Raw genomic sequence first — 57500 nt, 5'->3', positions numbered from 1 at the left:
GTGTCCGCGGCATGGATGCCGCGGCCAAGCCCCCATGGACGGGTTCACGGCGTCCCCCGCAACCGGACCCACCCCGCCATCCCACGGAATGCCAGCCTTTGACGTTGACGTTGATTCGGCGGGTGCAGGGCGCAGCCCTGCCAACAAACCCCAACCCTCAGAACATCAGGTTGATCATCAGCACCACCACGCAGGTGTAGATCAGCGACAACGGGCCGCCGACCCGCCACATCTCGCGCGGGGTGTAGTTGGCCGGGCCGGTGATCATCGAGATCACCGGGTTGGAGGCCGTCATCAGGTTGTTGGACGCCGACAGCGCCACGATCAGCGCGAACGCGGTCGGGTTGCCACCCGCCGCCAGTGCCAGGTTCACCGCAATGGGGACCATCACGATGGTCGCGCCCACATGGCTGATCACCAGCGAGAACGCCGTGGTCAGCAGCGCCAGCGCCACCTCCAGCACCCACACCGGAATGCCGGTCGGCAGCTTGTCGATGGTATGGCCGGCTACCCACGCGGCCGCACCGCTGGAGTCCATCGCCCAGCCGAGCGGAATCAGCCCGGCCATCATGAACACCGTCTTCCAGTTGATCGAGGCATAGGCCTCGTCCATGCGCAGCACGCCGGTCAGCAGCATGCCGGCCACGCCGGTCATCAGCGTCAGCGCCACCGGCAGCTTGCTGGTCAGCGCGATCAGGATGGTCAACGCGAAGATCGCCATCGCGATCTTGAACTTGTGCGGGCGCTGCTCGCCGGTCGGGTAGTCGGTCACCACCACGAAGTCGCGGCTCTTGGCAGCCTGCGCCAGGTCGGTCCAGATGCTGTGGAACACCAGCATGTCACCGGCGCGCAGCTGCACGTCACGCACGTCCTCGCGGATCACCTGCTTGTCGCGGTTGATCGCCAGCAGGCTGATGCCGCGCTCCTTGCGCAGGCGCAGGTCGGCCGCACTCTTGCCGATCACGTTCGAGGTCGGCGGCACCACCGCCTCGGAAATGCCGGCGCGGCTGGGGTTGAACAGGTCGCCCAGGTGCTTCAGGCGCGAGGACATGCGCAGGAACTGGTTCTGCGCGAAGTCGCTGATCTGCTGGCGCGGGCCCATCGCACCGAGCACGCTGCCGACCCAGATGCGCATCTCCGCCGGCGGCGCCAGGCGGGTGTCATTGCCGGTCTTCAGGGCCAGCAGCAGTGGCGCATCGTGCAGGGTCTCGGCCTCGCCCAGGGTCATGCCGACCAGCGGGCTTTCGGCGCTGACCACCAGCTCGAACACATCGCCTTCGATGCCGTAGGTCTTGGCAAAGTAGCTCTCGGTTCGCGCCGGGGTGACCCCGTCGTTGACCAGGTTTTCTTCCTCGATCAGCTTGCGGTCGCCGTAGTAGCGGAAGTACAGCAGCGAGGCGACCAGCAGTGCCACGCCGATCGGCAGCGGCGCGAACATGCGCAGCGGCTCGATGGTGGCCAGGCCGGAGGGCAGGTTGTTGTTGGCCGAGGCCAGCAGATCGTTCAGCAGGATCAGCGGCGAATTGCCGACCATGGTCAGCGCGCCGCCCATCACGATCGCCGCCGAGATCGGCAGCAGCAGGCGCTGCATCGTCAGCCCGGTGCGCGCTGCCAGTCGCGAGGCGACCGGCAGGTACAACGCCATCACCGACGGGTTCTGCATGAAGGATGAGTTCAGGCCGGCGATGGCCGTGGTCATCATCAGCAGCCGCTGCTCGACACCGTGGCCGCGCCGCAGCAGCCAGGCGGCCAGCCGGTTCAGCGCCCCGGTGCGGTCCAGACCCGCACCGAGGATGGTGGTGGCGATGATGCTCATCACCGCGTTACCGGAGAAACCGCCGAAGATTTCCTCCGGCGCGATCAGTCCGGTGACACCGAGCACCACCAGCACCACCAGCGCGACCACGTCGGCGCGGATGCGCTCGAACAGGAACATCGCCATCGTGAAGCCGACCAGCCCGAGCACGAGCTTCATGTCGTTGGTCAGCGTCAGCGCGGTATCCATGTGGGGCGCGGCGTCCTCAGGCGATCGTCAGGTGCGGTCGTACAGCAGGTCCCAGACGCCATGGCCGAGCTTCTGGCCGCGGGTCTCGAAGTGGGTCTGCGGGCGCCAGTCCGGGCGCGGCACGCTGCCACGCGGGCCGGCACGGTTGACCAGGCCGGCGGTGGCATCGAGCACATCCCACATCTGCTCGGCGTAGTCCTCCCAGTCGGTGGCACAGTGCAGGCGGCCGCCCGGGCGCAGCTTGCGCACCAGCAGTTCGGCGAACGCCGGCTGCAGCAGGCGGCGCTTGTTGTGGCGCTTCTTGTGCCACGGGTCCGGGAAGTAGATGCGCACTTCATCGAGCGCGCCGTCGGCGATCTCGTTCTGCAGCACTTCCACCGCATCGTGGTGGTACAGGCGCACGTGGTCGGCATTGTCCTCGGCCAGCGCGTTCAGCAGACGGCCCACGCCCGGGGCGTGCACCTCGATGCCGATGTAGTCGCGCGACGGGTCGTGCTGGGCGGCGAAGCGCAGCGCGGCACCGTTGCCGAAGCCGATTTCCAGCACCTTGTGTGCCGGGCGGCCGAAGGTGGCGTCCAGGTCACGCGGTTGGCCGGTGTAGTCGAGGCCGAAGCGCGGCCAGCGTTCGTCGAACGCGCGCTGCTGGGCAGGGGTGAAGCGGCCCTGGCGCAACACGAAGCTGCGCACCTCGCGGCGGCCCTCGCTCACGGTGAAGGGCTTGGGCGGGGCCTTGGAACCGGCGCTGTCAAAAGGATTGGTCATCAGCCGATCAGCCCATCCACCGGCGAGGAGGCGCTGGCGTAGCGCTTGCGCGGGATGCGCCCGGCCAGGAACGCCTCGCGGCCGGCCTCGACCGCCTTGCGCATCGCACTGGCCATCAGCACCGGGCTGCGTGCACCGGCAATGGCGGTGTTCATCAGTACGCCGTCGCAGCCCAGCTCCATCGCGATCGCCGCGTCCGACGCGGTACCGACGCCGGCGTCGACGATGATCGGCACCTTGGCGTCTTCGATGATCTGCAGCAGGTTGTACTTGTTCTGGATGCCCAGGCCCGAACCGATCGGCGCGGCCAGCGGCATCACCGCAGCGCAGCCGATCTCTTCCAGGCGCTTGGCCAGGATCGGGTCGTCGGAGGTATAGACCATCACCTCGAAACCGTCCTTGACCAGCTGCTCGGCGGCCTTCAGGGTCTGCATCACGTCCGGGTAAAGGGTCTTCTGGTCGCCCAGCACTTCCAGCTTGGTCAGGTTGTGGCCGTCCAGCAGCTCACGGGCCAGCCGGCAGGTACGCACGGCGTCCTCGGCGGTGTAGCAGCCGGCGGTGTTGGGCAGGATGGTGAAGCGCTCCGGCGGCAGCACGTCCAGCAGGTTCGGCTCGCCCGGGTTCTGCCCGATGTTGGTGCGGCGGATGGCCACGGTGACGATCTGGGCGCCAGCGGCCTCGGTGGCCAGGCGGGTTTCTTCCAGGTCCTTGAACTTGCCGGTGCCGGTCAGCAGCCGCGAGCCATAGGTCTTGCCGGCGATCACCAGCGAATCGGGGGAGACATGAACGTTCATGGCGCGATTATCGCTTATCCGCCTGAAGATGGGGTCACGCAGAGGGCGGGGTCGAGCGTGGGGTCAGATCCCTTTGCCATCGGCAAAGGGATCTGACCCCTGAACACCCGCGCAGGCCTCAGCCCCCGCCCAGCGCGTGCACGATCTCCACCACGTCGCCTTCGGCCAGGACGTGCTCGCCATGGCGGCTGCGGCTGACGATCTCGCCGTTGACCTCCACCGCCACCCGGCGCTGCAGCAGCTGCTCGGCCTGCAGCAGGTCGTGGAGGGTCGCCGAAGCGGGCAGGGTACGGGGTTCGCCGTTGAGCTGGATGTTCATCGCCGCATTGTCGCCGATGGCCTGCGCGGATCGGAACCCTTGCAAATTTCGTTGATCGCCAGCCCCGGCACAGCGTGGTCCAGCGCCCTCAGGCGACAATCCATGCGGCGGCGCAGCGTGAGCAAAACGCGGCGCAGTGGAACCATTCACCGTGCGCCGGCGTACGTCCGCCGGGTCCTCAACGATATCCCCACAGGAGTTTTTTACATGCTGCTCAGCAAACGCCCGATCCGCTCCCTGATGGCGGCCGCGATCGCGCTGGCCGCGCTTCCGGCCATGGCAGGCGAATCCCCCTATTCCAAGGCCGTGTTCTTCGGTGACAGCCTGACCGACGCTGGCTATTTCCGCCCGCTGCTGCCGGCCGATGTGCGTCCGGTGACCGGCCAGTTCACCACCAACCCGGGTTGGGTGTGGGCGCAGCAGGTCGCCAACTACTACGGCCTCAACGGCACGCCCAACGGCAATGGCCAGAACGGTGACAACTACGCCGTCGGCGGCGCCCGTGTATCGGCCGACGAAGCGGGTGGCCTCGGAGCCATTCCGTCGCTGAAGTCGCAGGCGACCCGTTACCTTGCTGCGAATGGTGGCAAGGCTGACGCCAATGCCCTGTACACCGTATGGGGCGGTGCCAATGATCTGTTCGCGGCCACGCGCGCAGCGGCCGGTGGTGCCTCGCAGGCCCAGGTGCAGGGCATCATCGGCGCCGCGGTCACCGACCAGATCGCGCTGGTGGGCGCCCTGAAGCAGGCCGGTGCCCAGTACGTGCTCGTGCCGAATCTGCCGGACGTGGGCATCACTCCGCAGTTCCGTGGCCCCAACGCCGCCGCCGCCACTGCACTGTCGGCCGGTTACAACAAGGCCCTGTACGGTGGTCTGAAGCAGGCGGGCATCGAGTTCATTCCGCTCGACACCTTCAGCATCCTGCGTGAAGTGACCGCCAACCCGGGCATGTACGGCTTCACCAACGTCACCAGCACCGCCTGCAAGATCGATCCGGCCAACTCGACGCAGAGCATCCTGACCTGCAACCCGACCAGCTACGTCAGCCCGGATGCGGCCAACACCTACCTGTTTGCCGATGGCGTGCACCCGACCACCGCCGGTCATCAGCTGCTGGGCCAGTACGCGGTCTCGGTGCTGGAAGGCCCGCGCCTGCAGCAGGTGCTGAGCCACTCGGCACAGACCATCGGCCGCTCGCGCGCCGACCAGGTCAGCATGCACCTGGGTGGTCGTCCGGCTGACGGCCTGTCCTGGTGGGGGGGCGTGCGTGGCGACCTGCAGCGCTACGACCACGCCGACCTGTACGACGGCCTGGCCCCGGCCGGCCTGTTCGGTATCGACTGGTCCCGCGACGGCATGGTGTTCGGCGGTTTCGCCGGCTTCGGCCGCCTCAGCGCCGACTTCGGCAACAGCCGTGGCGACTTCACCCAGAAGGACACCACCGCCGGTCTGTTCGCCGGCTGGTATGGCGACCGCATCTGGGTGAACGGCCAGGTCAGCTACACCTGGCTGTCCTATGACGTGAACCGCAAGGTCCAGCTGGGCCCGGCTACCCGTGAGCATGGTGGTTCGCCGGACGGCAGCAACCTGACCGCGGCCCTGAACGCCGGTTACGAATTCGGCACCGAAGGCGGCTTCCGCCACGGCCCGATCGCGTCGGTGATCTGGCAGAAGGTGAAGATCGACGGTTACAGCGAAAGCGCTGCGGCTGGCACCCTGGCCACCGCACTGGGCTACGACCGCCAGAACGTCGATTCGACCGTCGGCCGCATCGGCTGGCAGGCCCGTTTCGATGGCGGCGCCGTCAAGCCGTACGCGCAGGTGACCTACGATCACGAGTTCGAGGACACCAAGCAGGCCAGCGCCTGGTTGCAGACCCTGCCGGAACTGGGCAGCTACCGCGTGCCGGGCCTGAAGTTCGACAAGAACTACGCCACCGTCGTGCTGGGCGCCCGCACCGAGCTGTTTGGCCTGCAGAGCAACTTCGGCCTGAGCGCTTCGACCGGCCAGAAGCGCGCGCAGGACGCTACCCTGTTCGCCAACTTCAGCGGCACGTTCTAAGCAGCACCCGCTGGGGTCGGATCCCTTTCCGTAAGGAAAGGGCTCTGACCTGTTGCGCCGGGGGTCGGATCCGTTTCCGCCAGGAAACGGCTCTGACCCCATTGCGGCATGCTGCCATTGCGCAACACTGGCCCAAGCGCATAGACTTTCACCGCGCACTGCGGGCGTAGCTCAATGGTAGAGCTGTAGCTTCCCAAGCTACTGACGTGGGTTCGATTCCCATCGCCCGCTCCAATCGCGCCACGCGCGTAGACAGAAGGCCGCTCATCAGCGGCCTTCTTCATTTCTGATTAGTTTCATATCCACGGCCATGCCCGCCCGGTTAGCGTTGCCGCATTTCCTACACGGAAGCAGCGCATGGAAACGAAGGACGACGTCGTCGGCAGCCTTCATGAGATCTACAGGAACTCCGGTGCCGGCACCTCCCGCCAGCTGGAGGCAGTGCGCGCACTGGGTCGCGCCGGTGGGCCGAAGGCCGCGCAGCTTCTGTGGCAGATCTATGAGGGGACCTCGGCCGGATCGGTCACGCAGATGGCCTGCATCGCAGCGCTGGGTGAATCCGCGCGCGGGTTCTGAAGCGGAACCAGCCCGCATGGTGATGCGGGCCTGTGGTGTATCCGGCGACGGTTACTCTTTCGCCGGAATCGTCGCCGCAGGAGCCGGCCACTACCGGCGCAGGCAGCACGGGCCAGGCATCATCCACCCGCCACACGCCCGCGCTATGCTTCGCGCCTGCCGACCGATCCCACCGCGATGAAGCTCGCCATCCTGTCCCGCAACAGCTCCCTGTATTCCACCCGTCGGCTGGTCGAGGCGGCGCGCGCGCGCGGCCACACCGTGCGCATCCTGGACCCGTTGCGCTGCTACATGCGCATCACCGCCGATGGCTTTTCCATGCACTACAAGGGCCGGCCAATGACCGGCGTGGACATGGTCATCCCGCGCATCGGTGCCTCGATCACCCGCTACGGCACCGCGGTGCTGCGCCAGTTCGAGCTGATGGGCGCGCGCACGCCCAATCCGTCCGACGCCATCCTGCGTTCGCGCGACAAGCTGCGCGCGCACCAGCTGCTGGCGGCCAAGGGCATCGACATGCCGGTCACCGTGTTCGGCGACAACCCCGACGACACCGTCGACCTGCTGTCCATGCTGGGCCCGCCGCCGCATGTGGTGAAGCTCAATGAAGGTACCCAGGGGCGCGGCGTGATCCTGACCGAGAAGGCCAGTGCCTCGCGCGGCATCGTCGAGGCGCTGCGCGGCCTGTACGCCAACTTCCTGATGCAGGAATTCATCGGCGAGGCCAAGGGGGCCGACCTGCGCTGCTTCGTGGTGGGCGACCAGGTGGTGGCGTCGATGCAGCGGCAGGCACCGGAGGGCGACTTCCGCTCCAACCTGCACGCCGGGGGGACCGCCGTGGCGGCCAAGGCCAGCCGTGCCGAGCAGCAGGTGGCGGTGCGTTCGGCCAAGGCGCTGGGCCTGTCGGTCTGCGGCGTGGACCTGATCCGGTCCGCGCGCGGCCCGCTGGTGCTGGAGGTCAACTCCACGCCCGGGCTGGAAGGCATCGAAGCGGCCTGCGGGGTCGACGTGGCCACACGCATCATCGAGCATGTAGAGAAGATCAAAAAACCCTGATTATCCATGGGGTTATGATTCTCACGGGTAAATGATCCGGGCCTTTAACGAGGCTTTAATCGGAGCGGGCGTAGGCTTCAGCGAACCGCAGCTCTGCCTCTCAGCAGGATCGGTATCGGGATACGACTTCAGGCCCAGGCGGGTGCACCGTCTGGGCCTTTTTTATGCCTGTCGGCCCCATGCCCAAGGTCTCTTGTGGAGGCCGCGTGACGGTCGTAGAGTTGGCCCTTCGTTCCGGGATGGATCGGGAGGTTGGCGATGTACCGCATCATGATGATCGCGTTGCTGCTGGGCCTGTCTGGCGCTGTTGCCGCCAAGCCGGAGAAAGTGGCTGTACAGATGGACCGGCAGGGCTCGGTCGCCGAGCAGATGCGTCAGGTGGAGACCGCCCTGGCCGCCCCCGACTATGCCGAACTGTCCGCCGAGGATCGCGGCCAGGTGCAGCAGTCGCTGTCGCGTATCCGCCAGCACATGGGCGAACGCCAGACCGTGCAGGAGCTGCCGCCGCAGCTGCAGGCCGAGGTCTTCAACGAGCAGGAACGCATCAACACCCTGTTGGCGCGTGGCCATGAAGACAGCCGGCAGATCTGCAGGTACGAACGCACCACCGGCAGCAACATGCCCAAGAGCCGCTGCCTGACCGTGGCCGAACGGCGCCGGATCGAAGAGAAAGGCAAGGCGCTGATCAACGACCAGCGCAGCTACAACACGCTCAGCCCACCGCCCGCCGGGCGTTGACCGCACCGCCCTTCGGCCCATCGAGTGTGCTGTGACGGCGCATCGGTGGCACCGCAGGATCGATGTTCCACTCATGGAAGAACCTGGAGGTAACGATGCAGCGCATGACCCCCTTCGCCCTGATGCTGGGCCTGGCCCTGGCCACCACCGCCCACGCCAAGCCCGAGAAAGGGCAGGTGAAGTTCGACGCCAACGCACCGGTGGCCGAACAGATCCGCAACGTTGAGACGGCGATCAACAGCGAGGACTACAGCGAGATCGGGCTGGAAGACAAAAGCCGCGTGCAGCAGGCGCTGGGCCGCATCAAGATCAAGATGGGCGACCACGAACGCGTGGAGCAGGTCAGTCCGCAGGACCGCACCGAGATCTTCAACGACCAGGAAGTGATCAACACGATCATGACCCGCGCCCACGCCGACAGCCGCATGGTCTGCCGTCGTGAACGCACCACCGGCAGCAACATGCCGCAGAGTGTCTGCCTGACCGTGGCCCAGCGCCGCAAGGCGCAGGAAGACAGCCGCAAGGCGCTCAACGACAACCAGCGCTTCAACAACTACAAGCCCTGATCGCTGCCGGACCGATCGCATGCCGCCATCGGTCACCCTGCCGTGCGTCCCTTGTGGGCGCATCGGCGGAATCGTAAAGTCGAGACCCTATTCATGGACGAACATGGAGCTCGTCATGTACCGCAACACGACACTTGCCCTGATGCTGTCGCTCGGCCTGGTAGCCACCGTGCAGGCCAAGGCGCAGAAGGACACCGTGCAGATGGATGCCTTCACCCCGGTGTCCGAGCAGATCCGCCGCGTTGAAACGGCCATGGGCAGCGAGGACTACAGCGAGATCGGGCTGGAGGACAAGAGTCGCGTGCAGCAGGCACTGAACCGGATCCGGATCAAGATGAATGGCCGGGAGAAGGTGGATGAGCTGGCCCCGCAGGAGCGCAACGACCTGTTCAACGAGCAGGAGATCGTCAACACCATCATGACCCGCGCCCAGGCCGACAGCCGCATGATCTGCCGCCGCGAGCGCCTTACCGGCAGCAACATGCCGACCAGCGTCTGCCTGACCGTGGCCCAGCGTCGCAAGGCCCAGGAAGACAGCCGCCGGGCGTTGACCGACCAGCAGCGCATCAGCCGCTGACCGGCTGACGCGGGGCTTTTGCCGGTGTCGGCCCTTCGGTACGAAATGTTAAGAATGGAACCTGTATCGTTCAGCAGGTAGACGTCGCGTCCACCCACGCAGGGGCATCCTGAGCGGGTGGGCCTGGCCCCCCGACGACCCTTCAAGAACCAGAGGTCCCAGTGCGCATTCTCGTAATCGAAGACAACAGCGACATCGCCGCCAACCTTGGCGACTACCTTGAGGATCGTGGCCACACCGTGGACTTCGCCGCCGACGGCGTGACCGGCCTGCACCTGGCCGTGGTCCACGAGTTCGACGCCATCGTTCTGGACCTGAACCTGCCGGGCATGGATGGCATCGAAGTGTGCCGCAAGCTGCGCAACGAAGCGCGCAAGCAGACCCCGGTGCTGATGCTGACCGCCCGCGACTCGCTGGACAACAAGCTGGCCGGTTTCGATTCCGGCGCCGATGACTACCTGATCAAGCCGTTCGCGCTGCAGGAAGTGGAAGTGCGCTTGAACGCGCTGTCGCGCCGCGGCAAGGGCGTGCAGACCCGCGTGCTGGAAACCGGCGACCTGGAATACAACCTGGACACGCTGGAAGTGCGCCGCCAGGGCAAGCTGCTGCAGCTCAACCCGACCGCGCTGAAGATCCTGCAGGCCCTGATGGAGGCCGCGCCGGCCGTGGTCACCCGCCAGGAGCTGGAAACCCGCGTGTGGGGCGAGGAGCTGCCCGACTCGGATTCGCTGCGTGTCCACATCCACGGCCTGCGTGCGGTGGTCGACAAGCCGTTTGAAGTGCCGCTGATCCAGACCCGCCATGGCATCGGATACCGCATCGCCACCCCGGAAGCCTGATTCCGTGGCAACCAAGGGGGAGCGCCGGCGTTCGCCGTATCGGCGGCGCCTGCGCAGCCGCATCATCGTCTCGTTCGTGTTGTTGGGCTTCTGCCTGACGACACTGTTCGCGTTTGCCACCAACTGGGCCCGCATGCGCGTGGAAAACCAGCTGGTGGAAGACGTGATGAACCGCAACATCAACGAGTACGTGCGGCGGTTCTACGAGAGCCCGGATCGCAACCCCGACCTGCCCGTGCAGCAGATGCGTGCGCGCCTGATCAAGCCTGACAAGTTTGACGCGCTGCGCGAGGAAGAGCCGGACTGGTATGAGTTCAAGGATGGCCTGTACAACATGGGCGGCGTGGACGAGCGCGGCCAGCGCTATTCCTACAAGCTGGCCGTGCGCAAGACGCCCGACGCCTGGGCGTTCCTGGCCTACGACATGACCGACAGCGTGCGCGGTGGGCAGCAGCTCAACCGCGCGCTGGTGCTGTCGGTGCTGGTGTTCAGCCTGTTGTCGCTGGTGCTGGGCTGGTGGTCGGCATCGAAGGTGATGAAGCCGGTCTCGGACCTGGCCGCGCGGCTGCGTGCCTATCGCGGCGGCACCAGTGATCCCGAGCCGCTGGCGCCGCGGTTCCCCGACGACGAAGTGGGGCAGCTGGCGCAGGCGCTGGATGATTATTCGTCGCGACTGACCGAAGTGGTGCAGCGCGACCGCGAGTTCAATGCCGACGTCAGCCACGAACTGCGCACGCCGCTGGCGGTGATCCGTGGCGCCACCGAACTGCTGCTGACCCGGCCCGGCCTGGATGAGAAGGTGCTGCAGCGGCTACAGCGCATCCAACGCGCCGAACAGCAGTGCAGCGACCTGATCGGCGCGCTGCTGCTGCTGTCGCGCAACGAGCGCGGGCAGGGCACCAGCAACGTCGCGCGCGTGGCCGAACAGCTGCTGGACGCCCACCGCGCCCAGCTGGGTGGCAAGCCGCTGGAGCTGGCGCTGGAAGGCGAGCGCAACCTGGTGATCGATGCGCCGGAGGCGGCCTTGTCGGTGGCGCTGGGCAACCTGATCGGCAACGCGGTGAAGTACTCGCAGGATGGCGAAGTGCGCGTCTTTGTCGGCAGCAATTCAGTGTCGGTGACTGACAGCGGCCCGGGCCTGAGCGAAGAAGACGCCGCCAAGCTGTTCCAGCGCGGCTATCGCGGCACCCATGCCGGCCATTCGCAGGGCGGTGGCATCGGCCTGTCGATCGTCAGCCGCCTGTGCGATCTGTACGGCTGGCAGGTCAGCGTGCGCCCCGGTGGCGAGCGCGGCGTGATCGCCACGCTGACGTTCTCGCCGAAGCCGTTGTAAGGGCCCCTGCCAGGGTGGGCGCCGACCTTGGTCGGCACGAATCCTGCCGACCTCACAACGCGCCCTGTGTCGCTTGTGCCACCGAATTAACTTCGCAGTCGTGATGCGCAAGAAGCCCAATACGACATCACTGTGATCGCCGCCACGCCGCGTGCGTGTCCGCATGCACGCATTCGTGCCCTCAGCGGCGGCTTGAGAATTTCCTTACAGATCACAACGCTACGTGATGGCCAGATGGGGCGGCCGGGGCAGGTGCCCTGGCCGGGATTGGCGTCCTGAAAAAAACCAACATTCAGCACTCTTCGACGGCCCCTCAGACAGTCGTTGAAAATGCACCGCGTGCCTTGCTTCGGCGGGCGGTGCGTGGGGATTCATCAGAATCCGCTGGAGTATTTTTGCTGAATGTCGGATCTCCGGTACGCCAACCCGCACCGTCCGCCACCTCGCATCCGCAGGTGGCTCGTCGTCTGCGAGGAGATTCACCATGTCCGCACGCCCCGTGTTCCCCCAACTGTACGCACTGATCGGCGAAGCCGCTGACCTGCTGCCGGCCGACGTGGCCGAGCGTGTCGAAACCCTGCTCGATGATCCCAAGGATCTGCTGCCCGCGCTGCTGGCCCGCATGGACGGTCGCGATGCCGCCGACGGTCGCCGACTGGAAGCGCAGGGCCTCAGCCCGGCCCAGGCGGCCACCATGGCCGGCCTCAGCCGCACCCTGGCCGGCTTGAATGCACTCATGCAGGTGCTGCACGCCGCCGAAGCCGCCCGCGAACAAGGCGGCGCGCACCAGCAGCTGAGCCCGGATGTCGTCGACGGCCTGCTGCTCGGCGCACGAGAACTGGCCCGTTATGCCCGCCTGCAGTTGGAGTAGGTCCACGCCACGCGTGAATGCAGAACGCTTTGTAGAGCCGAGCCCATGCTCGGCTTGATGATCGCAGCCGAGCGTGGGCTCGGCTCTACAGCAGTTCCGCGCTGGTGCAGGGTAAATCGCCGCAATGCGTGGATGCGTGTGGTAGTGCCGGCCGCTGGCCGGCAACCAAGCCTCAACCCCCAGCCAACCCCAGATAGCGCTCATGCAGCGCTTCCACCTGCGCCTGCAGGTCTTCCGGGTGACCATCGTTGACCACCACATCATCGGCCAGTGCCAACCGCTGCGCGCGGCTGGCCTGGGCGGCGATCATCTTGTCGGCCAGCGCGGCGTCGATGCCGTCGCGCTGCATCAGCCGGGCGTGCTGCACGGCTTCGGGCGCATCCACCAGCAATACCCGGTCCAACCACGGGTAGGCCTGCCGCCCACCGACCTCGGTCAGCAACGGAATGGCGGCAATCGCATAGGGGCTGGCGGCCTGCTCGCACTGCTGTTGCATCAGCAGACGGATGGCCGGGTGGGTGATCGCTTCCAGCGCCGCCCGTTCGGTCGGGTCGGCGAACACGTGGGCCCGCAGGCGTGCCCGGTCCAGGCTACCGTCCGCCTGCAGCATGCCGGCGCCGAAGCGCTCGGCGATACGGTCCAGGGCCGGGCTGCCGGCGGCAACCACCGCGCGGGCGGCCAGATCGGCGTCGGCCACCACGATGCCCAGCGCCTCGAAGCGCCGGGTCACCTCGCTCTTGCCGGCGGCAATGCCGCCGGTCAGGCCAACCACATAGCGGCTCATGGGGATTCCCCTCAGCGCAGTCCGCTCAACACCAGGTACTGCTCCACCACGGGCGCGCCCCACATGAAGTACAGCCAGCCCGCGATCGCCAGGTAGGGGCCGAACGGGATCGGCGTGGCGCGGTCACGGCCCCGGGTGTACAGCCAGATCGAGCCGATGATGGCGCCCAGCACCGACGACAGCAGGATGATCGGCAGGATGCCCTTCAACCCGCACCAGGCGCCGAGCGCGGCCAACAGCTTGAAATCGCCGTGGCCCATGCCTTCCTTGCCGGTCAGCTGCTTGAACAGCCACCAGACCATCCACAGCGACAGATAGCCCACCGCCGCGCCGACCAAGGCAGGCTTGGCCGGCATGTACAGGTTGTCGATGTTGCCTATCAGGCCCAGCCACATCAGTGGCAGGGTCAACTGGTCGGGCAGCAGCTGGGTGCGCAGGTCGATGCCGGACAAGGCGATCAGGAAGCAGGTCAGCACGATGGCGCCGAAGCCCTGCCAGCCGAAGCCGAACTGCCAGACGCAGGCCAGTACCAGCACCGAGGTCAGGGCCTCGACCAGCGGGTACTGCAACGAGATCGGCGCCTTGCAGTGGCGGCACTTGCCGCCCTGGATGATCCAGCTGAACAGCGGGATGTTCTCGTACCAGCTCAGCTTGTGCTTGCAGTGCGGGCAGTGCGAGGGCTCGACCACGATCCCCGGTGGCGGGGGTTCGTAGAAGTCCGGTTCTTCCAGGACCTCGCGCGCATCGCGCTTCCACTGCCACTCCAGCCGCTTGGGCAGGCGCAGGATGACGACGTTGAGGAAACTGCCCAGCAGCAGCCCCAGGGCGGCCGCGGCGGGGTAGCCGAGGCCGGGATGCTGGTCTAGAAATGCCATTGCTTATCCTACCGCTCCTGCGAGCTTGAAGATCGGCAGGTACATGCCGATCACGATGCTGCCGACAATTCCGCCAATGATGACCATGATGAAAGGTTCAAGCAGACTGCTCAATGCGTCCACGGCGTTGTTGACTTCCTGCTCATAGTACTCGGCGACCTTGAACAGCATGGCGTCCAGAGCACCGGCCTCCTCGCCGATGCCGGTCATCTGGATGACCATATGAGGGAATAGGTTCAGCTGCTTCATGGCCATGTTCACGGGATAGCCGACCGACACGTCGTCACGCATCCGCAGTACGGACTCTTCGTAGACCTTGTTGCCGGTCGCGCCGGCGACAATGCCCAACGCCTCCACCAAGGGCACGCCGGCCTTGAAGGTAACTGCAGTGGTACGTGCAAAGCGGGCAATTGAGCTGTTGTGCATGATCTGGCCGATCACTGGCACCCTCAGGATCAATCGGTCCATCGTGTGTTGCAGCTTCGGAGAGCGCTTGTAGGCTGCGATGAAGCCAACTATCGCCCCCACAAAAGTGAACAGGATCAGCCACCACCAAGACACCAAGAAGCGAGAAACGCCAACAATCAGCTGGGTGAAAGCGGGCAATTCGGCTCCGAAGCCTTTGAAGACATCTTCGAATTGAGGGACCACCCAGACAAGTAGGATGCCACTGACCAGGATGGCGACTGCCATGACCATGATCGGATAGAACAGCGCCTTCTTGATCTTGCCCTTGAGTGTTTCGATGTTCTCCTTGTAGTTGGCCACAGTGTCAAGCACGGTCTCCAATACACCAGCGCCTTCGCCCGCACGGACCAGGTTGCGATACAGCTCGTCGAACTGCACTGGATGTCTGCTGATCGCCTCATATAGGGATGAGCCGCCCTCGATATCGGCGCGGATCGTTCCGATCATCCTCTTCATCCGAAGGTTCTTGTGCCCTTCGCCAATGATCTCGAGTGAAGAGACGATAGGCACACCTGACTTCATCATGGTTGCCATCTGGCGACTGAAGAAGGCAATGTCCTTCGGCGTAATCCTGCTGCCTGTGCTGCCGAAAATAGGCTTTGGCTTCGCCTTCACCGCTTTGGGCGTGATGCCCTGGCGTCTCAATTCTGCGCGCAACAGATTGGCGTTCTTTGCCATCTGCTCGCCTTTCATCTTCACACCCCGCTTGTCGGTCCCCTCCCATACAAACGGCTGCAGTTCCGTGGTGCTGCGCGCCACGGGTTCTTTCTTCATTGCACTGCCACTGACAGACATATCGGCTCCCCAAGACCCGCCATCCCCAGGCGGGTGTCTAGCTCAAGATGGTAGCCGGTTCAGGGGCGTCTGGGCAGCGGGAGAATGGCGGGCTGTGCGATTTCGTGCCGGTCGCTGACCAAAGGTGACGCACTGCGTCACATTGCCGCCTCCATCGCAGATTGGAGTAAGGGGGGTTCCCATCCGCGAAATTGCTGCCATCATTGGCGCGGGGAAATCCAGGGGGAGGCGTGCCGGGGTTGGCACGCAACCTGCGTTGAACCACCCGCAGGGGGCAGGGCCCGCTCAACCGGCCATGGGCCGGGTCGAACCTGTCCGCTGACATCAACCACCACCATCTTGGGGATGTACCAAATGAAGAACCAGAAGGGCTTCACCCTTATCGAACTGATGATCGTTGTTGCGATCATCGCCATTTTGGCTGCGATTGCGATCCCGGCCTATCAGGACTACGTCGTTCGTTCGCAGGCGGCTTCCGCACTGGCTGAGATTACTCCCGGCAAGGTCGGCTTCGAACAGGCGACCAACGAAGGCAAGACTCCGTCGACCACCGCAACCGATGCGGGCTTCATCGGCGTTGCTGCCAGCACCTCCTACTGCAATGTGGCCGTGACTGCCACGACCATTGCCTGCACCACTAAGAACGGCAACGCTACCAAGTTCAACAGCAAGAACATTACGTGGACCCGCGACGCCAACAGCGGCCTGTGGTCCTGCTCCACCAGCCTCGACGCGAAGTATCGTCCGGGCCAGTGTGGTGCCGCCGCCGCTCCGGCGCCGTAATCGGTTGCAGCGCTGACTGAGACAACAAGGGCCCCGCACTGCGGGGCTCTTGCTTTGTAGGGGTAGCCGTTAGGGGGGGATGGGGCCACTCGCTGCTGGGAATTGATGTCGTTGGCCGCGCAGATTCCGATCTCATCGACTCAAGGTGGCTTCCGAGTAGTGTCACAACAGGGGGGGGGGAGGGCAGTCGAATGATCGGTCCGGGGTTGAACTTCGACGTTGCCGCACAGTTCCAGAGCGCTATATCCGGGCTCCTTCCGGAGATAGGAGCATTCCTGCTATTGGCTGCGATCGTCAATCGCAACGATCTTGTGGGCGTCGTGCGCCGTTTACTGCCTGCCGGGTGCCATGTCAACGTCCTTTCTTTTCTGCTGGACGCGCTGCTGGTTGCGCCGCTTCTGGGGATGGGTATGGTGTTGATGCAACGTTCAGTCGCATGGGCATGGACCGGGGCACTGGACGCGATGTGGGCTGAATTTCCAAAGTGGCTGCTGCTCCTGGTGGTGCTCTTTGTTGGGGATGCAATCGGCTACTTCCGACACCGGCTCGAGCACTGCAAGTGGCTATGGCTGTTTCACGAGATGCACCACAGTGATCGCAGGATGACTTGGTTCTCTCTCTACCGTTTTCATCCCATCAATCGTTTGACAACGGTATTCATCGATATGGGAGCGCTTCTGCTCTTCGGGTTCCCGCTGTGGGTCATCTTTATGAACGCGCTCCTGCGTCATTACTATGGCTTGTTCATTCACGCGAACCTGCCATGGACCTATGGCGCCTTGGGTCGCTTATTCGTGTCGCCCGCGATGCATAGATGGCATCACGTGCGCAACGGGGAAGGGGTGGGTAGCAATTTCGCCACAGTGTTCTCGGTGTTTGACCAGTGGTTTGGTACTTGGTATGTGCCCTCTTCGTGCGGCGCACCTCTGGGTGTGACCGGTGGCGGTCACGATTCCTTCTTGCATCAGATCTTCAGTCCCTTCGCTCGCTTGTTTAGATTGAGGCGTCCCTCCGGTGTCGGGAGCGATGCTGTTCCTTAGGCAATCGGGGAGGTTGGGGCGAAGGCTCGTCATAGTGCGCTCTCTGGCTGCACCAGCAATGGACTATCCTCTCCAATGTGGGGCGTACCGGGAAGCATGATTCACGGGTGCACGGTACGAAATTCGATATCACCGGCGTTGACAGGCAAGAGACCAGTAGATGAACACCGTAACCACCGCCAACCTCGTCGGCATCACCGGCCTGGCCCGTCGCCTGGTCCAGGATGGTGCGCTGGACGAGGCTTCCGCCCGCGACGCCATGGCCAAGGCCGCTGCGGCCCGCCAGCCGCTGCCGACCTGGTTCGCGCAGAACAAGGTGGTCGGGGCGGCCCAGTTGGCGGCGGCCAACGCGGTCGAGTTCGGCATGCCGCTGTTCGACGTGTCCACGTTCGACGCCAGCCAGAACGCGATGAGCCTGGTCAGCGAGGAGCTGCTGCGCAAGCACAACGTGCTGCCGCTGTTCAAGCGCGGCGGCAAGCTGTTCGTGGGCACCAGCAACCCGACCCATTCGCTGGACGAGATCAAGTTCCACACCAACCTGGTGGTGGAGCCGATCCTGGTGGATGAAGACCAGATCCGCCGCACGCTCGAGCAGTGGCATGCCAGCCATGACACGCTGGGCGACGCGCTGAGCGGTGACGACGATGGCATTGGCAACCTGGATGTGTCCGGCGGTGACGAAGACATTTCCGGAGCCGGCGACTCCGGCATCGATGCCAAGGGTGATGACACCCCGGTGGTGAAGTTCGTCAACAAGGTGCTGGTGGACGCGATCCGCAAGGGCGCCTCGGACATCCACTTCGAGCCCTATGAAGACGACTATCGCGTGCGCCTGCGCATCGATGGCCTGCTGAAGATGGTGGCGCGCGCGCCGGTGAAGCTGAACCAGCGCATCGCCGCGCGCCTGAAGGTGATGGCGCAGCTGGACATCGCCGAGAAGCGCGTGCCGCAGGACGGACGCATCAAGCTCAACCTGTCCAAGACCAAGCAGATCGACTTCCGCGTGAGCACGCTGCCGACCCTGTTCGGCGAGAAGGTGGTGCTGCGTATCCTGGACGGCAGCGCGGCCAAGCTGGGCATCGACAAGCTGGGTTACGAGCCGGACCAGCAGAAGCTGTTCCTGGACGCCATCCACAAGCCGTACGGCATGGTGCTGGTGACCGGCCCGACCGGTTCGGGCAAGACGGTGTCGCTGTATACCGCGCTGGGCATCCTCAACGACGAGACGCGCAACATCTCCACCGCCGAAGACCCGGTGGAAATCCGTCTGCCCGGCGTCAACCAGGTGCAGCAGAACAACAAGCGCGGCATGACCTTCGCCGCGGCACTGCGCTCGTTCCTGCGACAGGATCCGGACATCATCATGGTCGGCGAAATCCGCGACCTGGAGACGGCCGAGATCGCGATCAAGGCGGCGCAGACCGGCCACATGGTGCTGTCCACGCTGCACACCAACGATGCACCGCAGACCATCGCGCGCCTGATGAACATGGGCATCGCGCCGTACAACATCACCAGCTCGGTGACCCTGGTGATCGCCCAGCGCCTGGCGCGCCGGTTGTGCAACAACTGCAAGCGCCCGGCCAACCTGCCAGAGCACGCGCTGCTGGCCGAAGGCTTTACCCAGGCGCAGCTGGATGCGGGTATCGAGCTGTACGAGGCGGTCGGCTGTGACGAGTGCACCGAGGGGTACAAGGGCCGCACCGGTATCTACCAGGTGATGCCGATGACCGACGAGGTCGCCACGATCGTGCTGGCCGGTGGCAATGCGTTGCAGATTGCCGAGGCCGCACAGCAGATCGGGGTGAACGATCTGCGCCAGTCGGCGTTGAAGAAGGCGGCTGCGGGTGTCACCAGCCTGGCCGAGATCAACCGCGTTACCAAGGATTGAGGTAGAGCCGAGCCTATGCTCGGCTGATGGTTCGAAGAGCAGCCGAGCGTGGGCTCGGCTCTACAGTAGATCTGCGTCGTGCGTGGATGGGGTGGCCCGCGTCGGGCCCTCCTTACTCCATCCCCAGCTTCTTCAGCTTGTAGCGCAGCGCGCGGAAGGTGATGCCCAGCTGCGCGGCGGTGCGGGTCTTGTTCCAGCGGTTCTCTTCGAGCGCGCGCTGGATGGCGCTGCGCTCGAGCTGTTCGATGTACGAGGGCAGGGCGGCGCTGCCGGGCTGCAGGTCCACCACGGCTTCGGCGTGTGCTGCGCTGCCGGGCGTGCGCGGGGCGTGCTGCGGCAGGCGCAGGTCGTCGGCGCCGATGCAATCTTCCTCGGCCAGTGCCAGCGCGCGTTCCAGGATGTTCTCCAGTTCGCGCACGTTGCCGGGGAAGGCGTACTGGGCCAGTGCGTCCAGCGCCGACGGCGCCAGCAACGGCGTCGGGCGGCCATGGCTGCGGGCCAGCCGTGCCAGTACCGATGCGGCCAGTTCCGGCAGGTCCTGGCGACGCTCGCGCAGCGGCGGCACCCTCAGTTCGATCACGTTGATGCGGTAGTAGAGGTCGTGGCGGAAGCGCCCGTCCTCGACCAGCTCGGCCAGGTCCTTGTGGGTGGCCGAGAGGATGCGCACGTCCACCGGCTCCTCGGCAGCCGCGCCCACCGCGCGCACCGACTTCTCCTGGATCGCGCGCAGCAGCTTCACCTGCATCTGCAGCGGCAGCTCGGCCACTTCGTCGAGGAACAGGGTGCCGCCATGCGCGGCCTGGAACAGCCCGGGCTTGTCGGCGTGGGCGCCGCTGAAGCTGCCCTTGCGGTGGCCGAAGAATTCGCTTTCCATCAGCTCGCCGGGAATGGCGCCGCAGTTGACCGGCACGAACGGGCCGGCCGCGCGGGCGCCCTGGGCGTGGATGGTGCGTGCGACCAGCTCCTTGCCCACGCCGGATTCACCGAGGATGTAGACCGGCGCCTGGCTGCGCGCGACCTTGCCGATGGTGGTGCGCAGCACGTCCATGGCCGGCGAATCGCCAAGCAGGCGTGCGCCCTGTTCGGCGGCGGGGCCGGGCGCAGGGCGCTCGGTGTTGTTCAGTTCCAGCGCGTGCTTGACCAGGCCGCGCAGCACGGCGATATCCACCGGCTTGCTGACGAAGTCGAAGGCGCCGGCCTTCAGCGCTTCCACGGCCAGGTCCATGCTGCCGAAGGCGGTGATCATCGCCACTGGCGTGCGCGGGTAGTGCTGCGCGATCTCGCTGACCAGCTCGATGCCATTGCCGTCCGGCAGGCGCATGTCGGTGATGCACAGGTCGTACGGATTGCTGGCCAGCAGTTCGCGCGCTTCGGCAAGGTTGGCTGCCGTACTGATGCGCAGCCCCATGCGGCCGAGCGTCAGTACCAGCAGTTCGCGGATGTCGCGTTCGTCGTCGACGACGAGGGCGCTGCGGGTTTCGTTCATGGGCGTGAAAGATAAACGAGGGGGCTGGAAGCGACAAATGTTTGACGCACAGAATCGAGATCAGGTGGGCAACAGCGTATGCGGGCCGGGCAGCACCAGGCGGAAGCAGGAGCCTCCAGCGGGAACCGGGATGTAGTCCAGCCGCGCCTGGTTGGCCCGGCACAGCTCGCGGGCGATATACAGGCCCAGCCCGGTGCCATGCTCGGACGTGGTGAAGAACGGTCGGAACAACTGTGCGGCCACACTCTCGGGAATACCGGGGCCACGGTCCATCACGTCGATGACCGCACTGCGCTCGTGCTGCGCCACGCGCAGGCGCACCCGCGCCGGCTGCTGGCCGATGCGGCCATATTTGAGCGCGTTGTGCACCAGTACGGTCAGCACCTGGTAGAGGTGCTTGGTGTCGACCTGGGCCAGCACCGAGGTGTCGTTGATGATCGGCTCGATGCTGTCGGTCTCCAGCGTCTGGCCCTGCTTGTACTCCAGCACGAAGCGGCGCACGAAGGCGGCCAGGTCGACGTTCTCCGGCGTGGCGCGCTCGCGCCGGGCCAGGCCCAGCACGCTTTCGACGATGCCGTTGGTGCGCTGGCACTGCTGGCGGATGATCTGCAGCAGGCGGCGATCGCTTTCGTTGAAGCCGGTGCCTTCTTCCAGCAGCTGCACCGCGTAGTTGATCGCGGCCAGTGGGTTGCGGATCTCGTGGGCGAGGCTGGCCGAGAAGCGGCCCATCGCCGACAGGGTGAGCGATTCGGCGCGGCGCGAGACCACGCTGGAGTCGTCCAGGAACACCAGGGCCAGGTCGCTGCCGGCCAGCAGGCGGGCAAAGCGCGGCTGCACTTCGGGCTGGTCGGGGTTGAGCTGCAGCGGTAGTTCGTCCTGCGCCCAGCCATTGCGCCAGCGCTGCAGGCGACGGGCGAGTTCCGGGGCGGCGCTGGCCAGGTCCAGGCGGCCGCTTTCGCCGCTGCCGTCGTTGTCACCGAGCAGCATCGCGGCGGCCTCGTTGGCCAGGGTGACGCGGTTGTCGGCGTCGACCACCAGCACGCCGGTACGCATGCGGCGGATGATCAGCTCGTTGATCTGGAACAGGTTGGCCACTTCATCGCCGCGCTGGTTGGCCAGCTGCTGGTTGCGGCGCGCGCGGCTGCCGACCTGGTAACTGATGAAGGCCAGCGCCAGGTAGCTGGTGGCGAACATGGCCAGTTCGGCCAGGGTACGGGTGGGATCGCCGCCTTCCAGCAGCTTCCAGGTGTACTCCACGCCGGTGGCGAGGCTGGCGGCCAGGGCCAGGCCCAGCCCCAGGCTGAGCGGCAGCAGAGTGGCGGCGGCGGCGATGTTGAACAGCAGCGACATCGAGATGCCGGCGCTGGCACCGGGCAGGGCATGTGACAGCAGGGTGGCGGCGACGATGTCCACCAGCACGCCACTGACCACGATCGGGCGCAGCCAGCGTTCGTTGCGGCCGATCACCAGGGCCAGCAGGGACAGCACCAGGTAGATGGCGGCGACGGTGTCGGCCAGCCGCGGGTGGTGGGCTTCGCCGACCATGGCCGACAGCGGGCTGTAGAGCAGCGCGGCGATGACCGAGGCGATCAGCACCCGGTACAGCGCGAAGAAATACAGCTCACGCCGCGGAATCGATTCGATGCGGTCGATCAATGAAGCACTGGGTGACACGCCGGAACTCCCCTTCTGGCTGCCTGGGTCTGGACGCTGCGGCGGGCCTGCCTGGCGTCCCCTGAGGCCGGGCGGGCACGTCGCTTCGATGTGGCCTGCGGTGGAAGCAGCAGGGCAAGCCCGACTCTACACACCTTGGTCGGCCAGTATAGGGCCCCGGGCAGGGCGCCGCCGGAGCCGCCCGGATCGCGCATTTGGCCCGGGATGGATACCGGTGGCCAGTGGGCCGCCGGGCGCAACTGCCTGAATGACGGCGGAAATCTGGCCGGGTCTGGCGTTTTGTACAGACTTCTTTGCGCCCCGGCGCCGGCTCGGCCACAATAGTGGGCCCGCCGCGGTCCATGCCGGCGCCCCGCCGGGGCCCTGAGGAATTGCGTGCGGTCGTTCCTATTCCCACGGTGACGCATGAATTTCCACGAATACCAGTCAAAACAACTGCTTGCCGAGTACGGCATCCCGGTCCCGGCCGGCAAGGTCGCTGCGACCCCGGACGAAGCGGTTGCCGCTGCCAACTCCCTGGGCCAGGGCCCCTGGATGGTCAAGGCGCAGATCCACGCTGGCGGCCGCGGCAAGGCTGGCGGCGTCAAGTTCTGCAAGACCACCGACGACGTGAAGGCCGCTGCGGCCAAGATGCTCGGCACCAAGATGGCCACCTACCAGACCGCAGGCGTTGAACTGCCGGTCAACCTGGTGCTGGTGACCACCGCCGGCGAGATCGTCAAGGAACTGTACCTGTCGGTGCTGGTCGACCGTGGCACCAAGACCATCACCTACATCGCCTCTTCGGAAGGCGGCGTGGAAATCGAGCAGGTCGCTGCTGAAACCCCGGAGCTGATCCACTCGCTGAACGTCGACTTCGTCGAAGGCGTGCAGGGTTACCACGGCCGTGATTTCGGCTTCAAGCTGGGCCTGACCGCCAAGCAGGCCGGCCAGTTCGCCAGCATCATGGTGAACCTGTACCGCCTGTTCAACGAAAAGGACCTGGCCCTGGTTGAAATCAACCCGCTGGCCATCCTGGACGACGGCAACCTGTACGCGCTGGACGGCAAGTTCGACAGCGACGACAACGCCGCGTTCCGCCAGAAGGCCCTGGTCGCCATGCGCGACAAGACCCAGGAAGATCCGACCGAAGTGATCGCTTCGGAGCTGGACATCAACTACGTCACCATGGACGGCAACATCGGCTGCATGGTGAACGGCGCCGGCCTGGCCATGGCCACCATGGACGTCATCAAGCTCAACGGCGGCGAGCCGGCGAACTTCCTGGACGTGGGCGGCGGTGCCAACAAGCAGCGCGTCATCGAAGCGTTCAAGCTGATCCTGTCCTCGGACAAGGTCGAAGGCATCTTCGTCAACATCTTCGGCGGCATCGTCCGCTGCGACATGATTGCCGAAGGCATCATCGCCGCCGTGAAGGAAGTGGGCGTCAAGGTTCCGGTCGTGGTGCGCCTGGAAGGCACCAACGTGGAAGAAGGCAAGCAGCTGCTGCGCGACAGCGGCATGGCCATCATCCCGGCTGACAACATCAACGATGGCGCCAAGAAGATCGTTGAAGCTGTCAAGAACGCTGCCTGATTCGACACCAAGGAATTCCCATGTCTGTTTTGATTAACAAGAACACCAAGGTGATCGTGCAGGGCTTCACCGGCCAGCAGGGCACCTTCCACGCCACTCAGATGATCGAGTACGGCACCCAGGTTGTTGGCGGCGTGACCCCGGGCAAGGGTGGCACCACCCACATCGACCTGCCGGTCTTCAACACCGTTGCCGACGCCGTGCAGAGCACCGGCGCCAACGCTTCGGTCATCTACGTGCCGCCGCCGTACGCGGCCGACGCGATCCTGGAAGCCGCAGCTGCAGGCATCAAGGTCATCGTCTGCATCACCGAAGGCATCCCGGTGCTGGACATGCTGCGCGTCAAGAACGTGCTGACCCGTTCGCATCCGGACACCGTGCTGATCGGGCCGAACTGCCCGGGCGTCATCACCCCGGGTGAGTGCAAGATCGGCATCATGCCGGGCCACATCCACCAGCCGGGCAAGATCGGCATCGTGTCGCGTTCGGGCACCCTGACCTATGAAGCGGTCAAGCAGACCACCGAAGTCGGCCTGGGCCAGTCCACCTGCATCGGCATCGGTGGTGACCCGATCAACGGCCTGAACTTCGTCGACTGCCTGAAGCTGTTCAACGAAGACCCGCAGACCGAAGGCATCATCATGGTTGGCGAAATCGGCGGCGACGCCGAGGAAGCCGGCGCCGAGTACATCAAGAACCACGTGAAGAAGCCGGTCGTCGGTTTCATTGCCGGTGCGTCGGCTCCGGCCGGCAAGCGCATGGGCCACGCCGGTGCGATCGCCTCGGGCGGCAAGGGCACTGCCGAAGGCAAGTTCGCCGCCATGGAAGCTGCCGGTGTTGTCACCGTCCGCTCGCCGGGCGACCTGGGCGCTGCCATCGCCAAGCTGGTGAAGTAAGATCGACTGCCTCCGGCAGACGATGCTGTAGAGCCGGCCGCTGGCCGGCTGCTTGAACACAGAAAGGCCGCCTCCGGGCGGCCTTTCTGCGTCTGGCGTGGGGCCAGATCCCTTTTGCTGCGCAAAACGGATCTGACCCCGGCGTTACAATGGCGGCATTGCAACCACAGGCTGGAATCCCATGGCTTCGATCCGCATCGCGATGGCGCAGTTCGACTTCCCGGTCGGCGATGTCGCCGGCAACACCGAGCGCATCATCGAGATGATCGGCCAGGCGCGCGACGAGTACGGCGCCGAGCTGGTGATGTTCCCCGAGCTGGCGGTGAGCGGCTACCCGCCGGAAGACCTGCTGCTGCGCCCGGGCTTCCTGTATGAGTGCGAGCAGGCGATGGCCAGCATCGCTGCCGCCTGCCGCGGCATCACCGCCGTGGTCGGCTGGCCGCAGGCGGCTGGCGCGGTGGTCTACAACGCCGCCAGCGTGCTGCGTGACGGCCTGGTCGAGCAGACCTACCGCAAGCGTGAGCTGCCCAACTACGCCGTGTTCGACGAGCGCCGCTACTTCGATGTCGATCCGGATGGCGGCAGCTGTGTGTTCGAGGTCAATGGCATTCCGGTCGGCCTGCTGATCTGCGAGGACCTGTGGTTTGCCGAGCCGCTGGCCGACACCATGCGCGCCGGTGCGCAGCTGGTGGTGGTGCCGAATGCTTCGCCGTACGAGCGTGGCAAGCACGCCCAGCGCGACGCCGTGCTGGCTGCACGTACCCGCGAGAGCGGGGCAGCCATCGCTTACCTCAACGTGGTTGGCGGCCAGGACGCGCTGGTGTTCGACGGTGCCTCGGTGGTGGCCGACGGTGATGGCACGGTGCACCCGGCTGCTGCTGCCTTCGTCGACCAGTGGCTGGTGGTGGAGTACGACGGCGCCAGCCGCCGCTTCATGCCGCACGTGTGGATGGACGACGGCGACGAGAGCATGGACGCGCTAGCCTGGCGCGCGGTGACCCGTGGCATCCAGGACTACTGCCGCAAGAACGGCTTCAAGAAAGTGTGGCTGGGCCTGTCCGGCGGCATCGACTCGGCGATCGTGCTGGCCATGGCGGTGGACGCGATGGGCGCGGAGAACGTAACCGCCGTGCGCCTGCCGTCGCGCTACACCGCGGGCCTGTCCAACGACCTGGCGGCCGAGCAGTGCCAGGCGCTGGGCGTGAAGCTGGAGGCGGTGTCGATCGAGCCGGCGTTCAAGGGCCTGATGGAAGCGTTGGCGCCGATGTTCGAGGGCACCGCGCCGGACGTGACCGAAGAGAACCTGCAGTCGCGCAGCCGCGGGGTGATCCTGATGGCGCTGGCCAACAAGTTCGGCGGCTTGCTGCTGACCACCGGCAACAAGAGCGAGTACGCGGTCGGCTACGCCACCATCTACGGCGACATGTGCGGTGGCTATGCGCCGCTGAAGGACCTGTACAAGACCGAAGTGTTCGGCCTGTCCAAGTGGCGCAATACCGTGGGCGGCGCACCGGTGATCCCGCCGGCGGTGATCAGCCGCCCGCCGTCGGCCGAGCTGCGCGAGAACCAGCTGGACCAGGATTCGTTGCCGGCCTATGACGTGCTGGACGGCATCCTGTACCGCTACATCGATCAGGAACAGTCGCGCACGGAGATCGTGGCCGCCGGTTACGACGCGGCCGTGGTTGACCGCGTGCTGCGCCTGGTGCGCATCAGCGAGTGGAAGCGGCACCAGGCCGCGCCGGGGCCGAAGGTCTCGCGCCGGGCGTTCGGCCGCGAGCGTCGTTACCCGATCAGCAACGGCTACAAGGGCTGAGGCAGCGGTTGGCAGGTAGTGCCGGCCGCTGGCCGGCAACCCGTATCCCGCGCATCCACGCATGGCGCGGATCTACCGTGTTCGGTAGTGCCGGCCGCTGGCCGGCAACTTCCTGGATCGCGTATCCGGCATGGCGTGGATCTACCGGGCTTCGTCGAGCCGTTGTTCGAGGCCTGCGATCTCCGCAGCGTCGTTGAAGTGGTCGTCCTCCAGCCGCGCACGCACGAACGCCAGGCCATCGGCCGCCGCAGCGTCCAGCGTACCGCGGTGATCGACCGGGTAGCGCCGGAACGCGACCGGCTCGCCGCGCAGGGCCAGGCCTGCGGCGTACAGCAGGGTGGTCAGATAGGGCACATCGCGGTCCTCGCTGCCATGGGCCAGCATCAGCGGCTGGCTGAAGCCGCGGCGCGGTACACCCAGGTAGTCATGCAGCACCGTCCAGATGCCCGGCACGCGGGTCAGCGGTGCAGTGAACATGCTGCCGGTATCCATGCCGTCCAGCGTGGTGGCCAGATCACCCAGGCACTGCTCGCGTGCCAGAGCAATGCGGGCGCGCCCGGCCTCGCTCAGCACGCCGTCGACCTGCGGCGCAACCTGCAGCAGGCCGTCGAGCAGGTACGCGTGATATGCGTTGAGCGCGCCGGGATTGGCGGTGCGGTTGTCGGGCTTCATCACCAGCGCGGTCAGTTCGACTGCGGTGGGCGTTCCGGCGGTGAAACTGCCGCGGTACTGCAGTGAGGGCCCGCCATGGGACGCCGCCAGGTGGCCGGCGACCAGCGCGGCCGCGCCCCCCTGCGAATAGCCTACCGAGACCCAGCGCGGCGACAACGCTGCGGTGCCCAGGTACTGCCGGCTGGCCTTGACCATGTCGATGGCGTTGCGCGCCGCGGTACGCACGTGCAGGTAGGCATGATTGCCTGGGCTGCCCAGGCCCTGGTAGTCGGCGGCTGCGACGGCATAGCCCTGGGCCAGGAACACGTCCAGGAAGCGCCCGTCGCGTTCGGCATGGGTGGGGCCGGAGACCGACGGCGCACAGCGATCCGCGATGCCCTGGGTGCCATGTGCCCAGGACACCACCGGCCACCCGCCCGCAGGCGCTGCGCCGGCGGGCAGGTACAGCAGGCCAGTGCCTTCGGCCAACTGGCCGCGGTGGTCCGGGGTGCGATAGTGCAGCTTGTACGCCTGGGCGGCCCTGGACGGCACCCAGGGCGCGCGATAGGGGGCGGCAGACAGCAGATCGCCCGGTGCGTCCCGCGCGGCGGCCGCGGGCGCCAGGGTCAGCGCCAGCAGGGCGCTGGCGAGAAGGCAGGACAGGAAACGGAAACTACAGGGCCGTGTCGGCATGGGGCGCTCCGTGATGGCCGGTGTGGCCGCAGCGCCGCAGTGTGGACACCCCCGCCCAGGCGGGGTGCGACCGCCGTCGCAACTGCCGGGGATTCGTAGCATTCCGAGTGTCGTGGTCGATTGGTGCACGAACCATCCACGCATGGCGTGGATCTACCGACAAAGAAAAGGCCCCTTTCGGGGCCCTCTCTTACTTCTTCTCCAGTCGCGCGTTGCGCTGGCCGGTGCTGGCGGACTTCTCGCCGGCGAACGGGTTCAGCTTGCGGATCATCCACGGGTACTTCGGCCACTTGCCTTCCAGCCACGGGTGATCCGGCTGGTTCAGCTGCAGGACGCGACGGGCGTCGTCGGCCAGGGTCTTGTTGCCCAGGTGGGTGTAGGAATCGGCCAGCACGGCCACGGCGTCGTACTGGAAGGCGCTCTGCGGGTAGGTTTCCAGCAGGTAGTTGGCGCGGCCCACGGCCGAGACCCAGGCGCCGCGGCGCATGTAGTACAGGGCGTTGTCCAGCTCGTGCTGGGCGAACACGTCACGCAGCTCCAGCATGCGCTGGCGCGCATCGGCGGCGTAGCGGCTGTTCGGGTAACGATCAACCACGATGTTGAAGTCCGAGTACGCCTGGTGCGGCGTGGACAGGTCGCGGCGGCTGGCATCCAGCGACCATACGCGGCGCAGGAAAACCGTACTGCGGTTGGAATTGGCCAGGCCGCGCAGGTAGTACAGGTACGCAATGTTGCGGTGCGTCGGGTAGGTGCGGATGAAGCGGTCGATGCTGGACACCGCGTCATCGTGCTTGCCGGCCTTGTACTGGGCGTAGGCGGTTTCGATCATCGCCTGCTCGGTGTACGGGCCATACGGATACTGGGCCACCAGGCGGCGGAAGCTGGCTTCGGCGCCGCTCCAGTTGCCGCCCTGCATCAGCTTGTGGCTTTTCTCGTACAGCTGTTCGACCGGCACGCCTTCGTCGGGGCGATCACCCTTCTTGGCGCCGCGGTGGCAGCCGGTTGCGGCGATGACCAGCACCAGCAGCAGGGCGGTGAGGCGGACGGGCGCGGAGAGCATGGCGGAGCGTCGGATCATGGGGTCGAGGCGGGACGCGGCTGGAATACGAAGGGTCGATGATAGCCTAGTGTCCTGTCCAGCGACTGAAACCGGCCGCCGGGACCCCAAAATTTCAAAGAATGCCCCCTGCCATGTCTGAACAACCCTCTGAATCGGCCCGCCAGGCCATCGTCCCCGACACCGCTGCCGGCCGTCGTTTCGATGCCGTCGTGGCCGAACTGTTCCCCGAATACTCGCGTTCGCGCCTGACCGAGTGGATCAAGTCCGGTGACGTCCTGCTGGACGGCGCCCAGGTGCGCCCGCGCGATCCGCTGCGCGGCGGCGAGGTGGTGACCCTCCACGTGGTGCTGGAAACCCAGACCGACGCCCAGCCGGAGGACATCCCGCTGGACGTGCTGTTCGAGGACGAGCATGTGCTGGTGATCAACAAGCCGGTCGGCCTGGTGGTCCACCCCGGCGCCGGCAACCACAGCGGCACCCTGGTCAACGCGCTGCTGTTCCGCGACCCCTCGGTGGCGGTGCTGCCGCGCGCGGGCATCGTGCACCGCCTGGACAAGGACACCAGCGGCGTGATGGTGGTGGCCAAGACCCTGGAAGCGCAGACTGCATTGGTCGAGCAACTGGCGGCCCGTGACGTGCACCGCCAGTACCTGGCCATCGTGATGGGCGCGCTGGTGGCAGGCGGTACCGCCGATGCCCCGATCGACCGCCACCCGCGCGACCGGCTGAAGATGGCGGTGCGCGAAGACGGCAAGGAAGCGGTGACCCACTACCGCCTGCGCGAGCGCTTCCGTGCGCACACCGCGCTGGAGTGCCGCCTGGAAACCGGCCGTACCCACCAGATCCGCGTGCACATGGCACACGTGCGCCATCCGATCATCGGCGACCCGCTGTACGGCGGTGCGCTGAAGCTGCCCAAGGGTGCCAGCGACGAGCTGGTGGCCGCGCTGCGCGGCTTCAAGCGCCAAGCCTTGCACGCCGAGACCTTGGAGTTCATGCATCCGATCACCGGTGAGCCGGTGCGCAATACCGCGCCGGTGCCGGAGGACATGCTGCACCTGATGAAGGTGCTGCGCGAAGACAGCGAAGCCTTCGCCGCCCGCGAGCGGGATCGCTGGTGATGGCCGCCGCGCTGCCGTTGCTGCAGGCGGACTGGCCGGCGCCGGCAGGCGTCCATGCGCTGACCACGCGCCGGCATGGCGCGGGCATCTCGCCGGCGCCGTTCGCGCAGTTCAACCTCGGCAACCGGCACGCGGCCGATGGTGATACCCCGGCCAACGTGGAGCACAACCGCCAGCTGCTGCAGCAGGGGCTGGCACTGCCCTCGGCACCGCACTGGCTGCGCCAGGTGCACAGCAGCACCGTGCTGCGCTTCACCGCGCCACCGGTGCCCGGCACCAGCGAACCGGTGGCCGACGCCGCGGTGACTTCGGTGCCGGGCGTGGTGCTGGCGATCCTGACCGCCGACTGCCTGCCGGTGGTGTTTGCCGCGGCCGATGGCAGCGAGGTGGGTGCGGCCCATGCCGGCTGGCGTGGGCTGGCTGACGGCATGCTGGAGGCCACGGTGGCCGCCCTGCAGACGCCGCCGGCGCAGCTGCGGGCCTGGCTGGGCCCGGCCGCCGGGCCGTCCGACTATGAGATCGGCGAGGAGGTCTATCACGCCTTCGTCGGCCATGATCCGGCCGCCGAAGCGGCGTTCGTGGCGACCCGGCCGGGCCACTGGAAGGTGGACCTGTTCGCGCTGGCGCGGCAGCGGTTGCAGGCGGCGGGGATGGACCCGGCGCAGGTGTATGGCGGCACGGTGTCGACCATGGCCGATCCTGACCTGTATTCGCACCGGCGCGACCGTCGTACCGGGCGCATGGCGACCCTGGCCTGGATCGCGCCCTGACCACGCCGCTGTTCGCGCGCGTGCTGGGGCCGGCCTTCGCCACCCTGGCAGCGCCGGTGCAGGCGCTGCATGCCGCGCCGTTGCCCTGCCGCTACGTGGGGCAGGCGCGCATCGTGCGAGGGCGGCACTGGCTGGTGCCGCTGTTGGCCGCGTTGGCGCGGCTGCCGAAGGACGGCGACGCGCTGCCCACCGAAGTGGCGTTCAGTGCACGCGGGCAGGGTGAGCAGTGGGCGCGACGGTTCGGCCGCTGGCCGATGGTGTCGCGGCTGTGGGCGCACGAAGGGCTTCTGCGCGAGCAGCTGGGCGCGGTGCGCTTGGAGTTCGCGTTGCAGGCCCGCGAGGGTGGTATCGACTGGTCGGTGCGGCGGGTCTGGGCGTTCGGGCTGCTGCCGCTGCCGACGCGTTGGTTCGGCGGTGTGCGCTGCCGTGAAGCCTGGCGCGGCGAGCGTTACACTTTCCTGGTCGATGTGACGCTGCCCTGGGCCGGAGCCCTGATCCGCTATGAAGGCTGGCTCGAACCACAGTGACGGCGCCGCCGAGACTGGCAGCGCGGTGATCGTGTTCGACGGCGTGTGCGCCCTGTGCAACCGCTGGGTGCGCTTCCTGCTGCGTTTCGACCGCAAGGGGCGCTACCGTTTTGCGGCGATGCAGGGGCAGCAGGGCAGCGCGATGTTGCGCGCGCACGGGCTGGACCCGCAGGACCCGATGTCGTTCCTGCTGCTGGACGCGCAGGGCGCCTGGACCGATACCGATGCCATCCTGCGTGTACTGGCCGGGCTGGACGGCGCCTGGCGCCTGACCGGCGTGCTGCGGATGGTGCCGCGCGGCTGGCGTGATGCCGCGTATCGCGCGCTGGCGCGCAACCGCTACCGCTGGTTCGGGCGGCATGATGCCTGTCATCTGCCGGCACCGGAGCAGGCTGCGCGGTTCCTGGATTGAAGAAAAGGGGACGGAGGGGATTAAGTCGTTTGTGCACAAACGACTTAATCCCCTCCGTCCCCTTTTTCCTCAGCCTTCCAGTGCGTCCAGGTAGCTGCGCCGCCAGTGGTTGATGTCGTAGGTGCGCAGGTGCTCCATCATGGCGTGCCAGCGCTCCTTGCGCTTGCGCAGCGACATCGTCGCCGCGGTGGCGATGGCGTCGGCAACGCCATCCAGGTCGTGCGGGTTCACCAGCAGTGCCTGCTTGAGTTCATCGGCGGCGCCGGCCAGCAGCGACAGCACCAGCACGCCCGGGTCCTCCGGGTCCTGCGAGGCCACGTATTCCTTGGCCACCAGGTTCATGCCATCACGCAGCGGCGTGACCAGCCCCACCGCCGCTGCACGGTAGAAACCGGTGAGGGTGGCATGGGTGAAGTTCTGGTTGACGTAGCGCAGCGGCGTCCAGTCCGGCTCGGCGTGGCCACCGTTGATGTGGCCGGCGATCTGCTCCAGCTGGCTGCGCAGCTGCCGGTACTCGGTGACATCACCGCGCGAGACGGGGGCGATCTGCAGGTAGGTCAGCGACCCGCGCTGGTCGGGATGGCGCTCAAGGTACCGTTCGAAGCCGAGGAAGCGCTCGGGCAGGCCCTTGGAATAATCCAGGCGATCAACGCCGATCGCCAGTTGGCGATCACGCAGGCTGGCGCGCAGGTTCTTTACGGCGGCCTTGGTGGCGGCGGTACCGGCCTGGCGCGCGATCAGCTCGGTGTCGATGCCGATCGGGAACGCCGCCGCGCGGAAACGACGCCCGCCCGGTGCCTCCAGCTCGCCGTTGGCGAGTACCCGACCGCCGCCGAACAGGCGCAGGTAGGTCTGGAAGCGATCGGCATCGCGCTGGGTCTGGAAGCCCACCAGGTCATACGCGTAGAGCGCGGAGAACAGCCGCAGGTGGTCGGGCATCGCCTGCAGCAGGTCGGCCGAGGGCATCGGGATGTGCAGGAAGAAGCCGATGCGGCAGCCGATGCCACGCTCGCGCAGCAGTGCGCCAAGCGGGATCAGGTGATAGTCGTGGATCCAGACGATGTCATCCTCGCGCAGCAAGGGCGCGAGCTTGTCGGCGAACAGTGCGTTGACCTTGTGGTAGGTCTCGCGGGTGGCACGGTCGTAGTCGACCAGATCCAGGCGGAAGTGCAGCAGCGGCCACAGCGTGCGGTTGGCAAAGCCGTTGTAGTAGCCGTCCACCTCGCGCTTGCTCAGGTCCATGGTGACGTAGTCGATGTCACCGTCTTTCTGCCGGTGCAGCGTGCCGCTGCCGTCCTTTACCGTCTTGCCGCTCCAGCCGAACCACAGGCCGCCGCGTTCCTTCAGGGCGGCCAGCAGGCCGACAGCCAGGCCGCCGGCGCGGTTCTCGCCGGGTACGGCCACACGATTTGAAACCACCACCAGACGACTCACGATGCCTCCTGCCAGGACCGCGACAGGCGCATCGCGGCAGTGATCAGGCCGACGTGCGAATAGGTCTGCGGGAAATTGCCCCAGGCCTCGCCGCTGTCGAAGGCCAGATCCTCCGACAGCAGGCCCAGGTGGTTGCGCTGCTTCAGCAGCAGCTCGAACATCTCGCGTGCCTCGTCCATGCGCCCGATCGCTGCCAGCGCATCGATGTACCAGAACGTGCAGATGGTGAAGCTGGTCTCCGGCTCGCCGAAGTCATCCGGCGCGACATAGCGGTACAGCGAATTGCCATGCTTGAGGTCGCGGCCGATCGCATCGACGGTGGCGATGAAGCGGGCGTCCATCGCATCGATGAAGCCGATGTCGGCCAGCAGCAGGAGCGAGGCGTCCAGGCGATGGCCGCCGAAGGTATCGGTGAAGTGGCCCAGTTCCTCATTCCAGGACTCGGCCATGATGCGCGCATGGATGGTGTCGGCGCGCTCGCGCCAGTAGTGTGCACGGTCATCGCGCTTCAGGCGCACGGCGATCTTGCACAGGCGGTCGCAGGCGGCCCAGCACATCGCGCTGGTGTAGGTGTGTACCTCGGTGCGGCCACGGAACTCCCACAGGCCCGCATCGGGTACGTCGTGCAGGGCGAACGCCTGTTCGCCCAAGGGTTCCAGGCGGGCGAAAGTGTGCGCGTCGCCGGGATCCTGCAGGCGGCGGTCGAAGAACAGCTGCGTGGAGGCCAGCACCACGCTGCCGTAGACATCGTGCTGGCGCTGCACCCAGGCCAGGTTGCCACGGCGCACCGGGCCCATGCCGCGGTAGCCGGACAGGCTGGGCACTTCGTCTTCGTCCAGCTTGGCTTCAAAGCCGATGCCATACAGCGGCTGCAGCGTGCCGTCGGTGGTGGCCAGGTTGAAGATGTAGCCGAGGAACTGTTCCATCGTGCGCGTTGCGCCGAGACGGTTCAGTGCCCGCACCACGAAAGCCGCGTCGCGCAGCCAGCAATAGCGGTAGTCCCAGTTGCGCACGCTGCCGGGTGCTTCTGGAATGGAGGTGGTCATCGCCGCGATGATCGCGCCGCTGTCCTCGTACTGGCACAGCTTCAACGTGATCGCACTGCGGATGACCGCGTCCTGCCACTCCAGTGGAATGGACAGGTAGCGCACCCATTCGCGCCAGTAGTCGCGGGTGCGCTGGAAGGCTTCCTGCACGTAGCCGCTGATCGACCGGTTGAGCGACTCATCCACGCCCAGGATCAGGTGGATGGGATGGTTGAGCACGAACGGCAGGCCATCGCGCACGAAGCGCACCGGCACATCGGTGGTCAGCCGCAGCACGTGCTCCGGCAGGATCCAGCGCACATGGTTGCTGCCCCAGGTCGACTCTGGCACGCGTGCGCCCCAGTCGGCCAGCGGGCGCGCACGCACGGTGATGCGCGGGCTGCCAGCCAGCGGACGCACCTGGCGGATCAGGCTGACCGGCCGGTAGAAGCGGTCGTTCTGCCGCCAGCGGGGGGCGAAATCCAGGATTTCCAGTTCGCCGCCGTGCGCGTCGCGGAGCACCGTGCGCAGGATCGCCGTGTTGGTGAGGTATTCCTGCTCGCTGCTGGCGAAGTCTTCCAGCTCGATGGCGAAGTCGCCACCGGTCTGCTGGTTGGGGCCGAGCAGCGCACAGAAGGTAGGGTCGCCGTCGAAGGTGGGCAGGCAGCTCCAGACAACGCGGGCACGTTTGTCGACCAGGGCGCCGAAGCTGCCGTTGCCGACCACGCCCAGATCAAGATCGGGTTGGGTCATCACGCGGTACATCTCGGTTGCGGCCGTGGGGGTTGGCCGGGTCAATAGGCATTCTCACGCAGCCAGGCGTGCACGCTGCGTATGTCGGGCAGCGCGAACACCGCCGCGCTGGGTTCACGTTCACCCACCAGCACGCTCCAGCCATGCTGGCTGTTGGCGGCATCGAAGCCGAATTCATCGGTGAGGTCGTCACCGAGAAACACCGGCAGGCGGCCGCGGAAGGGCAGGTACTGCATCATCCGGCGCACGGCACGGCCCTTGTCGGTGCCGACGGGCACGAACTCGACCACATGGTCGCCGGGTTGCAGGCGGTAACTGGCGCGGCCCCGCACGTGGCGATCGGCGAAGGCGCGCACATCACTTGCCGCGTGCGGCGCACCGCGCCAATGCAGGGCCAGGCCGACGCCCTTGTCTTCCACCAGCACGCCGGGATGGCCGTGGGCAAAGCGCATCGCCTGCTGGTGCAGCGCGTGCAGCCACTCGGCGGTGTCGTCGTCGTGCTCGTCGCGCAGCACACGACCGTCCTCGCCGCGCAGTTCGTGCCCATGCAGGCCGGCGGCAGGCAGCTGGAGGGGAGCGAACAGCTGGTCCAGCTGTTCAAGCGGTCGGCCACTGACCAGTGCCACGGCGCCTTCCAGGCGGTCACTGATGCGGCCGATGGCTTCGCGCACATCCGGCAGGAGCTGCACGGCATCCGGTCGTGCAGCGAATTCGATGAGGGTGCCATCGACATCGAGGAACAACGCACAGGCGTCGTCCAGCAATGGCGGTGGCGGACGCAGGGGGAGCGGTTCAGCCATGACGACCAGCCTGCCAGCCTGGGCGTGTACGTGGGGTCGAGGGCAGGCTGCGGATCAGCTTCGGTGGGTGCCGACCGTTGGTCGGCACGGCAGGTCAGCCTGCATCCAGCCCAAACAGCGCGGACCAACGGTCCGCACCCACCCAAAGCAGATCCGCACCCGGAGTTGCCGGCCAGCGGCCGGCACTACCGTGTCGTGCGGACCAACGGTCCGCACCCACCCAATCCGATCAGAACGTATAGCGGACGCGGCCGTAGTAGTGCGCGCCGTTGCTGCCGATCGGCGACAGCACGTCGTACGGCAGGTTGCCGAAGTAGTGGATATCGCTGTTGGATCGATCCGGGTAGTTGTCGGTCAGGTTCTGGCCACCGATCGCCACGCTCCATTGCGGGGTGATGCGGTACTCGACTTCGGCATCCAGCTGCCATTCGGCCTGGTAGGTCTGGCGCGGGATATAGCCATCACCGAAGTTGAACACCCGGGTGGCGCTGCCGTAACGGTTCACGCGGGTGCTCAGCGACCAGTGGTCGTTGCTCCAGGCGGCCGAGAAGCTGCCACGCGTGCGCGGGGTGGCATCGGTCAGGGTGTTGGTCTCCTCGATGCCGAACAGTACGTAGTCCGGGTTCAGCGCGCGCAGCTGCGCCGGCGTGGCCAGCACATTCTTCAGCGTGGTCTTGGTGTAGGCGTAGGTGCCGGTCAGCAGCAGCTGGCCATCGCCCAGCGACTGCCGCCAGTTGCTTACCAGCTCGGCGCCACGGGTGCGGGTATCGGCGGCATTGACGAAGAAGCTGGCGCTCTGCAGGCCACTGACGCCGTAGCTGGCGGCCACGTAATCGGTCAGCGCATCGCCGGTGATGCTCTCCGACAGCGCGATGCGGTCGTCGATATCGATCTGGAAGAAGTCCAGCGACAGGTCGAAATGCTCGCCGATGCGGCTGGTGAAGCCCAGCGAGGTGTTGATCGACTTCTCCGGCTTCAGGTTCTGCGCACCCAGGCCACGCGCGATCGGATTGTTGACCGACAGCAGCCGGCCCTGCACCAGCTGGCCGCCGGCGTTGTAGCCGGTGGAGGTGGATTCGTAGCCGATCTGCGCCAGCGACGGAGCGCGGAAATTGTTGGAGATGGCACCGCGCAGTGCGAACGCCGGGGTGAATTCGTAGCGCAGGCCGAGCTTGCCGGTCAGTTCGCCGCCAAAGTCGTCGTTGTGCTCGTAGCGCGCGGCCAGGTCGGTGGAGAACTTCTCGCCGAACTGGCTGGACAGGCTGGCATAGGCGCTGGCCACGTCGCGCGACAGGGTGGCGGCGTCCTGTGGGGTCAGGCCGCCACCGGCCTGCGAGCCGGTCGGGCGGTCGGTGTACGGGCCCGCCGCATAGCTGGCCGGGTCGCCGGGGCGGGTCTGGTAGCGCTCATGGCGCGCTTCCACGCCCAGGCCCAGCGTGTGGCTGATGCTGTCGCTCTGGGTGAACACGCGGCTCAGATCGAGGTTGCCCACGGTCTGCGCGTACTCGTAGTCGGCGGTCTTGAAGCGGGTCGGGCTGGTCGGGCCCAGCGATGCGTTGAGCGAATCACGCAGGCGGTAGGTGAAGTCGTTCTGGCCGTAATCCAGGCTGCCGTCGTAGCTCCACTCGCCCCACTGGCCGCGCACGCCGGCCACGGCCTGTACGTCGCGGTTCTCGCCTTCGGAGATCGGTCGGTAGCCGTTCGGATAGACCTGCTTCCAGTTGGCATCGCCATCGGGATAGCGGAAGTAGTTGGCGCCTTCGGTATCGCGCTGGTTGAAGGTGCCGAACGCGTAGAACGTCGAGGTCTGGCCCACCGGAATCTCGGTGTTCAGCCACAGGTTGATGTCCTTGCTCTTGCCATCGCCCAGCACATAGTTGCGCTTGCCCTGCAGCGCCAGGTTGTCCGGCGTCTGGTCCCACGGCGGAATCTGGTCAAAGCCAGCGCGGTTGGTGCCGTTGCGGTGCTTGTATTCCAGGCCCACGCGCAGGAAGCCGCCGTCTTCGCCCAGCGAAGTGCCGACCTTGGCGCTGATGTTGCCGGTCTGGCCATCGGTGAGGGTGCGGCCGATCGGCTTGAGGTCGGTGTGGTTGGCACCGTAGCTGGCCTCGATCTCGCCGCCGTCGCCGCTGTTGTCGAGGATCACGTTGATCACGCCGGCCACGGCGTCCGAGCCGTACAGCGCACCGGCGCCGTCGCGCAGCACTTCGATGCGCTTGATCGCGCTGACCGGGATCGCATTGAAATCGACCGGGGTGGTGCCCTTGCCGATCTTGCTGTCGGTGTTGACCAGCGCGGTGTGGTGGCGACGCTTGCCGTTGACCAGTACCAGCACCTGGTCCGGCGACAGGCCACGCAACTGTGCGGCGCGCACGTGGTCGGCGCCACCGGAGTTGGATTGGCGCGGGAAGTTGAACGACGGCAGCAGCGCCTGCAGCGCGCTGCCCAGTTCACCGTTGACCACGCCGGCCTTGCGGATGTCCTCGGCGGTGAGCACATCCACCGGCGAGGTGGACTCGAGCACGGTGCGGTCGGCGGCGCGGGTGCCGGTGACGATCACGGTGTCCAGGTTGGTGGCGTCCTGGGCCAGGACCGGGACGGCAGCGGAGGAAAACACGAGGGCGATGGCGAGGCCGAGCGGCGACGCGGGCAGGCGGGCGGACATGGGGGCTCCAGCAACAACGACGACGGGGAAGGGGGAGATAGTTTCACTTACATCCATCCGGATGAAGCGATATATTATCTTCGCGTGATGACCGGTGCCGATGCAAGTCCCTGCCGGTCCGGCATGAGCTGATGCCCGGTTGGCATCAGCACGCCGGGCCGGTGGCGCTGTACGCTGCCGGCTTGCCCTGTCCCCCTTCCCCGGAGCTGTACCGATGAAACACCTTGGCCTCGTCTTCGCCGCGCTGCTGGCCACCAGTGGCTGCGCCAGCCTCTCTTCGCAGGCGCCCAGCGCCTATGCCACGGCCACCACCGCCGAACTGAAGGGCGATGCCGCCCGCCCTTCCGCCGGCCATGGCTGGGTGCGCAGCGAGCTGTACTTCGGCGTAGGCGAGGAGCAGGGCGCCGGCAACCGCCCGCAGGCCGACACCATCAGCGACGCGCAGTGGCGCGCCTTCCTTGACAAGGAAGTAACGCCGCGCTTCCCGGACGGCCTGACCGTGTTCGATGCCTACGGCCAGTGGCTGTTCCGCGGCGATGCCGCGCCCAACCGCCTGCGCACCAAGGTGCTGGTGGTGCTGCACGAGGACACCCCGCAGCGCCGCGCCGACATCGAGGCGATCCGCCTGGCGTGGAAGCAGCAGACCAGGCATCAGTCGGTGCTGTGGTCACGGCAGCCGGTCGAGGTATCGTTCTGAGTTGAAGGTGCCGCCGCGGTGCTGCAGGGAGCAATGATGAACTACAGGGAATGCCTGCTGGGCCTGGCATTGGCAGGCGTACTGGCACCGACGGCGCAGGCGGGTGGGGACGACGGAGAAACGCTGCGCTTCCAGGTGGCCGCGCATGTGCAGGCGCATGCCGATCCGCAGCAGGACGGCAGCATCGCGGTGCAGCTGTCACCGTCAGGCAAGCGCCAGACGCTTGAGGGCGCGGCCGATGCCGACGGCAATTCGCGATGGTCGCTCGAAGATGTCGATTTCGATGGCTACCCGGAACTGGTCGCACGCGCCTCGGTGGGCATGGTCAACGAAGCGGTGACGGTGTACCGCTTCGATCCGGCCAGTGCCGGGTTCCGCGCGCTGCAGGCCGACACCCACGGCAAGGACAGTTGCGGTGACCTGATGGGGCTGGCGGTCGACCGTCCGAGCCGCACGCTGACCAGCAGCTGCCGCAGCGGCCCGATGTGGTACACCGACCAGTACCGGTTTGCAGGCGCGAAGCTCTATCTGTACCGCGCCGAGAGCGTGCTGATGCTGGGCGATACGTTGAACGCCGCGCTGCAGTGGGAACAGACCGGCGAGCAGGGCCCGCTGGCGGTCTGGCGCACCTATGATGCCGCCGGCCGGGTGCTGGAAAGTGCCATCGCCGATGGCCTGGGTGCACCGCCGGATGGACCGTTGCGTGGTCGGCAGGCCGCAGTGGTTCCCGCGCGCCTGTTCCTGTTCGACCAACCCGGCGCATCCAGCACCAGGCGTTACCTGGTCCAGGGCGACCGCGTGGAACTGCTGGATGAGCGGGACGGCTGGGTGAAGTTGCGCTACCGCAACCCCAGGCAGGGTGAGGTGGTGGGCTGGATCAACGTCAACGATTGATTGAACTGAACTGACAGGCCCCTGGATAGCCGGGCCACTGCTGCCTGGTGTGTTTCTTGCTTGCAGGACTGGTCCCCTCGACGCTGGAAGCAATTTCGGATTTCTTGCATGGAGCTGCCGGGTGCTCCGGCACATGATCGTGGTGGTGGCTGAAAAGCCAGTTTCTGCACGGGCATTCCAATGACAATGGGGATCGGCTTCGAGCCGCGACTGCTTGAGAGAGACGGCCCGCACATGGTTGCGGCGCTGATGTCGCTGATTCTTCTCCAGCTTGGGCTCCTTCTGCCGGGGAGGGCCTGGTCGATGCCAGTCGTGGAACAAGCGCAGCTTATGTTCGAAGTAGCGCCAGCAACACCGGTAACTGTCGTCCATCAACCTGACGGGGGCATCCAGGTCCAACTCCCCTCAGGCGCGACACAGCAGCTGCCGCCAGCTCCTTCGGGGTCGCTGGAATCTGAAACGAAGCTGATGGCGTTGGATGTGGACTTTGATGGTCAGCTTGATCTGGTAGTGCAGATACCCGTTGGAATGGTCAATTTTTCAACACTTGTCTACAAGTTCGATCGGTTTCTTGGCAGGTTCATAACACTGCCAGTCCTGCGGAAAGCAAGGCGAAGTTGTGGGGAGTTCGGCCGGATCGAATTGGATTCTGAGAATCAGGTGCTCCGCAGTAGCTGCCGAAGTGCCGTCTGGCGTGTTGATGTCTACCGCCCATTCAACGGCGTTCTGTACCTTTATCGTTCTGAGCGCATGCTTACGTTGCCCAGGTTGGACGGAGAAGTGCTGAACCTGGAGGCGACGCGGTTTGATGGCCCATTGGCCGTTTGGACCAGCTACTCGGCGACCGCGGAGATCGAAGAGCGAGCCATCAATGACGGGTTGGCAGTGCCCGAAAACGATAGCCCGCTGGTTGCGGTGACAGCCACCGTGGTGCCCGCGCGCCTGTTCCTGTTCGATCGACCCGGCGCATCCAGCACCAGGCGTTACCTGGTGCAGGGAGACCGCGTGGAGATGCTGGATGAACAGGATGGCTGGGTGAAGCTGCGCTATCGCAACCCGAAGCAGGGCGCGGTGGAGGGCTGGATCAACGTCAACGATTGACTCGATCTCCGCCGGTAGTTTGCCTATCGAGGTGATGTGCGCCTTGCCCACGGAGGCATCACTTCTTCGGGTCTAGCCTCGGATGCTCTCCCCTCGAGGATGTATCCGATGAGCAAGCGCGTTGCCGAGATCGTTGTCGATACCCTGCAGCAGGCGGGCGTCCGCCGCTGTTACGGCATCGTTGGCGATACCTTGAATCACGTCACCGATGCCCTGCACCGCAGTGAAATCGACTGGGTACATGTACGCCACGAAGAAGTGGCCGCCTTCGCTGCCGGCGCCGATTCGCTGGTGAGCGGCGAGTTGACCGCCTGTGCGGGTTCTTGTGGTCCCGGTGGCCTGCACTTCATCAACGGCGTCTTCGAGAGCAATCGCAACCGTGCACCGATGGTACTGATCGCCAGCCAGGTGGTGACCAGTGAGCTGGGCATGGAATTTCCGCAGGAAGTGGACTTCAAGGCGGTGTATGCCAGTTGTTCGGTGTTCTGCGAGCAGGTGCACAGCCCGGAGCAGGCGCGGCGCGTCGTGGCCCTGGCCTGCCAGGCCGCGATCAGCCGCCGTGGCGTGGCGGTGGTGATCCTGCCGGCCGACATCAGCCAGGCCGAGGTGAAGCACGATGTGCCGTTCTCGGTTCACTACACCCAGCCGGTGCTGCGCCCGTCCGATGCCGAGCTGCAGCGCATCACCGAACTGCTGGGGCAGGGCAAGCGCATCGGCATCTATGCCGGTGCCGGTTGCCAAGGCGCGCACGCGCAGCTGCTGGAGCTGGCCCGGCGCCTGCAGGCGCCCATCGCGCATACCTCGCGCGCCAAGGATTTCGTCGAGCCGGACAACCCGTACAACATGGGCATGACCGGCATCTTCGGCATCGAATCCGGCTTCCACACGCTGATGGAGTGCGACACGCTGCTGCTGCTCGGCGCCGATTTCGCCTGGGGCCAGTTCTACCCGGACAAGGCCACGATCATCCAGGTCGACCGCGATGGCAGCCACCTCGGCCGCCGCCACCCGGTGAACCTCGGCGTGGTCGGTGACGTCGCACCGACGCTGGACGCGCTGCTGCCGATGCTGCCGCCGCGCGAGGACAGCAGTTTCCTGGACGAGTGCATCGGGCATCGCGACAAGGCGCTGAAGAAGCGCGAACAGGAAGAACAACCGGGCGAGGGTGAACTGATCCATCCGCAGCACCTGACGGCATTGCTGTCGAGGCATGCCAGCGACGATGCGCTGTTCACCGCCGACGGCGGTTCGCCGATGGTGTGGGTGCTGCGCCATATCCGCGTCAACGGCCGCCGCCGCACGCTGACCAGCCTGCTGCACGGCACGATGGCCAACGCGATGCCGCAGGCGCTGGGCCTGCAGAAGGCCTTCCCCGGCCGGCAGGTGATCTCGCTGTCCGGTGATGGTGGCCTGGCGATGCTGCTGGGTGACCTGCTCACGGCAGTGCAGGAGAACCTGCCGATCAAGGTGGTGGTGTTCAACAATGGTTCGCTGAACTTCGTCGAGCTGGAGCAGAAGGTGGAGGGCCTGCTGGACAACTACACCGACCTGAAGAACCCGGACTTCGGCCGCCTGGCCGAGGTCATCGGCTTCCACGGCCGCACGGTGACCCGCAGCGAGGATCTGGAAGAGGCGGTGCTGGATTTGCTGTCCCAGCGCGGCCCGGCGCTGCTGGACGTGCATACCAGCCGCGCGGAGCTGGTGATGCCGCCGCAGATCGAGGCCAAGCAGGTGGCCGGTACGGCGTTGTACGCCGCCAAGGCAGTGTTGAACGGCCGCTTCGACGACGTGAAGCATCTGCTGGTGGACAACTTCCTGAAGAAGTAGAGGGTTGGTCGATGCAGGGCTGCGCCCTGCACCCGCGGTAGTGCCGGCCGCTGGCCGGCCACCTTGGAAGCAACGGCGGCAATCCGTGAGCAGGTGTCGACCTTGGTCGACACGGCAGATCCACGCCATGCGTGGATGAACGAACGAATGATCGGAATGATCTTCTGTAGCCGAGCCCTGCTCGGCTCAGAGGCTTCGCGTACAGCAGCCGAGCATGGGCCCGGCACTGCAGCCAGAGCCTGCCTTGGCTTTGGATCTTGTGATTTTCTTCCGTGGCTGCCACGCGCAGGAAACTGTCAGGGGCCGGTCGAGGCGCAGGACCGTTGGCGCCATGGATGGCGCCATCGAGCCCCCATGGGTGAGGGCGCTTTGCTTGCGAAGCACTGCTTCGCAAGCGCCCGAACGCACAGCCGCCAGCGGCTGGGCCGGTCTGGGGGTTTACGAGTGTCCTGCGCAGCCCACCCCGACCGGCCGAACTCGCAATGCCAGTCGACTAACAGTCGACTCTACCCGCGACCAGCCACGAGGGGCCCCGCCGTTGGCTGGAACCCATCATTCCACGACGGAATTGGCGCGCCGGCCTCGCTGGGCCTACCATCGGCGCTCCCCACCCCCACCGCCCCTTCCATGTCCGCTCCCGCTTCCGCCGTACCGCGTCGCTGGTTCGTCGCCGGCGACTTCAACGGCTTCTTCGGCCTGGTCGTCGACAACCTCTCCATCCTCGGCTTCATCGCCATGGCCCTGGTCGGGATCTTCCAGTTCCCCGCCGACGTGGTGTTCGGCCGAATGTTCCCCGGCACCGCCTTTGGCGTGCTGGTCGGCAACCTGCTGTACACCCTGATGGCGCGCCGGCTGGCGGCACGTACCGGCCGCGACGATGTCACCGCCATGCCGCTCGGCCTGGATGCCCCCACCAGCATCGGCATGGCCCTGCTGGTGCTCGGCCCGGCCTTCCTCGCCTTCAAGCAGCAGGGCATGGATCCGCATGCTGCGGGCATCGCCACCTGGCAGCTGGGCATGGCCGCGCTGGTCATCATGGGCGTGCTCAAGTTCGTGCTGTCGTTCTTCGGTGAAGCGGTCACCCGCGCGCTGCCGCGAGCTGCGCTGCTGGGTTCCATCGCCGGCATCGCGCTGGTGCTGATGGGCCTGCTGCCGCTACTGGAAACGCTGCGCTCGCCGCTGGTCGGCTTCACCACGCTGGGCCTGCTGCTGTATGTGCTGATCGCCAAGGGCAAGCTGCCGGTGCGTGGCCCGGGCGTGCTGCTGGCCTTCGTGTTCGGCACCGTGCTGTATTACGGACTTGGCCTGGCCGGGCTGGGCGCGCCCGGCTTCCATGTGCCGGAATGGGTGCCGCCGCAGGTGGTGCTGCCGCTGCCGACGCTGGGCTTCCTCGATGGCCTGCCCACCGCGATGACCTACCTGCCGCTGCTGCTGCCGTTCGGCCTGCTGATGGTGGTGGGCGGCATCAATGTGTCTGAGAGCGCACGCGCGGCTGGCGATGACTACCGCACCCGCGACATCCTGCTGGTGGAGGCGGTGGCCACGCTGGTGGCGGGTGTCTGTGGCGGTGTCGCGCAGACCACGCCCTACATCGGCCAGCCGGCCTACAAGCACATGGGCGCGCGCAGCGGCTACACGCTGCTGACCGGCCTGTTCGTCGGCATCGGCGGCATGCTCGGCATCATCTCCGGGCTGGTGCAGTGGCTGCCGCTGGCGGTGCTGGCACCGATCATCGTGTACGTGGCCATCGACATCACCACCCAGGCCTTCCAGGCCACGCCGCGCCACCATACCGGCGCAATGGTGTTCGGTTTCCTGCCGTCGGTGGCTTACCTGCTGGCGATCAAGGCGCCGGGCTGGATCGCACCGGACCAGCTGCCGCAGCTGCTGACCAAGCTCGACGGCCACGGCCTGCCGGAGCTGGCGGTGATCTTCACCCTGGGCAATGGCTTCATCATCACCTCGATGCTGTGGATCTCGGCCGTGGCGGCGATGGTCGATGGCCGCCTGCGCCGTGCCTGCGGCTTCCTGCTGGTGGCGGCGGTGCTGACCCTGTTCGGCCTGATCCATTCGGTGGACCCGCGTGGCGGCATCTACCTGCCGTGGGATCTGGACGGGCTGGCACGCATCATCAGCTTGCAGTTCGCCGGCGCCTACGTGGCATTGGCGCTGCTGCTGGGCCTGCTGTCGCTGCAGAAGCAGCCGGTGAAACCGCTGGATGATCGCACCGATCATTGACTGGTGACGCCGGGCATGGCCCGGCGTTACCGCTCCTTCCACTTCTGGTGCTCTGTAGAGCCGAGCATGGCTCGGCTCTACAGGGGCGTGTTGCAGGCGGCGAATGATCACAGCGCGCTCTGCCGGCCAGCGGCCGGCACTACCGTTCGGCGTCCAGTTCCGGGTAATGGCGGAAGATGCCGTTGGTGTTGAACGGCAACCGCCGCTCAGACGCCAGATAGGCGGCGATGTTGGGTCGTTTCGCCACTCGTTCCTGCAGCGCGCGCAGCCGGGGCAGGGTGGGGCCGAGCGCCTGCATGCGGCGCGGAAACATGTAGTCCAGCCCGCTCAGCAGCTGGAACAGTGACAGATCCACATAGGAGTGCTCGCGCAGTGCATGGCGGCCACCGTTGGCGGCCATCACCTGCTCGAAATAGCCGAGGAACTTGGGCAGGCGCTCGCTGCGCAGTGACGCGGCTCGTGCCTTGGCCTCGGTCTTCTGCTGTTCGTAGTACTTCGATGCGGCGATCGGATGGTGGGTGTCGTGCACCTCGGCTACCAGGTCGGCGATGGTCAACTGCAGTTGCAGCGCCTGCATCCGCCGCGATGCGGCCTGCGGCACCAGGTCCAGCGTCGGGCCGAGGAAATCCAGGATCGCCGCGACCTGCGCGATGACCTGGCGGCCGGCCTTCAGGAACGGCGGCGCAAAGGGCTGTGCCCCTTCGTTGCGACCCTCCAGAAACGGCTGCATCACCGCATCGCCGTGCACCCGCGCCATGTCGATGTAGTCGGCGCCGGCATCTTCCAGCGCCAGGCGCACGAACTCGCCACGGCCCTGGATGCCGGTCCAGTAGTACAGCGCGTACTGCATGGCAGAGTCTCCACGGGACAGGACTCCTAGCCTCGCGCGGGTGGCGCAAAGCAGACGTGAGCGTGGACGACGCGTGCCTGAACCCGAACGGCAGCGGAACAGGCGGGGAACCGGCTGCACTCGATGGGGTCACACCTTCTCCATGCGTGTGAAACGAGGTGCTGCATCATGCAGAGTGGAAAGGCGGTCTGGCCCTGGGTGTTGGGTGTGGTGGTGATCGGTGGCGCGGGCGGCTGGTTGTTCCGCGATCAGCTGAAGAGCCTGGCCGACGGTGTCCCGGTGCCGGTGCAATCAACCCCTGCCAGTACCAGTGCACCGGCACAACCGCAGGCGGCCGCAGAGCCCGCGCCAGCACCACCATCGATCAGGCATCCGCTGGATACCGAGGCCGCCGCCGACCCGGCGCTGCCGAAACTGGCTGACAGCGACGCCGCGGCCTGGGGCGCACTGAGCCAGCTGTTCCAAGGCGAGGGGCCGCTGACCCTGCTGCTGCGTGATCACCTGATCCAGCGCCTGGTCACCCAGGTCGACAACCTGGACAAGCCCAGCGTGCCGCCGACCGCGCTGGCCGCGCGGCCGCTGCCGGGCAACCTGCAGGTCGATACGGGCGAAGGCGGCGAACGCATCGCCGCCAGCAATGCGGCACGCTATGCGCCTTACGTACAGGCGTTCACTGCGCTGGACCCGGCGGCAACGGCTACCGCTTACAAGCGCTTCTATCCGCTGATCCAGCAGGCCTATGCCGACCTTGGCCGGCCCGAGGGCTATTTCAACGACCGCCTGGTCATGGTGATCGACCACCTGCTGGACACCCCGGAACTGGCCCAGTCGCCGCTGGTGCAGCGCGATGAGCGCGGCCGCTATCGCTTCGTCGATCCCACCCTGCAGTCACGCTCGATCGGGCAGAAGGCCCTGCTACGCATGGATCCTGCACAGGCGCGGGCGATCAAGCAGCAGCTGCGGGCGATCCGCAGCGCGATCACCCGCTGAGCCCGTCCACCGTGCGGAACTGATCGGGATCAACGCGCCGACCACACGCGCTCCGGCATGCTGGCCGCAGGCTGACTGGCCCCGGGGTGCAGTCGCAGCCACCCTTGAAACCGGGTGGGGCAACCGCATCTTTCCAGCATTGCCGGCCCAGGCCGGCCCTGAAGACCGATGAGGATTCGCAATGCGGATGGACAAGCTCACCTCGCGTTTCCAGCAGGCGCTGGCAGACGCACAGTCGTTGGCCGTGGGCCGCGACAACAGCATCATCGAACCGGTTCACCTGTTCAGCGCGCTGCTGGACCAGCAGGGTGGCAGCACGCGCCCGCTGCTGGCCCAGGCCGGGGTGAACGTGCCGGTGCTGCGCGAGCGCCTGACCGAGGCGCTGGACGCACTGCCGAAGGTATCCGGCCAGGCCGGCAACGTCTCGATGGGCAACGATCTGGGGCGCCTGCTGAACCAGACCGACAAGCTGGCGCAGCAGCACGGGGACGCCTTCATTGCGAGCGAGTGGTTCGTGCTGGCGGCGCTGGACGATGGCGGCACGCTGGGCATGGCGCTGCGCGCCGCCGGTGCCGACAAGACGCGCCTGCAGGCGGCGATCGACAAGCTGCGTGGCGGCGAGAACGTGCAGTCGGAGAATGCCGAGGAGCAGCGGCAGGCGCTGGAGAAGTACACCATCGACCTGACCGCGCGGGCCGAGAGCGGCAAGCTCGACCCGGTGATCGGCCGTGACGAGGAAATCCGCCGCACCATCCAGGTGCTGCAGCGCCGGACCAAGAACAACCCGGTGCTGATCGGCGAACCCGGCGTGGGCAAGACCGCGATCGTGGAAGGGCTGGCCCAGCGCATCATCAACGACGAAGTACCCGAGGGCCTGCGCGGCAAGCGCGTGCTGTCGCTGGACATGGGCGCGCTGATCGCCGGGGCCAAGTTCCGCGGCGAATTCGAGGAGCGACTGAAGGGTGTACTCAACGACCTGGCCAAGAACGAAGGCCAGATCATCCTGTTCATCGATGAACTGCACACCATGGTCGGCGCGGGCAAGGCCGACGGCGCGATGGATGCCGGCAACATGCTGAAGCCGGCGCTGGCACGCGGCGAGCTGCATTGCATCGGTGCGACCACGCTGGACGAATACCGCAAGTACATCGAGAAGGACGCTGCGCTGGAGCGCCGCTTCCAGAAAGTCTTCGTCGGTGAGCCGTCGGTGGAGGACACCATCGCGATCCTGCGCGGGCTGAAGGAAAAGTACGCCGTGCACCACGGGGTGGAGATCACCGACCCGGCCATCGTGGCCGCCGCCACGCTGTCCAACCGCTACATCACCGATCGCCAGCTGCCGGACAAGGCCATCGACCTGATGGACGAGGCTGCCTCGCGCCTGCGCATGGAGATCGACTCCAAGCCGGAGGAGCTGGATCGCCTGGAACGCCGGGTGATCCAGCTGAAGATCCAGCGCGAGATGCTGAAGAAGGAAAAGGACGAAGCCTCGCGGCAGCGGCTGGCCGACCTGGAGAACGACATCGACGGGCTGGAGCGCGAGTTCTCCGACCTCAATGAAATCTGGAAGTCGGAGAAGGCTGCGCTGCAGGGCGCCACCAAGATCAAGGAGCAGGTCGAGCAGGCCAAGCTGGAACTGGAAGCCGCGCAGCGCCGCCAGGATTTCGCCAAGATGAGCGAGATCCAGTACGGCCTGTTGCCGCAGCTGGAAAAGCAGCTGGCCGCGGCCCAGGAAGCCGAGCACAAGGACTTCAAGCTGGTGCAGGACCGGGTCACCGACGAGGAGATCGCCGAGGTCGTGTCGCGCTGGACCGGCATTCCGGTCAACAAGATGCTCGAAGGCGAGCGCGACAAGCTGCTGCGCATGGAAGAAGTGCTGCACAACCGTGTGGTCGGCCAGGAGGAAGCGATCAAGGTCGTCTCCGATGCCGTGCGCCGTTCGCGTGCCGGCCTGTCCGATCCGAACCGTCCGGCCGGCTCGTTCCTGTTCCTCGGCCCGACCGGCGTCGGCAAGACCGAGCTGTGCAAGTCGCTGGCCGAATTCCTGTTCGACAGCGCCGACGCGATGATCCGCATCGACATGAGCGAATTCATGGAGAAGCACAGCGTCGCCCGCCTGATCGGCGCCCCCCCGGGTTACGTGGGCTACGAGGAAGGCGGCTACCTGACCGAGGCGGTGCGCCGTCGCCCGTACTCGCTGATCCTGCTGGACGAAGTGGAGAAGGCGCATCCGGATGTGTTCAACATCCTGCTGCAGGTGCTGGACGATGGCCGCCTGACCGATGGCCAGGGCCGCACCGTGGACTTCCGCAATACCGTCATCGTGATGACCTCGAACCTGGGCTCGCACCAGATCCAGGACATGAGCGCCGACGACAGCCCGGAGGCCTACACGCAGATGAAGGCAGCGGTGATGGGCGTGGTGCAGGCGCACTTCCGTCCGGAGTTCATCAACCGCCTGGACGACATCGTGGTGTTCCACCCGCTGGACAAGCAGCAGATCAAGCAGATCGCGCGCATCCAGATGCGCGGGCTTGAGAAGCGGCTGGCCGAGCGCGGGTTGAAGCTGGCGGTCTCCGATGCGGCGTTCGACCTGCTCGGCAACGTCGGCTTCGATCCGGTGTACGGCGCGCGCCCGTTGAAGCGTGCGATCCAGTCGCAGCTGGAAAACCCGCTGGCGCAGCAGATCCTGTCCGGCGCCTTCGTCAACGGCGATACCATCGAAGTCGGCAACGACGGTGGTCGCCTGGTGTTCGCCAAGGCTTGAACCGGTGGCGCCCCAGCCATGGCTGGGGCGCCATCAGAGCGTTGGCAGCGCACGATGGTCCTGTTTCACTTTCGCAAGGATGAGGAGAATCGCATGGACGTTGCCCGCAGGGCTTCACTCTGCATGACGCTGGCGGTGGCTGCTGTTTGTGGACACGCCGCGGCCGCCGAACAGGTACAGCTGCCGCCGATGGAGGGCTACCAGCAGGCCCACCAGAGCACCGACGCGCAAGGCAACCGCATTACCGAGTACGTACCGCAGGGCCAGACCGTGCACGACTGGACCGACATGGTCACCGTCAACGATGCGCCGAACAGCGGCCATGTGAGTCCGCGTGAGTTCCTCGGCATCATCGAGGCGGGGTGGCGCATCGCCTGTCCGGCCGCGCAGAGCCACTGGATCCGCGAAGGTGAAGAAGGGGGACGGCCCTTCGCCCTGCTGATGCTCGGCTGCCCGCGGAATCCGGGGACAGGCAAGCCCGAGTTCACCTGGATCAAGGGCGTGCAGGGCAGGCAGGGCTTCCACACCGTGCAGAAGTCGTTCCGCTCCGAGCCGGAGAAGGAGGACGTCGTGCAGTGGATCGGCTGGCTGCGCGAGGTCGGGTTGTGCGGCAGCGGCGACGCACCGGCCTGCCGCTGACCGCAGAGGGAAAGGGCGCCCAGCGGCGCCCTTCATGCATCAGAAGCGGTGGGTGTAACCGCTCATCAGCCCGAACTGGTTTGCCTTCTGCACGATCGGGCTGTTGGCCGCATCGCCGAGCAGGCGCGTGCCTTCGGCCGAGATGTACCAGTTGCCGTTGCGGCCCACGCGGTGGCTCCACTTCAGGCCGACACCGGCACTGACCAGGCCGGCCTTCGGCCTGTGCTCGGCGAAGCCCGTGCGTTTGGCCTGTTCCGGGCTGACGCCGTACCAGGTCTGCATGTAGCCGCGGTTGCCGTAGTCGGTGGAAACACTGCCGCTGACCACGCCACCGGCCAGGTCGAACAGCGGCATGCTCAGGTTCAGATGGATCTGCTGGGTGGCCAGGCCGTTCTCGGCCTTGTCCTCGTCCTTGCGGGTGAACTGCCAGGAGCCGCTCAGCACGGCTTCGCCCAGCGTATAACCAGCCGAGACGCCGACCAGGGGACGGGTATCGATATCACCCATGCCGCGCAGGAAGTCCGAACCGCCCAGCAGCGAGTCCTTGTCCTTGCGGATGCCGCTGGCGCCGACATAGGCACGCACGCGCGTGTGCTCGCCGAGGGAGGTGCCCCAGCCGATGCCACTGGTGCCCAGAAACCATCCCCCCGGCGAGGTGACATCAAAGGACAGCGACGGCGTCGCACGATACTCCTCGCTGCCGCTGTAGCGCGGTGCCACGCCGCCACCGGCGGCGAGCTCGAAGGTCCAGTGGTCATCCTTGGCGTGGGCGATCGGGGCGGCGAACAGCGGCAACACGGCCAGGCAGAGCAGGGCGGGGGAACGGCGAAGCTGGGACATGGAAACTCTCGGCAATGGGAGGAAAGCAGCGCGCGCGTCCGGCGAGTGCTGCAGGGTTGCCAGCGTGGCGATATGCCGGCGACCGATCCGTCCGCAGTTGTGCGGGAGTTGTAATCAACTGTAATCGCGCCCTTGGGCGTTCAGCTGGCAGCCAGCGGCCAGTGCATTTCCAGGCGCGCGCCGCCCAGCGTGGCGCGACTGATGCGCAGCTCGCCGCCGTGGCGGGCTGCAATGCGGCCGACAATGGCCAGGCCCAGGCCGAAGCCGCCGGTATCGCGGCTGCGGCTGTCGTCCAGGCGGGTGAACGGGCGCATCACCTTCTCCCGATCGGCTTCGGCGATGCCCGGGCCGTCATCGTCCACGCGCAGGCAGGCGCGGCCGCTGATACCGACCAGCGAGACCTCCACCTGCGAACGCGCGTGGCGCAGCGCATTGCCGACCAGGTTGCTCAGCGCCAGCTGCAACAGGCGTGGCTCGGCATCCACTCGCGGCAACGCGCTGGGCTGCACGCGCAGGACAATGCCGGCACGTTCGGCATCGCGGCGGGCATCGGCCAGGCAGGCCTGCAGCCAGTCGTTGGCTTCGATGCGCTGCATCGGTTCGCCCTCGCTGGGATGCTCCAGCCGTTCGTAGGCCAGCAGTTCGCTGACCAGCCGGTTGAGCTCGGCCAGGTCGCCGTGCAGGCCCTGCGCCAGCCGTTCGCGGCGTTCGCGGTCATCGCTGTCCTGCATCAGGTCCAGGCCGAAGGCCACCCGCGCGATAGGCGTGCGCAGTTCGTGCGAAATGGCATGGGTCAGGTCGCGCTGGCGCTGCACCAGTTCGGCCACGCGTGCCGCCATGCGGTTGGAGTGTTCGACGATGACCCGGATCTGCGAGCGGGGCGAAACCTGCGCACGTGCCTGCAGGTCGCCGGAACCGATGCGGTCGGCGTGCCGGCGCAGTGCTTCCAGGTCGCGCCAGAGCAGGCGCACCCAGGCATACAGGCTGGCGCCCACCAGCAGCAGGATGCTGAGGTAGGCGGCGATGGTCATGTACGTCGTCATCTGCACCGCGCCGGGCAGGCGCAGGTGCAGCCAGCGGCCGCCGATGCCGTCGATGGGCAGCAGCACCTGCTGGTACTGATCGCGCACGACGAAGCCATCGGCCTTCACGGCCTCCTGTTCCTGCGCGTCGAGCGCGGGAGGTTTGTCGAGCAGGGTCAGGGCGATGCCGTAGTGTGGCTGCCACTGTTGCAGGCGCTCACGCTGCTGGACGGCGTCCAGGCCGGCCAGGCCACTGCGCAGGGCGTACACCTGCCCGCGCACCTGCTGCACGAACACGCGATCCTGCACGGGCGTGTAGATGCCATCCAGGATGTGGTTGAGAAAGAACACCGACACCAGGAAGCAGGCGCCGGTGATGAACCACAGCCACAGGAACAGCCGCTTCATTCCGACCAGGCCGCAGGATTGAACTGGTAGCCGCGCCCCCACACGGTCTTGATCCGCCGCGGTTCGCGCGCATCGTCGCCGAGCTTGCGGCGCAGCTTGCCGATGCAGACGTCGACGCTGCGGTCCAGACCGTCGAAGCCGATGCCGCGCACCGCCTGCAGGATCTGGTCGCGCGACAGGATCTGCCCCGGCTGGCTGGCCAGCAGCCACAGGATCTCGAATTCCGTGGTGCCCAGCTCGACCGGCTGGCCGTGCAGGTGCACCTCGCGCTGCATGCGATCGATCAGCAGCTCACCATGCATCAGCCGGCTGGGCGTGCCGGTGTTGCTGCTGCCGTGGCGGCGGCGCAGCAGGGCGCGCAGGCGGGCCAGCAGCAGGCGTGGCTCGATCGGCTTGTGCACATAGTCATCGGCACCCGATTCCAGGCCCAGCACCTGCTCGATGTCGTCCTCACAGGCGGTCAACATCAGGATCGGCACATCGGAGAAGCTGCGGATCTGCCGGCACACATCGATGCCCCCCAGGCCGGGCAGCATCAGGTCCAGCACCACCAGCTCCGGCGCATGCTGGCGGCAGGCGGCGCTGGCGAGGTCGCCGCGTGCCACGTGCTGCACGGTGAAGCCATGTTCGTGGAGATAGTCGCTGACCAGTTCGGCCAGGCGACGGTCGTCCTCCACCAGCAGGACCGACGTGGGCGAACTGCTGGCAGGGGGAGTCCAGGGGGATGGCTGCATGCGTGGGGCCTCCGTTCCCAGGCAGGAGCGCCCGGCGGCGCAGCCTAGCAATGCCCCATGACGACTGCCTGAATCGCGGCCAACCTGATAACCGCGGGTACGGACGTCATCGCCAGCGGCTTTCAGCGGGCGGCCCCGGCTGGCCTATGGTGGCGGTTTCCCCGGATGGAGCCTGGTGCAATGAGCGACCCGCAGTGGCAACTGGAAACCCTGGCCGTGCACGGCGGTTACCGTCCCGACCCGACCACCCGCGCGGTGGCGGTGCCGATCTACCAGACCGTGGCGTATGCCTTCGATGACACCCAGCACGGCGCCGACCTGTTCGACCTGAAGGTTCCGGGCAACATCTACACGCGCATCATGAACCCCACCACCGACGTGCTGGAGCAGCGCCTGGCCGCGCTGGAAGGCGGCATCGGCGCGCTGGCGCTGGCCTCGGGGCAGGCCGCGATCACCTATGCCATCCAGACCATCGCCGAGGCCGGCGACAACATCGTCGCCTCCAGTGCGCTCTACGGTGGCAGCCTCAACCTGCTGGCGCACACGCTGCCGCAGTACGGCATCCAGGCGCGCTTTGCCGATCCGGCCGACCCGGCGGCGTTCGCCGCGCTGATCGACGACCGCACCAAGGCGGTGTTCGTCGAATCGATCGGCAACCCGCGCGGCAATGTCACCGACATCGCTGCGATCGCCGAGGTCGCGCATGCCGCGGGCGTGCCGCTGATCGTCGACAACACCGTGGCCACACCGTTCCTTCTGCGCCCGTTCGAGCACGGCGCCGACATCGTGGTGCATTCGCTGACCAAATACCTCGGGGGACACGGCAACAGCCTGGGCGGCGCGATCATCGATTCCGGCCGCTTCGACTGGACCGCACAGCCCCAACGCTTCGCGCGGCTCAACCAGCCCGACCCCAGCTACCACGGCGTGGTCTATACCGAAGCACTGGGGCCAGCCGCCTACATCGGCCGGGCGCGGGTGGTGCCGCTGCGCAATACGGGCGCTGCGTTGTCGCCGTTCAACGCGTTCCTGATCCTGCAGGGCATCGAGACCCTGGCCCTGCGCATGGAACGCATCAATGCCAATGCGCTGGCCGTTGCGCAGTTCCTGAAGGCGCATGCCAAGGTCGCCTGGGTGCGCTACGCCGGACTGGCCGACGACCCCGAGCATGCCGCCGCGCAGCGCTATCTGGGTGGACACGGCTCGGGCGTACTGACCTTCGGTCTGCCCGGTGGGCGCGAGGCCGGCGCCCGCTTCCTCGATGCGCTGAAGCTGTTCACCCGCCTGGTCAACCTGGGGGATGCGAAGTCACTGGCCACCCATCCGGCTTCGACCACGCATCGCCAGCTGGATGCAGCGGAGCTGGCCAAGGCCGGTGTCAGCGAGGACACCGTGCGGCTGTCGATCGGCATCGAACACATCGGCGACCTGCGCGCGGACCTGGAACAGGCCCTGGCCGGCGCCTGATAGCTGCGCGCTTGGTCGTCATCGCCACAGGCGATCACCGCCGGCACCGCGATGGGTTAGGTTGGAACTGCCTCTCCAAGGCGTGGCAACGTGGCGATCCAGATCCCCGGTCGATGCGGGTCGACCGGGGATTTTTTTGTTTCCGGGGTCAGATCCGTTTTCCTGTGGAAAACGGATCTGACCCCGCGCGCCGCCGTGTCGACCAAGGTCGACACCCACCAGAGCAGAACGCCGTTCCGACAGATCGCCGGAATCTGTCGAAGGCGGGATGGGTCCGGTTGCGGGGGCGTGAGCCGCATGGATGCGGCGACCGAGCTTACATGGACGTACTTGCAGCGGCCCCCGCAACCGGACCCACCCCGCCATCCCACGCAATGCCAGCCTTTGCTTTCGCCGTTGCCGCCGCTTCGGCAGGTGCAGGGCGCAGCCCTGCCGCACGTACACCCCTCACACCACCGGAATGCTCTGCTGCCCCAGATTCCGGTACGGCGGCGTGGACATGATCATCTCCGCCAGCGAATACGCCAGCTCGCGCTCGGCCATCACCGTGCCATCGGCGCCGTGCTCCAGCAGATGCTTCACCTCGGCATCGCTGTGTGCGCGCGCCAGCAGGGTCAGGTCCGGATTGATCGCCCGCAGCTTGGCCAGCGCCTCACCGGCTTCCAGCGGCTGCGGAATCGCCAGCACCGCGATCTTGGCGCGCTCCGGATGGGCCTCGGCCAGCACCCGGTCGGCGGCGGCACTGCCGCGGATCGCCGCCAGGCCCTTGGCATGTGCCTGCTCGACGTGTTCCTTGTTGTCATCGATCACCAGCACCGGCACGCCACGGTCGCGCAGCACCTGCGCCAGTTCGCTGCCGACGCGGCCGTAACCGATCACGATGGCGTGGTCATGCAGGTCGCGCGACGGGCCGATCGCTTCGGGCGGCTCGGGTACCTGCGGAGACTGCTCCTGCTTGGCCTGCCAACGGTCCAGCAGGCCGAACACCAGCGGGTTGAGCATGATCGACACCAGCGCGCCGGCCAGCACCAGCGACTGGCCTTCCTTCGGCAGGATCTGCAGCGCCACGCCGAGGCCGGCGATGATGAAGGCGAACTCGCCGATCTGCGCCAGGCTGGCCGAGATGGTCAGCGCGGTGCTGGTCGGGTGGCCGAACGCACGCACGATGAAGAACGCCGCCGCCGACTTGCCGAACATGATGATGGCGACGGTGGCCAGCACCTGCCACGGATGCTGGACGAGGATGTTGGGGTCGAACAGCATGCCGACCGACACAAAGAACAGCACCGCGAACGCATCGCGCAGCGGCAACGAATCATGCGCGGCCTTGTGGCTCAGCTCCGATTCGTTGAGCAGCATGCCGGCGAAGAACGCGCCCAGCGCGAACGAGACGCCGAAAAGCATCGCCGAGCCGAACGCCACGCCCAGCGCGATCGCCAGCACCGACAGGGTGAACAGCTCACGCGAACCGGTACCGGCGATGCGCTCGAGGATCCACGGGATGACCCGCCGACCGACCACCAGCATCACCGCCACGAACAGGCCCAGCTGCACGAAGGTCCAGCCGATGTCGGCCAGCACGCTGCCGAGCGAGTGCGATTCCTTGGCCGCGTCAGGACCGAACACACCGGCCATCACCGGCATCATCACCAGCGCCAGCACACAGGCCAGGTCTTCCACGATCAGCCAGCCGACCGCGATCTTGCCACGCATCGTTTCCAGCAGGCGGCGTTCCTCCATCGCCCGCAGCAGCACCACGGTACTGGCGGTGGCCAGCGAGAAACCGAAGATGACGCCATGGATGGCCGGCCAGCCCATCAGCGAGGCCACGCCCCAGCCGAGCAGGGTGGCCACCGCGATCTGGCCGATGGCGCCGGGAATGGCGATCGCCTTGACCGCCATCAGGTCCTTCAGCGAGAAGTGCAGGCCGACGCCGAACATCAGCAGCATGACGCCCAGTTCGGCCAGCTGGTTGGCCAGCGCCTGGTCGGCGACGAAGCCGGGAGTGAACGGGCCTACGCAGATGCCAGCAACCAGGTAACCGACCAGGGGAGACAAGCGGAGCTTGTTGGCCAGCGCGCCGAAGATGAAGGCGAGCCCCAGGCCAACGGCAACGATGTTGATCAGGTCGGTGTCATGGTGCATCGGCACTCGCAGGAAATCGGGGGATGCCCCGATTTTCACCGATGCGGTCACATACGGCAAACGCTGGCCAGCGTATCGGATCGTTGCGTGGGCGGCTTGTACGGGCGAGATATCAAGCCTTGTTGAGAGATGGCAGGCCCTGACGGGCCGAATGGTGCCTACCTATGGGGGGGCTCCAGGCGTAGCCGTCGATGATCACACCATCTGCCGGCGCTGGGTCTCTTCCAGGGCAGGCTCGGCCTGCTGCGGCGAGGCGGCCAGCTGCTTGTCCAACTGATGAATCTGCCGCAGCGACTCCGCAACGGGTGGCTGAAGGGCCGTTTCAATGTTGATGTGGGCACGCAGATGGCCCGGGTCATCCAAGGCTCCTTGAATGACGAAGATGTTCTC

Annotated in this window: 49 protein-coding genes and 1 tRNA gene (1 of these 50 running past the window's edge); 29 read left to right on the top strand and 21 right to left on the bottom strand. The window is 66.5% G+C overall.

The window, feature by feature from the left end:
- Positions 1-157 precede the first annotated feature (157 nt).
- The 4 genes from VG566_RS11440 to thiS form a co-directional block, all read right to left on the bottom strand.
- On the bottom strand, positions 158-2005 hold the full coding sequence (locus VG566_RS11440) for an SLC13 family permease (protein ID WP_032957191.1): 1848 nt from the start codon (positions 2003-2005) through the stop codon (positions 158-160).
- 27 nt (positions 2006-2032) lie between these two features.
- Complete coding sequence (trmB, locus tag VG566_RS11435; protein WP_019660186.1) at positions 2033-2767, bottom strand: tRNA (guanosine(46)-N7)-methyltransferase TrmB; 735 nt, start codon at positions 2765-2767, stop codon at positions 2033-2035.
- Complete coding sequence (locus tag VG566_RS11430) at positions 2767-3561, bottom strand: thiazole synthase (protein ID WP_005418798.1); 795 nt, start codon at positions 3559-3561, stop codon at positions 2767-2769. The genes trmB and VG566_RS11430 overlap by 1 nt, the downstream gene beginning before the upstream one ends.
- A gap of 118 nt (positions 3562-3679) precedes the next feature.
- Positions 3680-3880 (bottom strand): sulfur carrier protein ThiS, encoded by a 201-nt coding sequence (thiS, locus tag VG566_RS11425; protein WP_005418796.1) that lies wholly within the window; start codon positions 3878-3880, stop codon positions 3680-3682.
- A 207-nt stretch (positions 3881-4087) separates the two neighbouring features.
- On the opposite strand from thiS, the gene VG566_RS11420 reads away from it, so the two are divergent.
- From VG566_RS11420 to VG566_RS11375, 10 genes are all read left to right on the top strand, one after another.
- Positions 4088-5941 (top strand): autotransporter outer membrane beta-barrel domain-containing protein, encoded by a 1854-nt coding sequence (locus VG566_RS11420; RefSeq protein ID WP_100450531.1) that lies wholly within the window; start codon positions 4088-4090, stop codon positions 5939-5941.
- 160 nt (positions 5942-6101) lie between these two features.
- A tRNA-Gly gene (locus VG566_RS11415) sits at positions 6102-6175 on the top strand.
- Between the two features lie 123 nt (positions 6176-6298).
- On the top strand, positions 6299-6517 hold the full coding sequence (locus tag VG566_RS11410) for a hypothetical protein (protein ID WP_049405652.1): 219 nt from the start codon (positions 6299-6301) through the stop codon (positions 6515-6517).
- A gap of 177 nt (positions 6518-6694) precedes the next feature.
- A complete protein-coding gene (gene rimK / locus VG566_RS11405; RefSeq protein ID WP_241884271.1) occupies positions 6695-7573 on the top strand; it encodes a 30S ribosomal protein S6--L-glutamate ligase in 879 nt (292 codons plus the stop codon).
- Positions 7574-7831: 258 nt separating this feature from the next.
- Positions 7832-8311 (top strand): hypothetical protein, encoded by a 480-nt coding sequence (locus VG566_RS11400; protein ID WP_032957208.1) that lies wholly within the window; start codon positions 7832-7834, stop codon positions 8309-8311.
- 95 nt (positions 8312-8406) lie between these two features.
- Entirely contained in the window at positions 8407-8877 is a 471-nt protein-coding gene (locus tag VG566_RS11395) for a hypothetical protein (protein ID WP_014648207.1), read from the top strand.
- A gap of 115 nt (positions 8878-8992) precedes the next feature.
- Positions 8993-9454, top strand: coding sequence for a hypothetical protein (locus VG566_RS11390; protein WP_014648206.1), 462 nt, complete (start codon positions 8993-8995; stop codon positions 9452-9454).
- A 161-nt stretch (positions 9455-9615) separates the two neighbouring features.
- A complete protein-coding gene (locus VG566_RS11385) occupies positions 9616-10293 on the top strand; it encodes a response regulator transcription factor (RefSeq protein WP_005410804.1) in 678 nt (225 codons plus the stop codon).
- Positions 10256-11626, top strand: a complete 1371-nt coding sequence (locus VG566_RS11380) for a sensor histidine kinase (protein ID WP_032957212.1) — start codon at positions 10256-10258, stop codon at positions 11624-11626. Before VG566_RS11385 ends, VG566_RS11380 begins: the two co-directional genes overlap by 38 nt.
- Positions 11627-12110: 484 nt before the next feature.
- A complete protein-coding gene (locus VG566_RS11375) occupies positions 12111-12497 on the top strand; it encodes a hypothetical protein (RefSeq protein WP_014648204.1) in 387 nt (128 codons plus the stop codon).
- A 172-nt stretch (positions 12498-12669) separates the two neighbouring features.
- Here VG566_RS11375 and coaE read toward each other — a convergent pair whose 3' ends face one another.
- From coaE to VG566_RS11360, 3 genes are read right to left on the bottom strand one after another with little or no spacing between them, the layout of a single operon-like run.
- Complete coding sequence (gene coaE / locus VG566_RS11370; RefSeq protein ID WP_197574441.1) at positions 12670-13281, bottom strand: dephospho-CoA kinase; 612 nt, start codon at positions 13279-13281, stop codon at positions 12670-12672.
- Between the two features lie 11 nt (positions 13282-13292).
- Complete coding sequence (locus tag VG566_RS11365; RefSeq protein WP_005418626.1) at positions 13293-14156, bottom strand: prepilin peptidase; 864 nt, start codon at positions 14154-14156, stop codon at positions 13293-13295.
- A gap of 3 nt (positions 14157-14159) precedes the next feature.
- Positions 14160-15419, bottom strand: coding sequence for a type II secretion system F family protein (locus tag VG566_RS11360; protein ID WP_049416954.1), 1260 nt, complete (start codon positions 15417-15419; stop codon positions 14160-14162).
- A gap of 354 nt (positions 15420-15773) precedes the next feature.
- On the opposite strand from VG566_RS11360, the gene VG566_RS11355 reads away from it, so the two are divergent.
- The 3 genes from VG566_RS11355 (at position 15774) to pilB (ending at position 19133) form a co-directional block, all read left to right on the top strand.
- On the top strand, positions 15774-16202 hold the full coding sequence (locus VG566_RS11355; protein WP_049416952.1) for a pilin: 429 nt from the start codon (positions 15774-15776) through the stop codon (positions 16200-16202).
- A gap of 206 nt (positions 16203-16408) precedes the next feature.
- Positions 16409-17242, top strand: a complete 834-nt coding sequence (locus tag VG566_RS11350; protein ID WP_168708240.1) for a sterol desaturase family protein — start codon at positions 16409-16411, stop codon at positions 17240-17242.
- A 160-nt stretch (positions 17243-17402) separates the two neighbouring features.
- On the top strand, positions 17403-19133 hold the full coding sequence (pilB, locus tag VG566_RS11345) for a type IV-A pilus assembly ATPase PilB (protein WP_423172634.1): 1731 nt from the start codon (positions 17403-17405) through the stop codon (positions 19131-19133).
- A gap of 112 nt (positions 19134-19245) precedes the next feature.
- Here the strand turns inward: pilB and VG566_RS11340 are convergent, their stop codons facing one another.
- Both VG566_RS11340 and VG566_RS11335 read right to left on the bottom strand, forming a co-directional pair.
- Entirely contained in the window at positions 19246-20619 is a 1374-nt protein-coding gene (locus tag VG566_RS11340) for a sigma-54-dependent transcriptional regulator (protein ID WP_126411296.1), read from the bottom strand.
- A gap of 60 nt (positions 20620-20679) precedes the next feature.
- On the bottom strand, positions 20680-22293 hold the full coding sequence (locus VG566_RS11335; RefSeq protein WP_049440369.1) for a sensor histidine kinase: 1614 nt from the start codon (positions 22291-22293) through the stop codon (positions 20680-20682).
- 405 nt (positions 22294-22698) lie between these two features.
- Here VG566_RS11335 and sucC point away from each other — a divergent pair, with 405 nt between their 5' ends.
- The 3 genes from sucC (at position 22699) to VG566_RS11320 (ending at position 26580) form a co-directional block, all read left to right on the top strand.
- On the top strand, positions 22699-23868 hold the full coding sequence (sucC, locus tag VG566_RS11330; protein WP_004154430.1) for an ADP-forming succinate--CoA ligase subunit beta: 1170 nt from the start codon (positions 22699-22701) through the stop codon (positions 23866-23868).
- 20 nt (positions 23869-23888) lie between these two features.
- On the top strand, positions 23889-24764 hold the full coding sequence (sucD, locus tag VG566_RS11325) for a succinate--CoA ligase subunit alpha (RefSeq protein WP_005410793.1): 876 nt from the start codon (positions 23889-23891) through the stop codon (positions 24762-24764).
- 181 nt (positions 24765-24945) lie between these two features.
- Positions 24946-26580 (top strand): NAD+ synthase, encoded by a 1635-nt coding sequence (locus VG566_RS11320; RefSeq protein WP_126411295.1) that lies wholly within the window; start codon positions 24946-24948, stop codon positions 26578-26580.
- Between the two features lie 141 nt (positions 26581-26721).
- On the opposite strand, the gene VG566_RS11315 is transcribed toward VG566_RS11320, so the two are convergent.
- The gene (locus tag VG566_RS11315; protein WP_241884272.1) at positions 26722-27924 is read right to left on the bottom strand and encodes a lipase family protein; all 1203 of its coding nucleotides are present in this window, start codon (positions 27922-27924) and stop codon (positions 26722-26724) included.
- Positions 27925-28114: 190 nt separating this feature from the next.
- Entirely contained in the window at positions 28115-29002 is an 888-nt protein-coding gene (locus VG566_RS11310) for an outer membrane protein assembly factor BamD (RefSeq protein WP_032960726.1), read from the bottom strand.
- A gap of 113 nt (positions 29003-29115) precedes the next feature.
- Here VG566_RS11310 and rluD point away from each other — a divergent pair, with 113 nt between their 5' ends.
- Genes rluD through VG566_RS11290 form a run of 4 tightly spaced genes read left to right on the top strand, consistent with a single transcriptional unit; the run spans position 29116 to position 31814 of the window.
- On the top strand, positions 29116-30105 hold the full coding sequence (gene rluD / locus VG566_RS11305) for a 23S rRNA pseudouridine(1911/1915/1917) synthase RluD (RefSeq protein WP_014038257.1): 990 nt from the start codon (positions 29116-29118) through the stop codon (positions 30103-30105).
- On the top strand, positions 30105-30875 hold the full coding sequence (gene pgeF / locus VG566_RS11300; protein WP_049405676.1) for a peptidoglycan editing factor PgeF: 771 nt from the start codon (positions 30105-30107) through the stop codon (positions 30873-30875). Before rluD ends, pgeF begins: the two co-directional genes overlap by 1 nt.
- A gap of 20 nt (positions 30876-30895) precedes the next feature.
- Complete coding sequence (locus VG566_RS11295; protein WP_053495126.1) at positions 30896-31402, top strand: DUF4166 domain-containing protein; 507 nt, start codon at positions 30896-30898, stop codon at positions 31400-31402.
- Complete coding sequence (locus VG566_RS11290; RefSeq protein WP_069116411.1) at positions 31377-31814, top strand: thiol-disulfide oxidoreductase DCC family protein; 438 nt, start codon at positions 31377-31379, stop codon at positions 31812-31814. The genes VG566_RS11295 and VG566_RS11290 overlap by 26 nt, the downstream gene beginning before the upstream one ends.
- Before the next feature lie 69 nt (positions 31815-31883).
- On the opposite strand, the gene otsA is transcribed toward VG566_RS11290, so the two are convergent.
- The 4 genes from otsA to VG566_RS11270 all read right to left on the bottom strand — a co-directional run bounded on the left by otsA (position 31884) and on the right by VG566_RS11270 (position 38491).
- Positions 31884-33248, bottom strand: coding sequence for an alpha,alpha-trehalose-phosphate synthase (UDP-forming) (gene otsA, locus VG566_RS11285; protein ID WP_014648191.1), 1365 nt, complete (start codon positions 33246-33248; stop codon positions 31884-31886).
- Positions 33245-35026, bottom strand: a complete 1782-nt coding sequence (locus VG566_RS11280; protein WP_032960733.1) for a glycoside hydrolase family 15 protein — start codon at positions 35024-35026, stop codon at positions 33245-33247. The genes otsA and VG566_RS11280 overlap by 4 nt, the downstream gene beginning before the upstream one ends.
- A 41-nt stretch (positions 35027-35067) precedes the next feature.
- Positions 35068-35826 (bottom strand): trehalose-phosphatase, encoded by a 759-nt coding sequence (gene otsB / locus VG566_RS11275; protein ID WP_014648189.1) that lies wholly within the window; start codon positions 35824-35826, stop codon positions 35068-35070.
- A gap of 229 nt (positions 35827-36055) precedes the next feature.
- The gene (locus tag VG566_RS11270; protein ID WP_164167701.1) at positions 36056-38491 is read right to left on the bottom strand and encodes a TonB-dependent receptor plug domain-containing protein; all 2436 of its coding nucleotides are present in this window, start codon (positions 38489-38491) and stop codon (positions 36056-36058) included.
- Between the two features lie 214 nt (positions 38492-38705).
- Between VG566_RS11270 and VG566_RS11265 the strand changes: the two genes are divergently transcribed.
- The 5 genes from VG566_RS11265 to VG566_RS11245 all read left to right on the top strand — a co-directional run bounded on the left by VG566_RS11265 (position 38706) and on the right by VG566_RS11245 (position 45248).
- On the top strand, positions 38706-39188 hold the full coding sequence (locus VG566_RS11265) for a DUF3574 domain-containing protein (RefSeq protein ID WP_241884273.1): 483 nt from the start codon (positions 38706-38708) through the stop codon (positions 39186-39188).
- A 36-nt stretch (positions 39189-39224) separates the two neighbouring features.
- Complete coding sequence (locus VG566_RS11260; protein WP_241884274.1) at positions 39225-40082, top strand: SH3 domain-containing protein; 858 nt, start codon at positions 39225-39227, stop codon at positions 40080-40082.
- Between the two features lie 249 nt (positions 40083-40331).
- Positions 40332-41183: an SH3 domain-containing protein gene (locus VG566_RS11255; RefSeq protein WP_241884275.1), complete on the top strand. Its 852-nt coding sequence runs from the start codon at positions 40332-40334 to the stop codon at positions 41181-41183.
- A 108-nt stretch (positions 41184-41291) separates the two neighbouring features.
- Positions 41292-43010, top strand: coding sequence for a thiamine pyrophosphate-dependent enzyme (locus tag VG566_RS11250; protein WP_241884276.1), 1719 nt, complete (start codon positions 41292-41294; stop codon positions 43008-43010).
- Positions 43011-43637: 627 nt separating this feature from the next.
- Positions 43638-45248 carry a membrane protein gene (locus tag VG566_RS11245; RefSeq protein WP_049440354.1) on the top strand — a complete coding sequence of 537 codons (1611 nt, stop codon included), beginning with the start codon at positions 43638-43640 and terminating at the stop codon, positions 45246-45248.
- A gap of 139 nt (positions 45249-45387) precedes the next feature.
- Here the strand turns inward: VG566_RS11245 and VG566_RS11240 are convergent, their stop codons facing one another.
- Complete coding sequence (locus tag VG566_RS11240) at positions 45388-46098, bottom strand: glutathione S-transferase (RefSeq protein ID WP_014648184.1); 711 nt, start codon at positions 46096-46098, stop codon at positions 45388-45390.
- A gap of 168 nt (positions 46099-46266) precedes the next feature.
- Here VG566_RS11240 and VG566_RS11235 point away from each other — a divergent pair, with 168 nt between their 5' ends.
- The 3 genes from VG566_RS11235 (at position 46267) to VG566_RS11225 (ending at position 50494) form a co-directional block, all read left to right on the top strand.
- On the top strand, positions 46267-47088 hold the full coding sequence (locus VG566_RS11235; RefSeq protein WP_014648183.1) for a DUF3014 domain-containing protein: 822 nt from the start codon (positions 46267-46269) through the stop codon (positions 47086-47088).
- Positions 47089-47269: 181 nt separating this feature from the next.
- Positions 47270-49855, top strand: a complete 2586-nt coding sequence (gene clpB / locus VG566_RS11230) for an ATP-dependent chaperone ClpB (RefSeq protein ID WP_012481080.1) — start codon at positions 47270-47272, stop codon at positions 49853-49855.
- Positions 49856-49948: 93 nt separating this feature from the next.
- Positions 49949-50494 (top strand): hypothetical protein, encoded by a 546-nt coding sequence (locus VG566_RS11225; RefSeq protein WP_241884278.1) that lies wholly within the window; start codon positions 49949-49951, stop codon positions 50492-50494.
- Between the two features lie 39 nt (positions 50495-50533).
- On the opposite strand, the gene VG566_RS11220 is transcribed toward VG566_RS11225, so the two are convergent.
- The 3 genes from VG566_RS11220 to VG566_RS11210 form a co-directional block, all read right to left on the bottom strand.
- Positions 50534-51334: a MipA/OmpV family protein gene (locus VG566_RS11220; RefSeq protein ID WP_046432175.1), complete on the bottom strand. Its 801-nt coding sequence runs from the start codon at positions 51332-51334 to the stop codon at positions 50534-50536.
- Positions 51335-51474: 140 nt separating this feature from the next.
- On the bottom strand, positions 51475-52764 hold the full coding sequence (locus VG566_RS11215; protein ID WP_049407037.1) for an ATP-binding protein: 1290 nt from the start codon (positions 52762-52764) through the stop codon (positions 51475-51477).
- The gene (locus VG566_RS11210) at positions 52761-53498 is read right to left on the bottom strand and encodes a response regulator transcription factor (protein ID WP_049407034.1); all 738 of its coding nucleotides are present in this window, start codon (positions 53496-53498) and stop codon (positions 52761-52763) included. Before VG566_RS11210 ends, VG566_RS11215 begins: the two co-directional genes overlap by 4 nt.
- A gap of 180 nt (positions 53499-53678) precedes the next feature.
- Between VG566_RS11210 and VG566_RS11205 the strand changes: the two genes are divergently transcribed.
- Positions 53679-54965 carry an O-acetylhomoserine aminocarboxypropyltransferase/cysteine synthase family protein gene (locus VG566_RS11205; protein ID WP_100450494.1) on the top strand — a complete coding sequence of 429 codons (1287 nt, stop codon included), beginning with the start codon at positions 53679-53681 and terminating at the stop codon, positions 54963-54965.
- 447 nt (positions 54966-55412) lie between these two features.
- Here VG566_RS11205 and ybaL read toward each other — a convergent pair whose 3' ends face one another.
- Together ybaL and VG566_RS11195 are read right to left on the bottom strand one after the other, a co-directional pair.
- Positions 55413-57110 (bottom strand): YbaL family putative K(+) efflux transporter, encoded by a 1698-nt coding sequence (gene ybaL / locus VG566_RS11200; protein ID WP_049405954.1) that lies wholly within the window; start codon positions 57108-57110, stop codon positions 55413-55415.
- 195 nt (positions 57111-57305) lie between these two features.
- Positions 57306-57500 carry the 3' portion of an XVIPCD domain-containing protein gene (locus tag VG566_RS11195; RefSeq protein ID WP_050483532.1) on the bottom strand. It continues 687 nt past the right edge of the window, so only the last 195 of its 882 coding nucleotides appear in the window; its start codon lies off the right edge, out of view — the gene reads right to left on this strand; its stop codon occupies positions 57306-57308.

Origin of the sequence: Stenotrophomonas sp. CASM114 (assembly GCF_049384325.1) — a bacterium.
GTDB classification, from domain to species: Bacteria; Pseudomonadota; Gammaproteobacteria; order Xanthomonadales; family Xanthomonadaceae; genus Stenotrophomonas; species Stenotrophomonas muris.
This window is presented reverse-complemented; position numbering and strand designations above follow the sequence as displayed.

What these genes read in the sequence shown, in the direction of transcription:
- VG566_RS11440 (WP_032957191.1), bottom strand. Translation starts at nt 2,005, where the DNA reads ATGGATACCGCGCTGACGCTGACCAACGACATGAAGCTCGTGCTCGGG.
- trmB (WP_019660186.1), bottom strand. Translation starts at nt 2,767, where the DNA reads ATGACCAATCCTTTTGACAGCGCCGGTTCCAAGGCCCCGCCCAAGCCC.
- VG566_RS11430 (WP_005418798.1), bottom strand. Translation starts at nt 3,561, where the DNA reads ATGAACGTTCATGTCTCCCCCGATTCGCTGGTGATCGCCGGCAAGACC.
- thiS (WP_005418796.1), bottom strand. Translation starts at nt 3,880, where the DNA reads ATGAACATCCAGCTCAACGGCGAACCCCGTACCCTGCCCGCTTCGGCG.
- VG566_RS11420 (WP_100450531.1), top strand. Translation starts at nt 4,088, where the DNA reads ATGCTGCTCAGCAAACGCCCGATCCGCTCCCTGATGGCGGCCGCGATC.
- VG566_RS11410 (WP_049405652.1), top strand. Translation starts at nt 6,299, where the DNA reads ATGGAAACGAAGGACGACGTCGTCGGCAGCCTTCATGAGATCTACAGG.
- rimK (WP_241884271.1), top strand. Translation starts at nt 6,695, where the DNA reads ATGAAGCTCGCCATCCTGTCCCGCAACAGCTCCCTGTATTCCACCCGT.
- VG566_RS11400 (WP_032957208.1), top strand. Translation starts at nt 7,832, where the DNA reads ATGTACCGCATCATGATGATCGCGTTGCTGCTGGGCCTGTCTGGCGCT.
- VG566_RS11395 (WP_014648207.1), top strand. Translation starts at nt 8,407, where the DNA reads ATGCAGCGCATGACCCCCTTCGCCCTGATGCTGGGCCTGGCCCTGGCC.
- VG566_RS11390 (WP_014648206.1), top strand. Translation starts at nt 8,993, where the DNA reads ATGTACCGCAACACGACACTTGCCCTGATGCTGTCGCTCGGCCTGGTA.
- VG566_RS11380 (WP_032957212.1), top strand. Translation starts at nt 10,256, where the DNA reads ATGGCATCGGATACCGCATCGCCACCCCGGAAGCCTGATTCCGTGGCA.
- VG566_RS11375 (WP_014648204.1), top strand. Translation starts at nt 12,111, where the DNA reads ATGTCCGCACGCCCCGTGTTCCCCCAACTGTACGCACTGATCGGCGAA.
- coaE (WP_197574441.1), bottom strand. Translation starts at nt 13,281, where the DNA reads ATGAGCCGCTATGTGGTTGGCCTGACCGGCGGCATTGCCGCCGGCAAG.
- VG566_RS11365 (WP_005418626.1), bottom strand. Translation starts at nt 14,156, where the DNA reads ATGGCATTTCTAGACCAGCATCCCGGCCTCGGCTACCCCGCCGCGGCC.
- VG566_RS11360 (WP_049416954.1), bottom strand. Translation starts at nt 15,419, where the DNA reads ATGTCTGTCAGTGGCAGTGCAATGAAGAAAGAACCCGTGGCGCGCAGC.
- VG566_RS11355 (WP_049416952.1), top strand. Translation starts at nt 15,774, where the DNA reads ATGAAGAACCAGAAGGGCTTCACCCTTATCGAACTGATGATCGTTGTT.
- pilB (WP_423172634.1), top strand. Translation starts at nt 17,403, where the DNA reads ATGAACACCGTAACCACCGCCAACCTCGTCGGCATCACCGGCCTGGCC.
- VG566_RS11340 (WP_126411296.1), bottom strand. Translation starts at nt 20,619, where the DNA reads ATGAACGAAACCCGCAGCGCCCTCGTCGTCGACGACGAACGCGACATC.
- sucC (WP_004154430.1), top strand. Translation starts at nt 22,699, where the DNA reads ATGAATTTCCACGAATACCAGTCAAAACAACTGCTTGCCGAGTACGGC.
- sucD (WP_005410793.1), top strand. Translation starts at nt 23,889, where the DNA reads ATGTCTGTTTTGATTAACAAGAACACCAAGGTGATCGTGCAGGGCTTC.
- VG566_RS11320 (WP_126411295.1), top strand. Translation starts at nt 24,946, where the DNA reads ATGGCTTCGATCCGCATCGCGATGGCGCAGTTCGACTTCCCGGTCGGC.
- VG566_RS11315 (WP_241884272.1), bottom strand. Translation starts at nt 27,924, where the DNA reads ATGCCGACACGGCCCTGTAGTTTCCGTTTCCTGTCCTGCCTTCTCGCC.
- VG566_RS11310 (WP_032960726.1), bottom strand. Translation starts at nt 29,002, where the DNA reads ATGATCCGACGCTCCGCCATGCTCTCCGCGCCCGTCCGCCTCACCGCC.
- rluD (WP_014038257.1), top strand. Translation starts at nt 29,116, where the DNA reads ATGTCTGAACAACCCTCTGAATCGGCCCGCCAGGCCATCGTCCCCGAC.
- pgeF (WP_049405676.1), top strand. Translation starts at nt 30,105, where the DNA reads ATGGCCGCCGCGCTGCCGTTGCTGCAGGCGGACTGGCCGGCGCCGGCA.
- VG566_RS11290 (WP_069116411.1), top strand. Translation starts at nt 31,377, where the DNA reads ATGAAGGCTGGCTCGAACCACAGTGACGGCGCCGCCGAGACTGGCAGC.
- VG566_RS11280 (WP_032960733.1), bottom strand. Translation starts at nt 35,026, where the DNA reads ATGACCCAACCCGATCTTGATCTGGGCGTGGTCGGCAACGGCAGCTTC.
- otsB (WP_014648189.1), bottom strand. Translation starts at nt 35,826, where the DNA reads ATGGCTGAACCGCTCCCCCTGCGTCCGCCACCGCCATTGCTGGACGAC.
- VG566_RS11270 (WP_164167701.1), bottom strand. Translation starts at nt 38,491, where the DNA reads ATGTCCGCCCGCCTGCCCGCGTCGCCGCTCGGCCTCGCCATCGCCCTC.
- VG566_RS11265 (WP_241884273.1), top strand. Translation starts at nt 38,706, where the DNA reads ATGAAACACCTTGGCCTCGTCTTCGCCGCGCTGCTGGCCACCAGTGGC.
- VG566_RS11260 (WP_241884274.1), top strand. Translation starts at nt 39,225, where the DNA reads ATGAACTACAGGGAATGCCTGCTGGGCCTGGCATTGGCAGGCGTACTG.
- VG566_RS11255 (WP_241884275.1), top strand. Translation starts at nt 40,332, where the DNA reads ATGTCGCTGATTCTTCTCCAGCTTGGGCTCCTTCTGCCGGGGAGGGCC.
- VG566_RS11250 (WP_241884276.1), top strand. Translation starts at nt 41,292, where the DNA reads ATGAGCAAGCGCGTTGCCGAGATCGTTGTCGATACCCTGCAGCAGGCG.
- VG566_RS11245 (WP_049440354.1), top strand. Translation starts at nt 43,638, where the DNA reads ATGTCCGCTCCCGCTTCCGCCGTACCGCGTCGCTGGTTCGTCGCCGGC.
- VG566_RS11240 (WP_014648184.1), bottom strand. Translation starts at nt 46,098, where the DNA reads ATGCAGTACGCGCTGTACTACTGGACCGGCATCCAGGGCCGTGGCGAG.
- VG566_RS11235 (WP_014648183.1), top strand. Translation starts at nt 46,267, where the DNA reads ATGCAGAGTGGAAAGGCGGTCTGGCCCTGGGTGTTGGGTGTGGTGGTG.
- clpB (WP_012481080.1), top strand. Translation starts at nt 47,270, where the DNA reads ATGCGGATGGACAAGCTCACCTCGCGTTTCCAGCAGGCGCTGGCAGAC.
- VG566_RS11225 (WP_241884278.1), top strand. Translation starts at nt 49,949, where the DNA reads ATGGACGTTGCCCGCAGGGCTTCACTCTGCATGACGCTGGCGGTGGCT.
- VG566_RS11220 (WP_046432175.1), bottom strand. Translation starts at nt 51,334, where the DNA reads ATGTCCCAGCTTCGCCGTTCCCCCGCCCTGCTCTGCCTGGCCGTGTTG.
- VG566_RS11215 (WP_049407037.1), bottom strand. Translation starts at nt 52,764, where the DNA reads ATGAAGCGGCTGTTCCTGTGGCTGTGGTTCATCACCGGCGCCTGCTTC.
- VG566_RS11210 (WP_049407034.1), bottom strand. Translation starts at nt 53,498, where the DNA reads ATGCAGCCATCCCCCTGGACTCCCCCTGCCAGCAGTTCGCCCACGTCG.
- VG566_RS11205 (WP_100450494.1), top strand. Translation starts at nt 53,679, where the DNA reads ATGAGCGACCCGCAGTGGCAACTGGAAACCCTGGCCGTGCACGGCGGT.
- ybaL (WP_049405954.1), bottom strand. Translation starts at nt 57,110, where the DNA reads ATGCACCATGACACCGACCTGATCAACATCGTTGCCGTTGGCCTGGGG.